Source organism: Streptomyces sp. CAI-85, assembly GCF_013363615.1.
GTDB lineage: Bacteria > Actinomycetota > Actinomycetes > Streptomycetales > Streptomycetaceae > Streptomyces > Streptomyces antibioticus_B.
The window spans coordinates 1-57,671 of the sequence record NZ_JAANNX010000029.1 but is presented as its reverse complement, the minus strand read 5'-3'; the positions used below and the strand labels follow the sequence as shown (position 1 = coordinate 57,671).

At 72.7% G+C, this 57,671-nt stretch carries 47 protein-coding genes (1 of these 47 running past the window's edge); 21 read left to right on the top strand and 26 right to left on the bottom strand.

The features are described from left to right. The 9 genes from G6W55_RS25495 to G6W55_RS25450 form a co-directional block, all read right to left on the bottom strand. Positions 1–381, bottom strand: the 5' end (the start) of a protein-coding gene (locus G6W55_RS25495; RefSeq protein WP_175523160.1) for a PLP-dependent cysteine synthase family protein. 567 nt of this gene lie to the left of the window's left edge; 381 of the gene's 948 nt are visible here — the first part of the coding sequence; the start codon lies at positions 379–381; its stop codon lies off the left edge, out of view. Between the two features lie 15 nt (positions 382–396). After that, a complete protein-coding gene (locus tag G6W55_RS25490; protein WP_309243817.1) occupies positions 397–1,602 on the bottom strand; it encodes an ATP-grasp domain-containing protein in 1,206 nt (401 codons plus the stop codon). Then, positions 1,599–2,849, bottom strand: coding sequence for an MFS transporter (locus G6W55_RS25485; protein WP_175523159.1), 1,251 nt, complete (start codon positions 2,847–2,849; stop codon positions 1,599–1,601). The genes G6W55_RS25490 and G6W55_RS25485 overlap by 4 nt, the downstream gene beginning before the upstream one ends. Continuing rightward, positions 2,846–5,434: an ATP-grasp domain-containing protein gene (locus tag G6W55_RS38955; protein WP_254876438.1), complete on the bottom strand. Its 2,589-nt coding sequence runs from the start codon at positions 5,432–5,434 to the stop codon at positions 2,846–2,848. The genes G6W55_RS25485 and G6W55_RS38955 overlap by 4 nt, the downstream gene beginning before the upstream one ends. Positions 5,435–5,536: 102 nt before the next feature. After that, a complete protein-coding gene (locus G6W55_RS25470; RefSeq protein WP_175523158.1) occupies positions 5,537–6,160 on the bottom strand; it encodes a DsbA family protein in 624 nt (207 codons plus the stop codon). Continuing rightward, positions 6,157–7,830, bottom strand: coding sequence for a class I adenylate-forming enzyme family protein (locus G6W55_RS25465; RefSeq protein ID WP_175523157.1), 1,674 nt, complete (start codon positions 7,828–7,830; stop codon positions 6,157–6,159). The genes G6W55_RS25470 and G6W55_RS25465 overlap by 4 nt, the downstream gene beginning before the upstream one ends. A 17-nt stretch (positions 7,831–7,847) precedes the next feature. After that, positions 7,848–8,723 (bottom strand): prephenate dehydrogenase/arogenate dehydrogenase family protein, encoded by an 876-nt coding sequence (locus G6W55_RS25460; RefSeq protein WP_175523156.1) that lies wholly within the window; start codon positions 8,721–8,723, stop codon positions 7,848–7,850. After that, positions 8,720–10,903 (bottom strand): aminodeoxychorismate synthase component I, encoded by a 2,184-nt coding sequence (gene pabB, locus G6W55_RS25455; RefSeq protein ID WP_175523155.1) that lies wholly within the window; start codon positions 10,901–10,903, stop codon positions 8,720–8,722. Before pabB ends, G6W55_RS25460 begins: the two co-directional genes overlap by 4 nt. Then, positions 10,900–11,199: a chorismate mutase family protein gene (locus G6W55_RS25450; RefSeq protein WP_037874949.1), complete on the bottom strand. Its 300-nt coding sequence runs from the start codon at positions 11,197–11,199 to the stop codon at positions 10,900–10,902. Before G6W55_RS25450 ends, pabB begins: the two co-directional genes overlap by 4 nt. Before the next feature lie 417 nt (positions 11,200–11,616). Between G6W55_RS25450 and G6W55_RS25445 the strand changes: the two genes are divergently transcribed. Both G6W55_RS25445 and G6W55_RS38375 read left to right on the top strand, forming a co-directional pair. Continuing rightward, positions 11,617–15,462 carry an amino acid adenylation domain-containing protein gene (locus tag G6W55_RS25445; protein WP_309243816.1) on the top strand — a complete coding sequence of 1,282 codons (3,846 nt, stop codon included), beginning with the start codon at positions 11,617–11,619 and terminating at the stop codon, positions 15,460–15,462. A gap of 50 nt (positions 15,463–15,512) precedes the next feature. After that, the gene (locus G6W55_RS38375; protein ID WP_030784393.1) at positions 15,513–15,737 is read left to right on the top strand and encodes a tautomerase family protein; all 225 of its coding nucleotides are present in this window, start codon (positions 15,513–15,515) and stop codon (positions 15,735–15,737) included. Positions 15,738–15,819: 82 nt separating this feature from the next. Here the strand turns inward: G6W55_RS38375 and hisC are convergent, their stop codons facing one another. The 4 genes from hisC to G6W55_RS25425 all read right to left on the bottom strand — a co-directional run bounded on the left by hisC (position 15,820) and on the right by G6W55_RS25425 (position 22,339). Continuing rightward, positions 15,820–16,932, bottom strand: coding sequence for a histidinol-phosphate transaminase (gene hisC / locus G6W55_RS25440; protein WP_175523154.1), 1,113 nt, complete (start codon positions 16,930–16,932; stop codon positions 15,820–15,822). 5 nt (positions 16,933–16,937) lie between these two features. Beyond that, positions 16,938–18,398: a 3-carboxy-cis,cis-muconate cycloisomerase gene (pcaB, locus tag G6W55_RS25435; RefSeq protein WP_175523153.1), complete on the bottom strand. Its 1,461-nt coding sequence runs from the start codon at positions 18,396–18,398 to the stop codon at positions 16,938–16,940. Next, complete coding sequence (locus tag G6W55_RS25430) at positions 18,395–20,392, bottom strand: FAD/NAD(P)-binding protein (RefSeq protein WP_375372470.1); 1,998 nt, start codon at positions 20,390–20,392, stop codon at positions 18,395–18,397. The genes pcaB and G6W55_RS25430 overlap by 4 nt, the downstream gene beginning before the upstream one ends. Positions 20,393–21,055: 663 nt before the next feature. Continuing rightward, the gene (locus tag G6W55_RS25425; RefSeq protein ID WP_175523152.1) at positions 21,056–22,339 is read right to left on the bottom strand and encodes a M48 family metallopeptidase; all 1,284 of its coding nucleotides are present in this window, start codon (positions 22,337–22,339) and stop codon (positions 21,056–21,058) included. Positions 22,340–22,563: 224 nt separating this feature from the next. Between G6W55_RS25425 and G6W55_RS25420 the strand changes: the two genes are divergently transcribed. Beyond that, entirely contained in the window at positions 22,564–22,953 is a 390-nt protein-coding gene (locus G6W55_RS25420; protein ID WP_175523151.1) for a hypothetical protein, read from the top strand. On the opposite strand, the gene G6W55_RS39450 is transcribed toward G6W55_RS25420, so the two are convergent. Both G6W55_RS39450 and G6W55_RS25410 read right to left on the bottom strand, forming a co-directional pair. Continuing rightward, positions 22,947–24,605, bottom strand: coding sequence for a thiamine pyrophosphate-binding protein (locus G6W55_RS39450; protein WP_175523150.1), 1,659 nt, complete (start codon positions 24,603–24,605; stop codon positions 22,947–22,949). The genes G6W55_RS25420 and G6W55_RS39450 overlap by 7 nt on opposite strands. Further along, positions 24,602–25,849: an aldehyde dehydrogenase family protein gene (locus tag G6W55_RS25410; protein WP_175523149.1), complete on the bottom strand. Its 1,248-nt coding sequence runs from the start codon at positions 25,847–25,849 to the stop codon at positions 24,602–24,604. The genes G6W55_RS39450 and G6W55_RS25410 overlap by 4 nt, the downstream gene beginning before the upstream one ends. A gap of 212 nt (positions 25,850–26,061) precedes the next feature. Here G6W55_RS25410 and G6W55_RS25405 point away from each other — a divergent pair, with 212 nt between their 5' ends. Beyond that, positions 26,062–27,402 (top strand): acyltransferase, encoded by a 1,341-nt coding sequence (locus G6W55_RS25405; RefSeq protein ID WP_175523148.1) that lies wholly within the window; start codon positions 26,062–26,064, stop codon positions 27,400–27,402. A gap of 33 nt (positions 27,403–27,435) precedes the next feature. On the opposite strand, the gene G6W55_RS25400 is transcribed toward G6W55_RS25405, so the two are convergent. Continuing rightward, positions 27,436–28,494 carry a Ku protein gene (locus tag G6W55_RS25400; RefSeq protein WP_309243815.1) on the bottom strand — a complete coding sequence of 353 codons (1,059 nt, stop codon included), beginning with the start codon at positions 28,492–28,494 and terminating at the stop codon, positions 27,436–27,438. A gap of 96 nt (positions 28,495–28,590) precedes the next feature. Here G6W55_RS25400 and ligD point away from each other — a divergent pair, with 96 nt between their 5' ends. Beyond that, on the top strand, positions 28,591–29,487 hold the full coding sequence (gene ligD / locus G6W55_RS25395) for a non-homologous end-joining DNA ligase (RefSeq protein WP_175523146.1): 897 nt from the start codon (positions 28,591–28,593) through the stop codon (positions 29,485–29,487). 209 nt (positions 29,488–29,696) lie between these two features. Here ligD and G6W55_RS25390 read toward each other — a convergent pair whose 3' ends face one another. After that, a complete protein-coding gene (locus G6W55_RS25390) occupies positions 29,697–30,497 on the bottom strand; it encodes a nuclease-related domain-containing protein (RefSeq protein WP_175523145.1) in 801 nt (266 codons plus the stop codon). Positions 30,498–30,649: 152 nt separating this feature from the next. Between G6W55_RS25390 and G6W55_RS25385 the strand changes: the two genes are divergently transcribed. From G6W55_RS25385 to G6W55_RS25355, 7 genes are all read left to right on the top strand, one after another. Continuing rightward, positions 30,650–31,156 carry a dual specificity protein phosphatase family protein gene (locus G6W55_RS25385; RefSeq protein ID WP_030784361.1) on the top strand — a complete coding sequence of 169 codons (507 nt, stop codon included), beginning with the start codon at positions 30,650–30,652 and terminating at the stop codon, positions 31,154–31,156. A gap of 106 nt (positions 31,157–31,262) precedes the next feature. Next, positions 31,263–32,033: a hypothetical protein gene (locus G6W55_RS25380; protein WP_175523144.1), complete on the top strand. Its 771-nt coding sequence runs from the start codon at positions 31,263–31,265 to the stop codon at positions 32,031–32,033. After that, positions 32,030–33,271, top strand: a complete 1,242-nt coding sequence (locus G6W55_RS25375; protein WP_175523143.1) for an ATP-binding protein — start codon at positions 32,030–32,032, stop codon at positions 33,269–33,271. The genes G6W55_RS25380 and G6W55_RS25375 overlap by 4 nt, the downstream gene beginning before the upstream one ends. A 107-nt stretch (positions 33,272–33,378) precedes the next feature. Continuing rightward, the gene (locus G6W55_RS25370; RefSeq protein ID WP_175523142.1) at positions 33,379–33,948 is read left to right on the top strand and encodes an SH3 domain-containing protein; all 570 of its coding nucleotides are present in this window, start codon (positions 33,379–33,381) and stop codon (positions 33,946–33,948) included. 58 nt (positions 33,949–34,006) lie between these two features. Then, positions 34,007–35,392, top strand: coding sequence for an FtsW/RodA/SpoVE family cell cycle protein (locus G6W55_RS25365; protein WP_175523141.1), 1,386 nt, complete (start codon positions 34,007–34,009; stop codon positions 35,390–35,392). Between the two features lie 64 nt (positions 35,393–35,456). Beyond that, positions 35,457–36,914 (top strand): penicillin-binding transpeptidase domain-containing protein, encoded by a 1,458-nt coding sequence (locus G6W55_RS25360; RefSeq protein WP_175523140.1) that lies wholly within the window; start codon positions 35,457–35,459, stop codon positions 36,912–36,914. A 45-nt stretch (positions 36,915–36,959) separates the two neighbouring features. After that, the gene (locus G6W55_RS25355; protein ID WP_175523139.1) at positions 36,960–37,463 is read left to right on the top strand and encodes a DUF3291 domain-containing protein; all 504 of its coding nucleotides are present in this window, start codon (positions 36,960–36,962) and stop codon (positions 37,461–37,463) included. Positions 37,464–37,481: 18 nt separating this feature from the next. Here the strand turns inward: G6W55_RS25355 and G6W55_RS25350 are convergent, their stop codons facing one another. After that, the gene (locus G6W55_RS25350; protein ID WP_175523138.1) at positions 37,482–37,778 is read right to left on the bottom strand and encodes a hypothetical protein; all 297 of its coding nucleotides are present in this window, start codon (positions 37,776–37,778) and stop codon (positions 37,482–37,484) included. Further along, complete coding sequence (locus G6W55_RS25345) at positions 37,775–38,506, bottom strand: ADP-ribosylglycohydrolase family protein (protein ID WP_175523137.1); 732 nt, start codon at positions 38,504–38,506, stop codon at positions 37,775–37,777. The genes G6W55_RS25350 and G6W55_RS25345 overlap by 4 nt, the downstream gene beginning before the upstream one ends. Positions 38,507–38,636: 130 nt before the next feature. Between G6W55_RS25345 and G6W55_RS25340 the strand changes: the two genes are divergently transcribed. From G6W55_RS25340 to G6W55_RS25325, 4 genes are all read left to right on the top strand, one after another. Then, entirely contained in the window at positions 38,637–39,575 is a 939-nt protein-coding gene (locus tag G6W55_RS25340) for a diiron oxygenase (RefSeq protein WP_030784337.1), read from the top strand. A 104-nt stretch (positions 39,576–39,679) separates the two neighbouring features. Next, complete coding sequence (locus tag G6W55_RS25335) at positions 39,680–40,330, top strand: TetR/AcrR family transcriptional regulator (RefSeq protein WP_030784335.1); 651 nt, start codon at positions 39,680–39,682, stop codon at positions 40,328–40,330. A gap of 14 nt (positions 40,331–40,344) precedes the next feature. Then, positions 40,345–40,650: a hypothetical protein gene (locus G6W55_RS25330; protein ID WP_175523136.1), complete on the top strand. Its 306-nt coding sequence runs from the start codon at positions 40,345–40,347 to the stop codon at positions 40,648–40,650. A gap of 115 nt (positions 40,651–40,765) precedes the next feature. Beyond that, positions 40,766–41,971 carry a C40 family peptidase gene (locus tag G6W55_RS25325; RefSeq protein WP_175523135.1) on the top strand — a complete coding sequence of 402 codons (1,206 nt, stop codon included), beginning with the start codon at positions 40,766–40,768 and terminating at the stop codon, positions 41,969–41,971. Here G6W55_RS25325 and G6W55_RS25320 read toward each other — a convergent pair. From G6W55_RS25320 to G6W55_RS25300, 5 genes are read right to left on the bottom strand one after another with little or no spacing between them, the layout of a single operon-like run. After that, positions 41,938–43,197, bottom strand: coding sequence for a styrene monooxygenase/indole monooxygenase family protein (locus tag G6W55_RS25320; protein ID WP_175523134.1), 1,260 nt, complete (start codon positions 43,195–43,197; stop codon positions 41,938–41,940). The genes G6W55_RS25325 and G6W55_RS25320 overlap by 34 nt on opposite strands. A 34-nt stretch (positions 43,198–43,231) precedes the next feature. Next, positions 43,232–43,903, bottom strand: coding sequence for an ATP/GTP-binding protein (locus G6W55_RS25315; protein WP_375372469.1), 672 nt, complete (start codon positions 43,901–43,903; stop codon positions 43,232–43,234). Continuing rightward, positions 43,884–44,303 carry a DUF742 domain-containing protein gene (locus G6W55_RS25310; protein ID WP_175523133.1) on the bottom strand — a complete coding sequence of 140 codons (420 nt, stop codon included), beginning with the start codon at positions 44,301–44,303 and terminating at the stop codon, positions 43,884–43,886. The genes G6W55_RS25315 and G6W55_RS25310 overlap by 20 nt, the downstream gene beginning before the upstream one ends. Next, positions 44,300–44,839: a roadblock/LC7 domain-containing protein gene (locus tag G6W55_RS25305; RefSeq protein WP_175523132.1), complete on the bottom strand. Its 540-nt coding sequence runs from the start codon at positions 44,837–44,839 to the stop codon at positions 44,300–44,302. Before G6W55_RS25305 ends, G6W55_RS25310 begins: the two co-directional genes overlap by 4 nt. After that, on the bottom strand, positions 44,836–48,402 hold the full coding sequence (locus G6W55_RS25300; protein WP_175523131.1) for a nitrate- and nitrite sensing domain-containing protein: 3,567 nt from the start codon (positions 48,400–48,402) through the stop codon (positions 44,836–44,838). The genes G6W55_RS25305 and G6W55_RS25300 overlap by 4 nt, the downstream gene beginning before the upstream one ends. Before the next feature lie 379 nt (positions 48,403–48,781). Between G6W55_RS25300 and G6W55_RS25295 the strand changes: the two genes are divergently transcribed. Continuing rightward, a complete protein-coding gene (locus G6W55_RS25295) occupies positions 48,782–49,570 on the top strand; it encodes a hypothetical protein (protein ID WP_175523130.1) in 789 nt (262 codons plus the stop codon). A 27-nt stretch (positions 49,571–49,597) separates the two neighbouring features. Here the strand turns inward: G6W55_RS25295 and G6W55_RS25290 are convergent, their stop codons facing one another. Both G6W55_RS25290 and lon read right to left on the bottom strand, forming a co-directional pair. Further along, the gene (locus G6W55_RS25290) at positions 49,598–50,068 is read right to left on the bottom strand and encodes a MarR family transcriptional regulator (RefSeq protein ID WP_175523129.1); all 471 of its coding nucleotides are present in this window, start codon (positions 50,066–50,068) and stop codon (positions 49,598–49,600) included. 136 nt (positions 50,069–50,204) lie between these two features. After that, complete coding sequence (gene lon / locus G6W55_RS25285; protein ID WP_175523128.1) at positions 50,205–52,625, bottom strand: endopeptidase La; 2,421 nt, start codon at positions 52,623–52,625, stop codon at positions 50,205–50,207. A 234-nt stretch (positions 52,626–52,859) separates the two neighbouring features. Here lon and G6W55_RS25280 point away from each other — a divergent pair, with 234 nt between their 5' ends. The 4 genes from G6W55_RS25280 to G6W55_RS25265 form a co-directional block, all read left to right on the top strand. After that, positions 52,860–53,537, top strand: a complete 678-nt coding sequence (locus G6W55_RS25280; RefSeq protein ID WP_175523127.1) for a spermidine synthase — start codon at positions 52,860–52,862, stop codon at positions 53,535–53,537. 122 nt (positions 53,538–53,659) lie between these two features. Continuing rightward, positions 53,660–54,400, top strand: a complete 741-nt coding sequence (locus tag G6W55_RS25275) for a response regulator transcription factor (RefSeq protein ID WP_030784305.1) — start codon at positions 53,660–53,662, stop codon at positions 54,398–54,400. After that, complete coding sequence (locus G6W55_RS25270; RefSeq protein WP_175523126.1) at positions 54,397–55,497, top strand: ATP-binding protein; 1,101 nt, start codon at positions 54,397–54,399, stop codon at positions 55,495–55,497. Before G6W55_RS25275 ends, G6W55_RS25270 begins: the two co-directional genes overlap by 4 nt. Positions 55,498–55,810: 313 nt before the next feature. Continuing rightward, positions 55,811–57,671 (top strand): multifunctional oxoglutarate decarboxylase/oxoglutarate dehydrogenase thiamine pyrophosphate-binding subunit/dihydrolipoyllysine-residue succinyltransferase subunit (locus G6W55_RS25265; protein ID WP_175523125.1); only part of this gene is annotated, 1,861 nt, incomplete at its 3' end.

Sequence of the window (57,671 nt, the reverse complement as noted above, 5' to 3'; positions counted from 1 at the left end):
GCCCAGTTCCGGGTCGGTGAACTCGACGTCGGCGCCGAGCATCCGCAGGGTCCTGACCCGTTCCTCGGAGGCGTTCCGGGGAAGCACGATCACGCACGGGTGGCGGCGGGCGGCGGCCAGGGCGGCCAGCGCGATACCGGTGTTGCCGGAGGTGGACTCGATGACGGTGGCGCCGGGCACCAGTTCGCCGGATGCCTCCGCGGCCCGGACCATGTATAACGCGGGGCGGTCCTTGACGCTGGACAGCGGGTTCGCCGCCTCCAGCTTGGCCAGCACGGTCACGTCCGGTGGGACGCCGTCCGGGCGCAGGTGCAGCAGTGGGGTGTTGCCGACCATGTCCTCGAAGGAGGCGGCCACCCCCGCGGCCAGTGGGTTGGTCATCGGATACCTCGGGGCTCAGTGCTGCTCGGTGGTGATGTTCAGGGTTTCCCGTACGTGCTTCAGCGCGTCCTCGCGTTCGGTCGGGGAGGGCGCGTCGACGAGCACATGGCCCATCCGCCGGGAGGAGGACGTCAGCGGCAGGACGGTGTCGCCGGGCTTCTTGCGCAGCCGGACCCGGACGACCGACGGGTGGGCGAGGATCTCCTCGGCGCCCGAGATCGCGGTGATCGTGCCGGGGGCGGCAGTCGGGAAGTGGGTGGCGGGCCAGGAGACCGGATCGGTGCGGATCAGCTCGTCGACGGGCAGTCCGAGCGCCAGCCTGATCACGGCCTCGTACAGGTCGAAGCCGTAGGCGAGGCCGACCGCGTCGGGCAGATAGTCGCCCGGGGTGCGCACGGCGATCTCCATGAGCGCCGGTCCGTTGCGGCCGACCTTGAACTCCAGGTGGACCAGGCCGGTGCGCATGCCGATGGCGTTCAGCACGCCGTGGGTCAACGCGTCGACCTGGGCGGCCAGTTCGTCGTCCTCGAAGCGGTGGGCGCAGCGGTGGGTGAGTTCGACGAAGTACGGCGGCGGGGTGGTGTCCTTGGCGGTGACGTTCTCGAAGAGCACCTCGCCGTCGCGGACCAGGGCCTCCACGCTGAACTCCGGTCCCTGGACGGCCTCTTCGACCAGGACCTTGCCCTCGCCGGAGCGGCGGGCGACGATCTCGGCGGCCTCTTCGGGGGTGCGGACGAGTTCGACGCCCTCGCTGCCGGCCCGGGTGAGCGGCTTGACCACGACGGGGAGCCGTTCCAGCATCCAGGTGCGGGCCTCGGCCACGTCCGGCACGAGCAGGTGCTCGGGCTGCGGGACGCCGTGGGCGGCGAAAACGGCGCGCTGCAACGCCTTGTTGCGGGAGATCACCGCGGCGTGCAGCGACGGTCCGGGCAGGCCCAGCCGCTCCTGTGCCAGCGCGCCGGCCAGGACGTGCGGTTCGGCGAAGGAGACCACACCGTCCGGTACGCGGTCGGCGACGGCGCGGGCGACGGCCGCCGTCCAGTCCTCCTCCTCGTGGCCGTCGACCCGGTAGAAGCTCTCGGCGAGATCGACGGGCCGGTTCTCCCAGCCGGCCGCGGCCTCCACGGCGCGTACCCGCAGGCCGAGGCGGGCCGCGGCCTCCAGGTAGGGGCGGCCCATCGTGCCGACGCCGACGACCAACAGATCCTTGGGGGCGCTCACGGCGCCACCTCCTTCTCCACGGGAGCCGGCGCGACGCCGCGCAGCATGCGGGTGACGGGCGTGACCAGCAGCCCGGCGAGGCCGAGGACCGCCCCGAGGGCGATCCAGCCGGCCGGGCCGGCCGCGAGGACGCCGCCGGTGATCAGCGCCGGGCCGACGATGCGCTGGCCGGTGTTGCCGAGGCTGAACACCGACAGGTAGACGCCCTTGCGGTCCTCGGGGGCGAAGTCGTAGCTCAGTTCCCAGCCGCCGACGGCCTGCCACATCTCGCCGAAGGTGAGCAGCACACAGGCCGCGAGCAGGACCGCCCCGGCGACCGCCGCCGAGGACGGGGCGCCGGCCGCGGCGAGCGCCAGACAGCAGGCGGTGAGCGCCAACCCGCCCAGTCGCAGGGCGCGTTCGGCGCCGCCCTCGCGGTCCACCAGCCGGGAGATCGGCACCTGGAGCACGATCGACATCAGGGTGTTGATCAGGATCAGCACCGGCAGGAACCCGGCGGACACCTCGGTGGCCTGGAGCGCCCACAGCGACAGACCGACGGACAGGATGGTGGTGTGCAGGTTGAGCACCCCGTTGAGGGCGGTCAGCAGCAGATACCGCCAGTCGCGGAAGTCGCGCAGCGCGGCGAGCGGGTTGACCTTCTTCTGCACGGTGGCCGCGGTGGCGGTGCGCACCCGGGACAGCATCGCGGCGGACACCACGAACGCCGCGGCGGTGCCGAGCACGATGCCCCGGTACGTCCAGACCCGGTCGGCGGCCAGCAGGGGTGCGGCCAGCAGGGCGCCCAGCGAGAAGCCGACGTTGCGCACCGTGCGGATGATCGCCATGGTGCGGGTGCGGTCGGTGCCCTCGGTGGTGGCGGAGGCGACCGCCTGGGTCATCGGCTGGGTGGCGGCCTCCGCGGCGGCCAGGCAGCAGGAGACCACGGTGAAGCTCACCATGCCCTCGGCGAAGGCCAGGGCGACGAAGCCGCCGGCCCGCCACAACTGGAGCACCACCAGGGTGGGTTTGGCGCCGAACCGGTCGGCGAGCGCGCCGATAGGCACGGTGGTGAGGAAGCCGACGACGCCGGACACCGCGAGTCCCAGGCCGACCTGAGTGGCCGTCAGACCGACGCTGCGGACGAAGAACACCGCGGAGCCGGCCAGGTACAGGCCGGTGCCGATGGCGTTGATCAGCGAGGTGACGGCGAAGGAGCGCCCGGCCGCGGTGGCCGGTATGTACTCCCTCGGGGAGGGCAGCTTCATCGCGCGCCTCCCCCGGTGCGCACGTCGATCAGGGACAGGGCGTGTTCCGCCCGGCGGCCCGCCTCGACGGCGTCCGCGCCGGTGGCGATGACGAGTCCGGCCCGCTCCCAGGAGCTGGTGACGGAGCGGACGGTGGAGCCGGGGGCCACCGAGAGATGCAGTTCGGTGACGCCGGGCGCGGCCCTCGCCTCGTCGGCGCCGGTCACGGACTCCACCGGGCCGGGGCGGGCGATCAGGAACCGTACGGCGGCGGCGCGGGCGGCGGTCAGGGGGCCGACGGGGCCGGTGCCGGTGAGCACGTGCAGCAGGTTGCGCAGGATGTCGGTGTCGTAGGCCAGGTCGATCAGGACGGTGATGCCGCCGCCGGGCAGCCGGCCGGCGCACTCGACGAGGTGCGGGGTGCCGTCGGCCAGGATCCACTCGGAGTGCAGCACGCCGGAGCGGAAGCCGACGGTGTCCACCAGCCGGGTCACGGCCTCGCGCAGGGCGTCCGCGAGCGGCTGCGGCAGTCCGGCGGGCACGGTGTGGCCGGTCTCGACGGGGTGGCCGTTGTCCTGGACCAGTTTGGCGGTGATGTTGGTGAAGCCGACCTCGCCCTCGTGGACGACGGCCTCGACGCTCACCTCGGGACCGGACAGCCGCTGTTCGACCAGATAGCGGGCGGTGTCCTCGTAGGGGGCGCGCAGCGTCGGCTCGTCGGCGGCGGTGGTGCCGGCCCACGCCGCGGCGATGTCGTCCTCGGGGCCGAGCAGCCGTACGCCCAGGCTGGCCTGGCGGTTGGCCGGCTTGAGCACGCACCGTCCGCCGTGCGCGGCGCGGAAGCCGGCGACCTGCTCGGCGTGTTCGGCCACGGCCCAGTCGGGCTGGGCGATGCCGCTGCCGGCCAGGGCGGCGCGCAGCAGGCCCTTGTCGCGCAGGACCCGGGCCGCCTCGGGGCCCGCGCCGGGCAGACCCCAGGCGTCGGCGAGCGCGGCGGCGACCACGACGCCGTACTCGACCACGGGGACCACGGCGCGTACGCCCGCGGGGCGGGGCACGGTCTCGACGGCGCGCCGGGGGTCGGCCTCGTTCTGGCTGGGCGCCGGGAACAGGGCGGCCACGCAGGGGTGGCGGTCGGCGAGCGCGGTGATGCCGCGGGCCTCGATGACGGCGGGCTCCTCCAGGACCAGCACCGAGCCGGCCGGCAGGTGCTCGTCCAGCTTGGCGAGCATGACGGGGCTGTAGCCGACCAGGACGTGCGTCACGGTGTCCGGGACCGCCGGGACGGTGTGGACGGTGACGGCCCGCCGCACCCTGGCCTCCAGCTCGTCCAGTTCGGCGACGGTCGGGGCGTCGATGAAGAAGGACACGGCCCGGTCCTCGGAGCTGCGCAGCGGCCCCAGTTCGGTGCCGCGGTCGTGGTGCACCAGGACCGTGCGCAGGGTCGGCGGGTCGGCGGGCGCGGACGGCCCGACGGCGGGCCACAGTCCGCCCTCGCCGACCCACACCGGCTCCACGTCGAAGCCGCTCACCCGGACGTCGGTCAGCACGCCGGGCACATGCTCCAGGTATACCTGGCGGGCGACCCGGGACGGCTTGGGGTAGGAGGCCGGTTCGCCGAGCGCGATCCGTACGATCTCCGGCTCCAGCGGCGCGCCGGTGGCGAGTTCGTAGAGGATGCACAGGCCGTCGCCTGGGGTGCGGGCGGCGACCTCCATCAGGTAGGCGCGGCCGTCGGCGCCGATGCGCCACTCGGCGTGGGCGACGCCGTCCTGGAAGCCGAGCGCCTGGAGCATGCGCCGGTTGGCGTCGAGCAGCACCTCGTCGGCCTCGGGCCGGTCGCTGGGCACGGTGTGCGACAGCTCCACGAAGGTGTGGTCGTGGGAGTCGGTGGTGGCCTTGCGGGTGGCCGAGCCGAAGACGATCCGGCCGTCCTGCACCAGGCTCTCCACGGAGTACTCCTGGCCCTCGACCTTCTCCTCGACGAGGACGGTCTCGTGGTCGGGGTAGGAGGCCAGCAGCGCCGGCAGGGCGTCCGGTCCCGTCACCGTCTCGACGCCCGAGCTGGAGTGCCGGCCGGTGGGCTTGACCACCGCCGGGTAGCGCACGGCGGCCGGGTCGAAGGACGCGCGGCTCTCGGGCGGCACGGTCAGCGACACCGGGCTGAACTCCGGGAGGTACCAGCGCTGGAGGTACTTGCTGCGGCAGGCCCGGGTGGCCCGCAGGCCCGGGGTGCGCAGCCCGAGGGCGTCGGCGAGCAGACCGGTCGGCTCGACCTGGGTCTCACCGACCGCGTAGGCGCCGACGACGCGGTACTCGTCGCGCCACCGCCGGGCGGCCGAGAGGACGCCGGGCAGATAGGAGTTGTCGCGGCTGACGTCGCCGTCGACGAAGGCGACCTCGTCGATGACGTACGCGGGATGGTCGGGGTCCTTGGCGGCGGCGAGGGCGTCCTCGCGCCAGTAGGAGGGGGTGATCAGCAGGATCTTCAGGCCGCGGCGGGCCAGTTCCGCCAGGTAGAGCGGCGCCCGGCAGACCACCAGGAACGACCCGGTGAGTATGAAGGCGTCCGGCCGCGGCCCGGGTGCCGTCTGTGTGTCGTCCATCAGTCTGTGTGTCCGTCCGTTCGCACTGTGTGTCCGTCGGTTCGCATGGGTGCGAACCGCCCCCGGACGGGAGCGGTTCGCACAGGGGTACCGCGGGCCTGGCTAGCTGTAGTCGAGGCCGCCGGTGCGGGTGCGCTTCAGCTCGAACAGGTCGGGGTGGTTGGCCAGCACCCGGAAGCTGTCGAAGAGTTCGGCGGCCTTCTCCCCACGCGGGATGGCGCGGAGCACCGGACCGAACCAGGCGGTGCCGTCCACGTGGATCGTCGGCGTGCCGACGTACCCCCCGGCCTCGGGGTCCTGGCCGGCGTCGTGGCTGGCCCGTACGGCCTCGTCGTAGGAGGGGTCGTGGGCCGCGGCGGCCAGTTCCGCGGGCAGGCCCAGCTCGGCGAGGGATTCGGTGACGACTTCGTCGAAGTCCGTCATCTTCTTCTCGTGGATCCGGATCCCGTACGCGGTGTAGAGGTCCCGCAGCACGTCGGGGCCGTGCGCGGCGGCCGCCGCCGCGGCCACCCGGACCGGGCCGATCGACTTGTCGACGAGTGTGCGGTACCAGTCCGGGAGCTCGTTGCCCTCGTTGTGGAAGTACAGGCTCATCACGTGGAAGCGCAGCTCGATCTCGCGCAGCGCCTCCACCTCCAGCATCCAGCGGGAGGTGATCCACGCGAAGGGGCACGCGGGGTCGAAGTAGAAGTCGACCTTCGCGGTCTGGGTGCTGCTGTCGCTCACGCGGTGTCTCCGGTGGTGACTGCGGCGAAGGACTTGCCCTCCGCCGACTGACGGTACTCGGACAATGCAGCGTACTTCTCACGGAGTTGACGCTTCAGCACCTTTCCGGTGACCCCCACCGGGAAGTCCTCCTCCGAGGCCGCGATCTCCAGGAAACCCAGCTCCGGGTGACCGGCCGCACGCAGCGCCTCGTTGGCGAGGAGCAGCAGCTTCTCCGGGTCCGCGGACTCGGAGGTGACGACCGCGACCGGCACGACGGTGTCGCCGTCCCGGCCGGCCACCACCGCGACGTCCTCGACGTCGGGCACCTGGAGCAGCACGACCTCCTCCATGAAGACCGAGTAACCGGTCCCGCCGGCGGTCTGGATGGCGTCGGCCGCCCGGTCCACCAGGTAGAAGTCGCCGTTCCCGTCCCGGTACGCCATGTCGCCGGGCATCCAGTAGCCGGACAGCTTGAAGGAGTACGTGGTGGCCGAGTCGCCCCAGTAGCCGGGCGTCACCGCCGGACCGCGGGCCGCGAGGTAGCCGACCTCGTCGGTGTCGGCGATCGAGCCGTCGGGGCGCAGGATCGCCACCTCGGCGACGCCGACCGGCTTGCCGGCACAGCGGTCCTTCGGCTTGTTGTCCACGGTGTGGACCTGGAGCAGACAGCCCCAGCCCAGCTCGGTGGTGCCCAGGCGGTCGAAGAACGCCGACGGGGGCAGGTCGGCGCTGCGGTTCGACAGCACCTTGTCGATGTGCGCGCGGTGGACCGCGTCGCCGATCGACACCCACACCTGCACGGAGTCGAGCTGACCCGGCTTCAGATCGGCGGAGGCCAGTTCGGCGTAGCCGTGCGCAAAGGACATCACGGAGGTCGGCCGGTACTTCTCCACGGCGGCGGCCAGTTCGTCGCCCTTGCGGTCGCTGAGCGCCACGATCGGCGTACCGCCGAGCACCGCGTACGTGGTGTAGGCGACGCATCCCAGGTGGGACTGGGGCAGCGCGGTCATCATCAGCGCGCCGGGCGTCTCGGTGTGGTCCACCAGACGGAACTTGGGGCCGGCCACGATCGTGCTGTGGGTGTGGATGGTCGGCTTGGGGCGGCCGGTGGTCCCGGAGGAGTGCAGGATCACGACCGGGTCGTCCGCGTGGTGCTTCCAGTAGTCGCCGTCGGCAAGACGGGCGGCCGGCGGCGCGGGCAGCTCCTCGGCGGTGACGGTCCAGGCGAGGCCGGGCAGATGCGCGGTGTCGATCAGCGCGAGCCGCTCCCGGTCCGCGTACAGGCCGACGGGAGCGGTCTGCTCCAGCAGCGACTGGGCGATCGGGCCGGTGGCGTTGCTGTTGATCAGCACGGCGACCGCGCCGATCTGCGCGATGGCGTAGTAGTGCACCGAGTACGCGAAGGAGTCCTCGAACCAGACGGCGACCCGGTCGCCCCGGGACACGCCCTGGGCCAGGTAGTACGCCGACCAGCTCTGCGCGAGCGCGTCGATGTCGTTCAGGCTGAGGTCGTGGGTCTCCTCGCCCGAGGTGGTGGTGATCGCCCGGTAGGAGTGGACGAACGGCAGCTCGGGGCGGGGGTTGGCGGCGATGGCCGACCGCAGGAGGTTGCCACCGCCCACCGTGGTGTCGGCGGCGAGCTGCTCACGCTGCGTCGGGTCGAGGACGGTCGCGGCGAACGTTGCCATGGGATGCATCTTCCTTGTCAGAGTGAGGTGAACATCCGCGCGCACAGGTCGCGGTAGTGCGGGGCGTGCTCGCCCAGTCCGTCCCGGAGCTGTCCGAGGACGGCGGCGAACTCCCCCTCGGAGCCGTGCTCCACCAGGTCGGTGAGGAGGCGCAGGCCCTCGGCGAGTTCCTTGCGCGCCGCCGCCGCCTCCGGGTTGGCGGCCTGGACGTCCCGGTAGACGGCGGGCGCGCCGGAGCTGATCCGGGCCAGCAGGGCGAGCAGCGCCTGATGCGGGGGCGGGGCGGTCTCGCGGATCCTCGCCAGGTCGGGGCCGAGCCGGTTCAGGGCGAGGCCGAAGCCGAGGACGGCGGCGTGGGTGAGCGCCTGGGAGACGGCGGCCAGCCGGTCGTGCTCGGCCGCGTCCATCGTCACCACCCGGGCGCCCCAGGTGCCGACCAGGTCCAGCAGGCCGCCGACCTGGGGCCCGTCGTTGACGACGACGGCCGCCACCGGCCGGCCCTCGAAGCCGAGGTCCGGGGCGAACATCGGGTTCAGGCCGACCGCCTGCACGTCCGGGGCGTGGGCCCGGACGGCCGCGGTGACGGGCTGCTTGACGGACAGGGTGTCCACCAGCAGCGCGTCCGGCCGCAGCACCCCGGCCAGGCCGGGAACGGCGGCCAGCGCGACGGCGTCCGGCACCGCGAGCACCACCAGGTCGGCGTGGCCGAGGTCGGCCTCCAGCCGTGCGCCGAGGGAGGTGATGTCTCCGCGCACGTAGTGGGTGCCCGCGGGTTCGGCGCCCGGTCCGACGGTGTCGGCCACCGCCACCCGGGCACCGCCGGCCAGCAGCCGTTCGGCGAACAGCCGGCCCACCGCGCCCGCGCCGCCGACCACGACACAGCGCCGGATCACGGCCGGCTCCCCGCGGGTCCCGGCACGGCGGCGAGGACCACGGGCTGGGGCGCGCCGTCGAGGACCGCAGGCTCCGGCTCGGTGGCGTGGGCGGCCGGTTCCGGCTCGGTGGCGTGGGCGGCCGGTTCCAGCGCGGTGGCGAGGACCGCGGAGACCACGGCACGCGATTTCACGGCCGTCTCCGTGTACTCCTCCTCCGGGTCCGACAGGGCGATGATCGCCCCGCCGACGCCGAAGCCGAGCCGGTCCTCGGTCGCCACCAGGGTGCGGATGACGATGTTCAGATCGGCCGCGCCGCTCAGCGAGAACCAGCCGATCGAGCCGGAGTAGACGCCGCGGGCGCCGTCCTCCAGCCGGTCGATGATCTCCATCGTGCGCAGCTTGGGGGCGCCGGTCATCGATCCGCCCGGGAAGGCCGCCCGCACGCAGGACACCGCCGACTCCCCGGGCCGCAGGGTGCCGCGGATGGTGGAGACCAGTTGGTGCACCGGCGCGTACGTCTCGACGTGGAACAGGGACGGCACGTGCACCGAGCCGACCTCGCAGACCACGTTCAGGTCGTTGCGGATCAGATCGACGATCATCAGGTTCTCGGCGCGGTCCTTCTCCTGGGAGAGCAGGTCCTCGCGCAGCGCCGCGTCCTCGGCCGGGGTGGCCCCGCGGGGCCGGGTGCCCTTGATCGGCTTGGACTCGGCGACCCGGTCGGCGCCGATGGTGAGGAACCGTTCCGGCGAGGCGCTGAGCACCGCCACCCCGGGGAAGTCGAGCAGCGCGCCGTACGGCACGGGCGAGATCTTCCGCAGATGCGCGTACGTGGTCAACGGGTCGATCCTGGCCTTGAGTTCGACCGCGTTGGTCAGACACACCTCGTAGGTCTCGCCGTCGCGGATCTCCTCCAGGCTCTCGGCGATCCGGTCCAGGTAGGCCCGCTTGTCGTGGCGCGGTGCGACGATCGGCGCGGCCTCCGGGTCGGTCATGCCGACGCCGCGGAAACCGGCCGCCTCGCCGCGCGGTTCGCCACCGGCCCGGGGCAGGGCCCGTACGGCGGCCTCGGCGCGGTCGAGCCAGGCGACGGCGGCGGTGTGGTCCCCGCCCTCGGACAGGGCCAGCAGATAGGCGGCGCCCTCGGCGTGGTCGAGCGCGAGCATCCGGTCGGCGAACAGCACGGCGGCGTCCGGGGTCTCCGCCTTGTGCGCGGCGCGGGCACCCGCCTCGGCCTTCAACTCGTAGCCGAGATAGCCGACATAGCCGAGGTTGAAGTCGAACGGCAGCCCCTCCGGCCGGGGGACGGCGCGGACGCGCATCTGCTCGTCCAGATAGTCGAAGAAGCCCTGCTGGACGAGTTCGTCGGCGTCGTCGGAGCCGCCGGGCCGGGTGATCCGGACGACGCCGTCCTCGACCCGGTAGGTCACGTACTCGGCCAGCGGGCCGGAGCCGTCGCCGAGGAAGCTGAACCGGGACAGCCCGTCGATGACACTGCTGCTGTCCAGCCAGAACGCGGTGTCGTGACCGGCGAACAGCTCCCGGTACGCGGCCTCTGCCTGCGGCTCGGCCTCCACCCGGCGCACATGCACCGTGTAGCGCGGCTCGCGGCGCCGCTCGGCGTGGTGGGCCAGCGCCAGGTCGCGGAAGTTGGCGAGCAGTTCACGGCCGTACTGGCTGCTGATGGACTCCGGGTGGAACTGGACGCCCCAGATCGGCCGGGTGCGGTGCCGCACCCCCATCACGACGCCGTCCTCGGTCCAGGCGACGGCTTCGAGTTCGTCGGGGAGCCGGGCGGCCGCGAGCGAGTGGTAGCGGACCACGTCGTACGGGCTGGGCAGGCCGGCGAAGATGTCGGTGCCGGTGTGGCGCACCGGGCACACGCGGCCGTGCATCGGCTCCGGCGCGTGGCCGACCTCGCCGCCGAAGAGATGGCAGATGCCCTGGTGGCCGAGGCAGACGCCGAGCACCGGCAGACCGCTCTCCAGGATCGCGCGCCGGCTGATGCCGAAGTCCCGCTCGCGGTCGGGGCGGCCCGGCCCGGGGGAGATCACGATCGCGTCGAAGTCCTCGAAGCGCAGGTCGGCGAAGTCCGTGCCGTTCTTCACCACCACGGGCGGGCGGCCGTTGGTCTCGCCGAGCAGTTGGTAGAGGTTGTAGGTGAAGGAGTCGTAGTTGTCGATCAGCAGGGTTCTCATGGCGCGGCCCCGATGACCACGTCCTCCACCCGGCAGGTCTCCTCGATGATCAGGTCGTAGAGCCGGCGCAGGAAGTCCTGGCTGATCCCGTGCTCGTCGCCGAACCGGGCGGCGCGCTCCTGGACGATCCTGATCCGGTGCGGCTGCATCATGCGGACGTCGTTCTCGCGCTTGTAGTGCGCGATTTCCACACAGGTCTCGATACGGGCGCGGAGTTCCTCGAGGAAACGCTTGTCGATACCGTCGAGCTTCGCCCGAAGAATTTCGAGCCCGTCATCGGACGGACTATCCAGCACGGTTCTCCCCCTTTGTCAGGCGCCTCTTCTCGAAAGCGCCGGAAATGCCTCGGCCGGCACCCCGAGGACAGTCCCGACTCTGCCTCCCGCCTCTCGCCGGTGCCACGTTCGCGATGGTTCGGATCGACGCAGTGCGCGAAATTCCGGGGTTCATGACGGTCTTTAACCGGACAAAACATCCTCTCCGGAGGCGGCTGAAGAGGCTCGATGCGGGCTCTCGGGGCCCGGAACCGGCCAGGAGCGGTCGCCGTCGGCGGCTGACACCCGCAGCTTCTCGCCCCATTTGTAGAAATGCGTCCCGGCATGCTCGGGCGGTCAATCGGACACCGGGCACCCGGTCGCTTGCCAAAAAGATCCGGATGAACTCATAGTGTCGATTTGTTCGGCGCATGGGAATTCATTCGAACGGGGGATGTCGTGGAAATTCTGACCGAGCACGGCCCGGTGGCTCCGGAGCGCGGAACGGACGGATCACCGAGCCTTGTCGATCTCCTTTCGGCACAGGCCCGGACACGCCCCGACGCCATAGCGGTGGAGTACCGGGAGGAGACCCTCACCTTCGCGGAACTCGTCGCGCGGGCCACCGGGCTGGCGGCCACGCTGCGCGGCCGAGGACTGGGCCGCGACGACTGCGTCGGCGTCTTCCTCGAACCCTGCGCCGCCCTGACGGTCGCGGTCTGGGGTGTCCTGTTCGCCGGCGCCGCCTACCTTCCCCTCTCGCCGGACTACCCGGACGAGCGGATCCGCGCGACGGCCGAGGACTCCCGTGTCTCGGTGGTGCTCACCGAGGAGCCGCTCCGGGACCGGCTCACCGCCCTCGTGCCACCCGGCACCACACTCCTCACCCCGGCCGACACGACCACCGGTTCAGGCGCCGCGGACGCCGCCCCCGCGCCGGGCGACCTCGCCTACGTCATCCACACCTCGGGCAGCACCGGCCGGCCCAAGGGTGTGATGGTCGAGCACCGCGGCATCGTGCACCAGATGCGCTGGCTGGCCCGGACGTACGGGCTCGGCCCGTCCACCACCGTGCTCCAGAAGACGCCGATGAGCTTCGACGCCGCCCAGTGGGAGATCCTGGCGCCGTGCGTCGGCAGCCGGATCGTGCTGGCCGGGCCCGGCGCCTACCGCGACCCCGAGGCCCTGGTCGACACCGTCGTCCGGCACGGCGTGACCGCCCTCCAGTGCGTGCCGACCCTGCTCCAGGCGCTCCTCGACACCGACCGGCTGCCCGCCTGCGACTCGCTGACCCAGGTGTTCTGCGGCGGGGAGGCACTGTCCCGGCGGCTCGCGCAGCGCTTCACGGAGACCCTGGGCAAGTGCGAACTGGTCAACCTCTACGGGCCCACCGAGTGCACCATCAACGCCTCCGCCTGCACCGTGGACCCCTCGCCGGTCGCCGGCGGCCCGTCCGGCGTCCCGATCGGCACGCCCGTGGACGGTCTGGCCTTCCATGTGCTGGACGAGCGGATGCGACCGGTCGCCCCCGGCGCGACCGGCGAGCTGTACATCAGCGGTGTGCAGGTCGCCCGCGGCTATCTGCACCGCCCCGATCTGACCGCCGAACGCTTCCTGGACAACCCGTTCTCCACCGACCCCGGGCACGCCGTGCTGTACCGCACCGGCGACCTGGTCCACCGGGAGGACGGCGCCTACCGGTTCGGCGGCCGCGTGGACCGGCAGGTCAAGCTGCGCGGCTACCGGGTCGAACTGGACGAGATACGGCTCGCCGTCGAGGCCCACGACTGGGTCAGGAACGCCGCCGTCCTGGTCAAGGACGATCCGGCGACCGGCCACCAGAACCTCGTGGCCTGCGTCGAACTCAGCCCGCGCGAGGCCGCCTTGATGGACCAGGGCAACCACGACCGGCACCATGTCTCCAAGTCCGGCCGGTTCCAGGTGCGCGCCCAGCTCTCCGACGGCGGCTGTCGCGACACCGCCGATCTGGCCGGCCGCCGCCGCGTCGACCTCCCCGGCCGCACCCCCACCGCCGCACAGCGCCGCCGGGTGTTCGCCCGCAAGACCTACCGCTTCTACGACGGCGGCGACACCCGCCCCGACGACCTGCTCGCCCTGCTCGCCGCCCGCACGCCGGGCGCCGCCCCGCGCCGGCCCGAACATCTGACGGCGGCCGAACTCGGCGCCGCCCTGCGCTACTTCGGCCAGTTCACCAGCGACGAGCGGCTGCTGCCCAAGTACGGGTACGCCTCCCCCGGCTCGCTGTACGCCGCCCAGCTCTACCTGGAGGTCACCGGCCCGGACGGCTGCGCGGGGCTCGCTCCCGGCCACTGGTACCACCACCCGGTGGAGCACCGGCTGTACCTGATCGAGGCCGGGGACGGAGGGGACGGCGAGCCCGGTGTCCGGTTCCACTTCGCGGGCCGGCGGCGGGCGATCGAGCCGGTGTACCGCAACAACATCCGGGAAGTGCTGGAGATCGAGGCCGGACACATGGCCGGCCTGCTGGAGGAGGTGCTCCCCGCGTACGGTCTGGACGTCGCCGCGGCCCCGTACACGCCCGCGGCGATGCACCGGCTGCACTGCGCCGAGGAGGACCACTACCTCGGGGCCTTCGACCTGGTCCCGTACCGCGCCGACCGCCCCGACGTCCCCGTGGACGTGTACGTGCAGATCCACCCCGGCCGGGTGCCCGGCATGATGGCCGGCCAGTACCGCTACGCCGGCGGGACGCTGGAGCGGATCGCGGACGAGCTGGTGCTCAAACGGCATGTGATCGCGATCAACCAACAGGTCTACGAGCGCGCCGCGTTCGGCGTCACGCTGGTCAGCCCCGGCCCTGAGCACCCGCACTCCTACCTGGACCTGGGACGCCGGCTCCAGCGGCTCCAGATGAACGGCGCCGGCTTCGGGTTCATGTCCTCCGGATACAGCTCCAGGAGCGGCCACGACCTGCCCGCCGCCCGGCGGATGGAGGCCGTGCTGAGCGCCTGCGGGCGGCCCACCGGACCGTCGTACTTCTTCGTCGGCGGCCGGGTCAGCGCCGAGCAGCTCGCCCACGAGGGCATGCGCGAGGACAGCGTGCACATGCAGGGGCCGACCGAGATGATCAGGGCCGACCTGGTGGAGCTGCTGCCCGACTACATGGTGCCCAACCGTCTGGTGGTCATGGACCGGCTGCCGCTGACCGCCAACGGCAAGGTCGACCTGCGGGCGCTGGAGGCGGCGCCGGAGACGGACTTCACGGCCGGCGAGCGGCCCTTCGTCGCGCCGCGGACCACCACCGAGCGGATCGTCCGCGAGCTGTGGCAGGCCGGGACGGGGCAGCGGGCCGCCTCCGTGCGGGACGACTTCTTCGAGTGCGGCGGCAACTCCCTCGTCGCGGTCGGGCTGGTGCACCGCGTCAACCGCCGGTTCGGCTGCGCGCTGCCGATGCAGGTGCTGTTCGAGTCGCCGACCATCGAGGAGCTGGCCCGGCGGGTCGACGGGCTGCGGGGCGCCTCCGCCTCCCGCCTGGTGCCGCTGGGCGCCGCCCGCTCCGGCCGGCCGGTGTACTGCTGGCCGGGCCTCGGCGGCTATCCGATGAACCTGCGTCCGCTGGCCCGCCGGCTCGACACCGGCCGGCCGTTCCTCGGCATCCAGGCCCACGGCGTCAACGCGGGCGAGGAACCGTACGCCACCATCGCCGAGATGGCGGCACGGGACGTGGAGGCCGTCACCGAGGCCCAGCCGGACGGCCCGTACACGCTGTGCGGCTACTCCTTCGGCGCGCGCGTCGCCTTCGAGACGGCACATCTGCTGGAGCGCGACGGCCGCCGCGTGGACCGGCTGTTCCTGATCGCCCCGGGCTCACCGAGGCTCGGCACGGCGGGCGGCGGCCGCGCCTCGTACACCGACCCGGCCTATCTGACCATCCTGTACTCGGTCTTCGCGGGGGTCGTCACCGGCCCGGCACTGGAGGCGTGTCTGCGGGCCACCACGGACGAGGAGAGCTTCGTCGCCCATCTGGTCGCCCAATTCGACGGCTTGGACGCGGAGTTGGTCCGCCGGATCACCGCCGTGGTCCGGCGGACCTACGAGTTCCGCTACACCTTCACGGAGTTGCGGTCCCGCCGGATCCAGGCACCGGTGACCGTCGTGAAGGCGTCCGGCGACGACTACTCCTTCCTCGACGACAGCACCGGCTGGTCGGCCGCCGAGCCCGAGATCCTCGAACTCGCCGCCGACCACTACGGCGTCCTGCGCGAGCCCGGCGTCGACGAACTGGCCCGCCTGATCGCCGACCGCCTCGACACCGCGCACTGACCGACAGCAGCCCCACCCGAGCCATCTGACCACCACCCCAGGGAGACACCGTGCCGCACGTCAACATCAAGCACTTCCCCACCCCGGTCGGCGAGGAGCAGTCGGCCCGTCTGGTCGCCGCGATCACCGCGGCGCTGACGGAGAACCTCGGCTGCACCGAGGACGCCGTGTCCATCGCACTGGAGCCCGTCGACCCGTCCGAGTGGACCGAGCGCGTCTACCGCCCGGAGGTGGTGGAGCGGCGCGAACTGCTCCACAAGCTGCCGAACTACTGAACCGCGGCCCGCTGAGACATACGAGGCCCCGCGCGGCCGGAGCGATCCGGCCGGGCGGGGCCTCTCCCGTGGGCGGGCGAGGTCAGAGCCGCTTGCGGAAGACCTCGGCGGTCGTCAGGAGGACGTCGTTGCCGCGCGGCTCGCCGATCGAGACGCGGACGCCCTCGCCCGGGAACGGGCGGACCACCACGCCGGCCTCGGCGCAGGCCGCGGCGAAGTCGAGGCTGTGGTCGCCGAGCGGCAGCCAGACGAAGTTGGCCTCGGAGTCGCCGAGCGTCCAGCCCTGCGCGCGCAGGCCGGCGGTGACCCGCGTGCGCTCTTCGACCAGCGACTCCACCCGCTCCAGCAGCGCGTCCTCGACGCGCAGCGAGGCGACGGCGGCGTCCTGGGCGAGCTGGCTGACGCCGAACGGGACGGCCGTCTTGCGCAGCGCGGAGGCGACCGGCTCGTGCGCGATCGCGAAGCCGACCCGCAGCCCGGCCAGGCCGTACGCCTTGGAGAAGGTGCGCAGGACGCAGACGTTGGGGCGGTCCCGGTACAGCGCGACGCCGTCGGGCACGTCGGCGTCGCGGACGAACTCGCGGTACGCCTCGTCGAGGACGACCAGGACGTGCGCGGGGACTGCGTCCAGGAAGCGGACCAGCTCGGCGCGGCGCAGGGCGTTGCCGGTCGGGTTGTTGGGGTTGCAGACGAAGATCAGCCGGGTGCGGTCGGTGACGGCGGCGAGCAGGGCGTCGAGGTCGTGGGCGCCGTCGGCGGTGAGCGGGACGGACACCGGGGTGGCGCCGGCGATCCTGGTGATGACCGGGTACGCCTCGAAGGAGCGCCAGGCGAACAGGACCTCGTCGCCCTCGCCGGCCAGGGCCAGCACCAGGGACTGGGCGACGCCGACCGAGCCGGGGCCGGTGGCGAGGTGCTCGGCGGGGACGCCGAAGTGCCGGGCCAGCTCGGCGGTCAGCTCGCCGACGGCCATGTCGGGGTAGCGGTTGAAGGCGCCCGCCGCGGCGACCGCGGTCTCCAGGACGCCGGGCAGCGGCGGGTAGGGGTTCTCGTTGGCGGCCAGGACGAAGGAGCCGGCGTAGTCCGGCTTTCCGGGGCGGTGGGCGGAGAGGGCGTCCAGGTCCGGCCGCGGACGGGGGCCGTGCTGACGTCCGGTCGCAGGGCTGGTCGCAGCGGTCTCGGGGCTCGCGGTCACGGGGTTCACGCCTTTCTCGGAGGGGCGGTGCGGGAGGCCGGGGCGCGGTCGAGGGCGCGGTCGACGAGCAGCCCCGCGGCCCCGGTGTAGCCGTCGGGGTCCAGCAGGCCGGCGAGTTCACCGTCGCCGAAGGCGTCCTTCAGCTCGGGCAGTTCGGTGAGGATCTCGGCCAGGGGGCGGCCCTCGCGGTCGGCCAGGACGGAGGCCAGGGTGAGGCACCGGCGGGCGGTCGCCTTGCCGATCCGGGGCGCGAGGACGGCGGTGAGCCGCTCCGTGACGAGCTGACCGCCCGTCAGAGCAAGGTTGGCGCGCATCCGTTCCGGCCGGACGGTGAGCCCCTCGGCCAGCTCCACCGCGGTGTGGGCGGCGCCGCCCGCCAGCCGCAGGCACTCGCGCAGCAGCAGCCACTCGGCGTGCCAGGCCCCGCCGGACCGCTCGTCCTCGGTGGTCAGGCACTGGGTGAGGCCGGCCGCCAGGACGGGGACCTGTAGCGCGGCGGAGCGGATCAGCGTCGCGAGCACCGGGTTGCGCTTGTGCGGCATGGCGGACGACGCCCCGCGGCCCGCCGGTGCCGGTTCGCAGACCTCCGCCACCTCGGTGCGGGCCAGGACCTGCACGTCCACGGCGAGCTTCCCGAGGGCCGCCGCGGTGTGGGACAGCGCGGCGGCCAGGTCGGCGAGCGGGGTGCGCAGCGCGTGCCACGGCAGGACCGGCCGGGCGAGCCCCGTCTCCTCCGCGTAGGCCGCGGTGAGCCGGTCGAGGTAGTCGCCGAGCCCCTCGTCGGGGACACCGCCGTCGACCTTCGCGTACTCCAGATACCCGGCCAGCGTGCCGGCGGCGCCGCCGAGCGCCACCGGCAGCCCGTGGGCCAGGACCCGTTCCAGGCGCTCGGCGGACGCCAGCACCAGCGCGCGCCAGCCCGCCGCCTTGAGGCCGAAGGTGGTGGGCACGGCGTGCAGGGTGAGCGTGCGGCCGGCCATCGGGGTGTCGCGGTGCTCTCGGGCGAGCCCGGCCAGCGCGTCGGCCGTGCGGTGCAGGTCGGCGAGGACCAGCCGCAGTGCCCGGGCGGCGACCAGCATGGCCCCCGTGTCGAGGATGTCCTGACTGGTGGAGCCGCGGTGGACGTACTCGGCGGCCGACGGGTCGTCCTCGGCGACGACGGCGGTGAACGCCTGGACCAGGCCGACCACCGGATTGGCGGTCTCCCGGGCGGCCAGGGCCAGCGCCCGGACGTCCAGGCGCTCGGCGCGCGCGGCGGAGCTGATCGTGGCGGCGGCGGACGCAGGCAGCGTGCCCAGCCGGGCCTGGGCCCTGGCCAGGGCCGCCTCGGCGTCGAGCATGGCCTGGAGCCAGGCCCGGTCCCCGGTGGCCGCCTCCACGGGCGTACCGGCGCGCACGGGGGAGAGCAGCCCCGCGTCGATGTCCCGGTGGTCGATGTCCCCGTGGTCGATGTCGCGGTCGTTCATGCCACGGCCTCCCCCGCGTCGGCGCGGGCGTCCGCGCGGGTGTCGTCCGCCAGCAGGCTCAGTACGGCGGCGGCGATCGCGTCGGAGTCCTCGACGGTGACCGAGCCGACGCCCGGCCGGATGCCGGCCGCGGTGACCCAGTGCACCGACTCGGTCGGGACACCGTGCACGAACCGGCGCGGATGGGCGCGGCCCTCGGCGTCGACCGGGTGGTGCGGCCGGCCGGACACGGCGACGGCACCGGTCTCGTACTCGCTGCCGCACTCCCCGAGGATCCGGTAGGGCACGTACTGTCCGGTCGTCAGCAGATGGCGCATCAGCCGGTCGTCGGTGCGGCGCAGGTCCGGCTCGGGCAGCCGGGCCTCGATCAGCACGCCGGCCCGGTGCCGCGGCCCCGGTATCCGGCGGGAGCCGACCTCGAACGCGGCGCCGCCGTCCGTGACCGCCTCGACGACCATGCCGGGCCCGACGATCTCGACCGTGCCGGCCTCCACCAGGGCGATCAGCTCCTCGATCCGGGAGGCGGGCGGGCCGATCGACAGGAAGGCGTTGAGCGGGGTGTACCAGTGCTCCAGCTCGTTCCGGTGGGAGTTGGCCTCCAGCCCGCCGTGGTCGACGGCGAGCCGGATCTCGTTGCGCAGATCGCGCAGCACGTCGAGGGCGGCCTTGAGCGGGCCGCTGACGTTGCCCAGCTCGGCCTCGACGACGTCCTGGCGCAGATGCTCCAGGAGCCAGGTGCGGAAGTCGTCGGCGTCGGCGAACTCCCGCTCCCGGTACGGCTCGGCGATCCGGTCCCAGTCCCAGCGCTCGGCCGCGGGGACCCCCACGGCGTCGAGCAGCCGGGCCTTGTCGGCCGTAGAGTCGGCCGGGGAGCCGGCCAACGAGCCGGCCGCCGAGTCCGCGGCCTTCAGGTAGCGGTCGGTGAAGGCCGTCAGTTCGGCCGCGTCGACCCGGCCGGCCAGCAGGGCGGCGTAGTACACGCTCTCCACCTCGGCGGCGATCAGGGGCCACAGGTGGGTGCTGAACCGGATCCACTCGCCGTCGGCCGCGAGCGCCCGCAGTTCGTCGGTCTTCTCCACCGTCAGCAGCCTGGGCCGGTGGCGGCCGTAGGCGCCCTTCTCGTTCTCGCCCCGGGCGTGGTACGGCACACCGCGCCGCGATCCGGCGAGGATGCGCGGCTCCCACCCGGACGGGCGGTAGACCAGCCGGCCGTCCACCCGCTCGAACGAGCCGCCCCGCCCGGCGGTCAACAGGGCCATGTGGTCGAAGAAGTTGAGACCGAGGCCGCGCAGTACGACGCTCTCGCCCGGCCCGATCCGGGAGTGATCCGTGTCGGCCGGGTTCGCCGGGGCGAGGTACACCAGACCGTGTTCGGCGGCGAAGGCGCCGAGCCGCTCCTCCTGCGCGGTGGCCCGCACCGGGACGTGCCCCTGCGTCAGCACCACCGCGTCCAGGCCCGACAGACGGGTGCCGTCGGCGAGCAGCAGGGTCTGGAGTCCGCCGTGCGCACCGGCCTCGTCGTCCAGCGCGACCGCGTACTCCCGGTGGACCCGGATCTCCAGATGCCCGGGCGCCTGCGCGACCAGCGTGCGGAACACCCGGTCCAGGTAGTGCCCGTAGAACGCGCGGGTGGGGTAGGTGTCCGGGCCGAGGCGGCGGGCCTCCGCGAGGGCCTCCTCGGGAACGGGGACCGTGCCGGACGCCACGTCCCGGGCCCATTCGTACAGACTCGGCCCGTCCTCGACCGGCCCCACCAGGTTCACGCTGGCGTCGGCGAACACGGTGACCTGGGAGGCCACGGTGTTCATCAGCAGCTCCCGGGACTGGTCGGTGCGCCACACCCGGCCGGGTCCCGGCGGATACGGGTCGACGACGTGGACCGTGATGCGGCCGGCGGACGGGGACTTCCGCTCCTGGGCGATCAGGCGCTCCAGCACCGAGAGCCCACGGGGACCGGCCCCGACGATGGCCATGGACGACGTACTGCTCTTCACGAGTGTTCTCCGCTCGACGGTGGAGGGGACGAGGGAAGCGGGAAGGGGAAACCGGCCCTGCGGCCCGGACCGGGTGCACGGGGGCACGGATCGGCGGACGGGGCCGCGGACGACGCCGGAACACCGGCGGACCGGGGGAAGGCCGAAGGAAGCCGGGGGCGCGGTCACGACGTCGCGGACCGGCACCCTCACGGGGCGGGCCACGGCGGCCGAGGACCCCGGGTGCGGGAATGCGCCTCTACGGCGGCGGAGGAGGGCAGACGCCGAAGCGCCTGGACCCGTACCTGTCCGGACTTAGCGGAGAGGGCTGGGGATGAGGTTCTGGATCACGTCCGCACGGACGGAACACTCTTCCGCGCCACGTGCCGAAGCCCTCAGCGTGGCAGCGTCGGCCGCTGCGGCGACATCGCGCCGACCGCGGCCGGACTCCCGGAGCGCCATCGGTTTCCCCCCGTGGAAAGGACTGTTGTCACGGCCGTTCGCGGAACGCCGCTCTGACATGACAGCAACTATGTGAAGGCCGCCCCGCCACGGACAAGGCAGTCAATCCCTCGGATAGGCGCACTGCCGGGAAGCGAGGGATGTAAAGCCGGACGGATGGGCGCAGAAGGGGGTGATCCGCCGCCCTGTTGATGTCACCGCCCGGAGCTTGGAAAAGGGGACTCAGCCTCCGAGGCCGTCACGGAGCAGGTTCTTGGCCACCTCGGTGCGCGACGGGGCGAGTTCCTCGGCCAGCCGGGCGGTCCGGTCGGGGTCGGGGGTCAGGGCGGCCGTCAGCGGAGTGCCGGTGAGGAGGCAGGTGCGGCGCAGATGGGTCGGCGGGTGGGTGGCGTCCACCTGGTGGCCCCGGCGGGCTCCGGCGCGGCGCTGGCGCTCGTACTCGTGCTCCGGGACGGACGCCGCGTAGGCGGCGAGGCGGTCCCAGATCTCGTCGGCTCGGGACGCGGCCTCACGGGCGGATCGCGGTCCGCCGAGGGTGGCGCGGTTGATCTCGCTGCGCAGCAGGACTTCGAGCGGGCCGACGATGAGCAGGCGGTCCATGAGGCCCACCGCCGCCTCGGTGGAGGCGGTGCGGGCGGCCAGCCGGTCGGCGAGGTACTCGGCTCGCGTCCCGGCCCGCGAGGTCAGCCGCAGGAGCAGCACCAGCAGGCCCCGGAGCAGCAGGCGCGGCACCACGTAGACGACGTTGACGACCATCTCGATCGCGGACGGGTGCTGGATCGGCTGGAGGGCGTGGTGGCAGAGGGCGAGGCTGCGCACCGCCGAGCCCACCACGAGGCCGTTGCGGGTGTCGCCGTTGGCGTAGTGGGCCAGTTCGTGGCCGAGGAGCGCGATCCGCTCCTCGGGGCTCAGCACCTCCCACAGCGGGATGCCCAGCACCAGCAGCCGTCGGCCGCGTACCCCGTACGTCGTGACGGCGGCGTTGATGCTCCCGTCCACGGCGATCGCGTGCACGCTCCGGGTGCCGACGGCCGCCGCCACCTCGTCCACCAGGGCGAAGAGTTCGGGCGCGTCGGTCCGCAAGAGGACGGGTATGTCGGTGGGCAGACGGCTGGGCCGCGGGGCGAGACCCAATCCCAGCACAAGAAGTATGAAACCGATCCACGGGCCGCCGCCCCAGTCCGCCATGACGCCCCAGATTCCGCCGACGACCAGCGCGAGGGTGACGCCGTGCACGGCCAGGGCCAGTGCGGTGGCCAGCACGGCGTCGGCGTCGCGTCGCGGCTGCGATTCCCGGCCGCTCAGCATCTCGGCGAGCAACTGCTCGCCGTGGCGTCGGGCCAGGGCGCGCTCGACCCGCTCCAGCCGTCCTCCGGCCGGCTGCGGTTCCCCGGGGTCCACGTTCCAGTCGCAGGCGGCGCACCAGACGGTGAACCGGCTGTCGCCACGGATCTCCGCGCCGCATTCCGGGCACGGCTGTGTCGTCTCTCGGGCGACGGCGGGCATGGCGCTTTCCCCTCCTCCGCGGCCTCTCCCCAGAGCCGCTACCTGCTGGTACGCGCAGATCTGATCACATGGCCGGGCCACAGTGAAGACGGGGTCGTCCGGATCGGACGAACCGTGATCACGCCGCAATCGACCGCGCAGAACCGAGGGGGTGGTGCGGTGCGTGTAGGGGGTGGTGGTCGACCAGCCACCGTCTTCACCGTCCGATGAGTTATGGGGGATTTATGAGATCCGCTGTTCGGAAGGCCGCCGGATTCGCCGGGGTCGGCCTGTTCGTCGCCGCCACGTCCTTGACCGGGGCGTCCGCGGCGCATGCGGAGGGGCCCACTCAGGGGTGCCCGTATCCGTACGTCTGTTTCTACGCGGACAACGACGACTTGCTCGCGGGCCGGGTGCTGTCGAAGTACAAGGACGTCACCAGCGGCTATCAGGCGGTCACGCCCCGGCCGCACTACGGCGTCCTGAACACCCGGAACGACGACGTGGTGTTCCTGCGGCTCCAGAGCGGGGGGTCGATCTGTCTGCCGCCGAACTCCCAGACCGTGTTCGCCGACGGCTACCGCGTCAACGGCATCAAGATCTCCAGCAGTTCCACCTGCCCCGCCGGTCAGTAGCCCGAGGACGCGATTCCTGCCGGGACGTCGTCGTCCGGGACTTGGACCCTGATCAGGGTGAACTTGCCTGATCCGGAGCGGAATTGAGCCTCCCGCAGGGCTGCGGTCAGGGTCTCTTCGTCGGGTGCGGTGATGCCGTGTCCGCCGAAGGCCCTGGCCAGGTCGTCCGCCGGGGTGGAGCGCCAGGTCGTGGAGATGTGCGGGCCGGGGGTGCCCGCGCGGAGGCGTCGGGGCCAGCCGAAGCCCTCGTTGTCCAGGACGACGACGATCACGCCCAGGGCGTGGTGGTGGAGGGCGTCCAGAGCGCCGACGCTCAGGCGGAGCGCGCTGTCGCCCGTGACCAGGACGACCGGTTCGCCCGGGCGGGCCAGGGCCGCGCCGATGGAGGCGCCCAGTCCGAAGCCCATCATCGTCTGTTCGCCGGGGCAGACCGGACGGGCGCCGTGGGCGACCGTGAGGACCGGGTAGTGGTAGGTCCAGATGTCGTGCAGGCCGTTCTCCTGCACGAGAAGGGTGTGCGGGCCCAGGACACGGGAGATGTGGTGAAGGGTCGAGCGGACCGGGGAGCGGCCGAAGTCCGTTTCTGTGGTGGCGTGTTGGGCCTCTGAGACGTGGTGCTGTGCGGCCGACCACTCCGCCTTCGCCTTTCCGGGGGCGGCGGTCAGGCGTCTCGTCAGTTCCCGGACCGTCGACTGCGCTTCTCCCAGCAGCGGGTGGGTCACCGTCGGGCTGCCCTCGCCGAAGGCCGCGGGAGAGGTGTCGGCCTGGACGACCGTCGCCGTGCGCCAGTTCGTCCAGCCCATGCGGGCCGTCTCCTCCAGGCGGGTGCCGAGGAGGAGAAGGGTGTCCGACGTCTCCAGGAGGTCCGTCGCCGGGGGTGTGGTGTAGAGGCCCAGGAGGCCGAAGGCGCGCGGATGGCGTTCGTCCACGGCTCCGCGGCCGGCCGCCGTGGTGAAGACGGGGGCCTCCAGGAGGTCGGCCAGTTCCTCCACGCCCTCGATGTCGTGCGGCCAGCGGGTGCCGCCGCCCGCCACGATCAGGGGGCGCCGCGCGGTGCGCAGGGTCTCGGCCGCCTCGTCCAGGTCCGCCGGTGAGGGGAGGGTGCGGAGGCGGCGTACCGGGCGGATCACGGGCGGTGGCGGCTGGTCCGCTCTCGTCACCTCGTCCGTGATCTCCAGGGCCGTCAGGTCCGGGCGGCCGTTCAGCGCGCGGTGGATCGCCTGGCGTACGGCCCAGGTGAGCTGCTCGGGGTCGTCCACGCGGTGGGCCCAGCCGGCCAGGTCCCGGATCATGGAGAGCTGGTCCACGTACTGGAACGCGCCGCGGCCGACGTTCTCCTTCGGCACGGCGGTCGTGATCACCACCAGGGGTACGGCGAGGGAGGACGCCTCCAGCAGTCCGGGCAGCGCGTTGGCGAAGCTGGGGCCGGAGTTGAGGGCCAGGACGGTGGGTTCGCGGGCGGTGAGGGCGTAGCCGGTGGCCGCGCAGGCGGCCGTGCGCTGGTCGCCGATGACCGTGACGTCGAGGCCGGGGACGGCCGACGCGGCGTCCAGCAGGCCCGGTTCGTCGGAGGGGAGACCGAAGACACGGCGTACACCGCCCGCGGCGAGGGTGTGGGCGACGGCCGCCCAGCAGGTGAGGAGGTCGGTCACTGCGCTGCCCCCGTCTCGGTGCCGGGCCTGCCCAGTTCGGCCGAGAGGAGCAGCGGGCGTGCCGTGACGGTGCCGTGGGTGCGGACGTGGCCGGCGTCCGGGCCGTAGCCGCCGAGGGGTTCGTTGCCGTTCTCGGCGTCCAGGGCGGTGCGGGAGTCCAGGGACACGGCGGTGGCTATCCGGGGCGTTCCCGATGGGGTCGTCCGCGCTTGGAGCTTCGGCTCGCCGTACACCGAGACGTACATGCCTCTGCGCTGTTCCGCCGGGGTGTGCAGCCAGCGGGAGACGTCCGTGGCGGTGCCGTAGCGCATCACGCAGACGACCGGGGCGAAGAACTCCGGGGGTAAGAAGGAGTCGTCCCAGGTCAGGTCCAGGAGGGTGGGGGTGACCAGGCCGGTGCGGTGGTCCACGCGGCCGCCCTCCCTGATGTGGTCGCGGTGGGCGTCGAGGAAGGCCGCCGCCTGGCGTACGGCGTCCGGATAGCACAGGGGGCCGACCGTCGTGGCCGGGTCGGACAGGGGGCCCACGGCCGTCGAGCGGAGCGCTTCGCGCAGGGCCGTCACCAGGTCGTCCGCGATGGAGTCGTGCGCGAGGACGACGTCCGGGCAGAGGCAGTCCTGGCCGGAGTTGTGGGTGCGGGTGCGGACGATGTCCCTTGCGGTGGACGCGAGTTCGGCCTCCGGACCGACGACGATCGGGTTCGGGCCGGAGCCGAAGGCCAGGAGGAGGGTGCGGTGCGGGAGGGTTGTGCCGACCTCTCGGGCGTTCTCCGGGCGGCCGTTGAAGACCACGGCCTCCGCCTGTGCGCACCTGGCGATGAACTGACGCTGCGTCATGTCGGTCAGCTCGATGCCGGCGGGGTGGGCGTCCCGGAAGGCCGGGTCGGAGGTGATGACGCGGTGGATCCGCCGCGACTCCTCCCCCACCCTGCGGGACGGCCGCATCACGATGTGCCCCGCGAAACCGCTCGGGATCAGGCCGAACAGGACGTACGAGTAGAGGATGTTGTTGGAGGGGAGGAAGACGCCCAGTTCCGTGATCGTGCGCGGGCGGTGGGCGTCCGTCTCGGCGCGGGCGCCGCGCAGTGCGGCGAGGGCGCTGTCGAACTCGGCGACGGCGGCCGCCCTCGTGGTCACGGACTCCAGCGCGGCGAGGAGTTCGGAGCGGTTGCGCAGGAGGATCGCCGTTGCGGGGTCCGGAGGGGGCGGCTGGCTCGCGTGGTCCATGACGTGCGGCTCGGGCATGGTTCCTCCTGGCCTCGGACGGGTGTGCTCGCCGGGGGTGGCCGGTATCCGGTGGTTATGCCGTGGGGGTGTGCCGTGGGCGTGATGTACCCGGCAGGTGTCGGGTCCACGCACGCTCCGGTGCCGGGCGGCCGGTGTCGTAACGGGCACGGGTTGGTTGCGACAAGGCGATGGGGGCTTGGAGGAGGTGGGGAGACGGACAGGCTGCGGGCATGAATCGGGACCGGTACGTCGACTTTCTGCGGGCCTGGGCGATCCTGCTCGTCGTCGCGGGGCACTGGCTGATCACCGGGCTGGTGCGGCTGCCGGACGGGACGATCCGTGCGCCGGAGTTGCTGGTGGCCGTGCCGTGGACGCAGTGGCTGACGCTCGGGTTTCAGATCATGCCGCTGTTCTTCCTCGCGGGCGGGTACGCGGCGGGCGGGTCCTGGGAGCGGGCGCGGGCCGCCGGCGGGACGGCCGCCGGGTGGGTGGGACAGCGGGCGATACGGCTGCTGCTGCCCACGGCCGTGTACAGCGGGCTGGTGCTCGTCGCCCTCGGGATCTGTCTGGCGGTCGGGGTGGACCCCGGGACGATCGCGCTCGTGGGGTGGGCCATGGCCATGCAGTTCTGGTTCCTGCCGGTCTACCTGCTGCTCAGCGCGCTGACGCCCGTGCTGTACGCGCTGCACCGCCGGGGCGGGCTCGTCGTGCCGGTCGTGGGCGGGGTGGGCGCGCTGGGGGTGAGCTGGCTGGTGGCCGCGACGTCCGGTGCGGGGGCGGGAGTTGTCGGGGCGGTCAACTATCTGCTGGTGTGGGGGGTCGTCTATCAACTGGGGTTCTGCTGGCGGGACCGGCTGGTCGGGCGGGGGCCGCTGGTGCCGGCCGGGATGGCGGTCGGGGGTGGCGTGGCGTTCGCCCTGCTCGTCGGGGTCGGGCCGTTTCCGGTCAGTCTGATCCTGGTGAGCGGTGAGGAGCTGAGCAACACCACTCCCCCGTCGGCGGCCATGCTGGCCTGGGCCGTCGCCCAGGTGGGGCTGGCGCTGCTGGTCGCGCCCCTCGTACGGCGGATGGTCGGGCGGGCCAAGGTGGGGCGGGCCGTGCGGGGGCTGGGGGCCGCCAGCATGACGCTGTACCTGTGGCACATGCTGCCCGTGCTCGTCGTCGCCGCCGCGTTCTATCTCACCGGGCTCGCGCCGCAGCCGCCGTACGGCTCGGCGGGCTGGTGGCTGCTGCGGGTGCCCTGGCTGGTGCTGCTGGGGCTGGTGCTGGGGTTGCTCGTGCGGGCGCTGCGGCCGCTGGAACGGCGGCTGGCACTCACCGCGGCGCGTGTCCGTCCCGGTGCGGCGGTGCGGGGGTCCGGTGCCTGGCGGGTGTGGGCGGGGGTCGCGGTCAGCGCCTGGGCGTTGGCCTACTTCGCCGGGCACGGGTTCGCCCACGAGGGGCGGTTCCCCTGGGCGGCCGCCGTGGGGCTGGCGGTGGGGGTGGCGCTCGTGGCGGACCCGGGCGGGCGCCGTCAGGAGCGGGGCGACGAGAAGAGCGGGGGGAGGGCGGCGCGGGTGGGGGCCGTGTGACGCGCCGGGTCCGTGGCCGGGCTGCGGTCCGGGTCATGCCGTGCGTTTGCGGGCCGCCGTCTTCTTCGCGGTCGTCTTCTTCGCCGTCGCCTGCTTGGCGGTCGTCTTCTTGGCCGCCGTCTTCTTCGCCGTCGTCTTCTTCGCCGTCGTCTTCTTCGTGGCGGACGTGCTCTTCGCCGCCGCCTTGCGGGGCTGGGTGCCGGCGGACGTCGACTTCTTCGTGTCCGTCTGCTTGGGGGTCGCGCGGGACGACTGCTTGCGCTGCGGGAGGGATCTGACCTCCGCCTCCTTGTCCTTGTCCTTGGCGGGCCCCTCGCCCCGCGACTCCTTCGCCGCCCGCACACTGCTCTCCAGCGCCGCCATCAGGTCCAGGACCTTGCCGCCGGACGGGGGCGCGGGGGCCTCCGGGGGTTCCTCGCCGGCCGCCTTCGCGGCGACGAGTTCCTCGACCGCCTCCCGGTACTCGTCGTGCAGATCGTCCAGGTCGACCTCGCCGAGGGTGTCCATCAGGGCGTCCGCCAGGTCGAGTTCCTTGTCGCGTACGGTCACCGAGGCGTCCGGGGCGACACCCTCGGGGGCGCGGACCTCGTCGGGCCAGAGCAGGCCGTGCATGGCGATCGCGTCGCCGACCACCCGCAGCATGCCGAGCCGCTCCCGGCCGCGCAGGGCGTACTTCGCGATGGCGACCTTGTTGCTGCGCTTCAGCGCCTCCCGGAGCAGGGTGTACGGCTTCGCCGCGGGGGCGCCGCCCGCCTGGAGGTAGTACGCCGCGTCCATCTGGAGCGGATCGATCCGCTCGGCCGGCACGAAGGCGACGATCTCGATCGTCTTCGCGGTGGGGATCGGCAGATGGGACAGGTCCTCCTCGGTGATCGGGATGATCGACCCGTCGGCGTCCTCCCACCCCTTGCCGATCTCCGCGGAGCTGACCTCGCGGTCCTCCAGTTCGCACACCTTGCGGTAGCGGATGCGGCCGCCGTCCTCGGTGTGGATCTGGCGGAAGGAGATCGTGTGGTTCTCGGTGGCGTTCACCAGCTTGATCGGGATGCTGACGAGGCCGAAGGAGATGGCGCCGTTCCAAATGGATCGCACGTGCGGCTTCCTCCTGTGCGGGCGGCTGTCCGGTCGACGAGGACAGGTCGAGGACACATCGGGCGTCATGTACCGGTTTCGTGTGATTCTCATGGTATGACGCCGATCACAGAGGTGGAGGGGCGGAGGCTCGCGCTCAGCAATCTGGAGAAGGTGCTGTATCCGGCCACCGGGTTCACCAAGGGTGAGGTGCTGCACTACTACGCGAGCGTGGCCGACGTCCTGCTGCCCCATCTGCGCGACCGTCCGCTGTCCTTCCTGCGCTATCCGGACGGGCCGGACGGGCAGGTGTTCTTCGCCAAGAACGTGCCGCCCGGGACGCCCGACTGGGTCACCACCGCCGAGGTGCCACGGTCGGAGGGGCCGGCGCGGATGGTGCTCGTGCAGGATCTGGCGACGCTGGTGTGGGCGGCGAACCTGGTCACCGAGTTCCATACGCCCCAGTGGGTGATCCAGGATCCCGGGCAGGCCGACCGGCTTGTCTTCGACCTCGATCCGGGGGCGCCGGCGACGGTCGTGGAGTGCAGCGAGGTCGCGTTGTGGCTGCGGGAGCGGCTGGCGGCCGACGGGATCGAGGCGTACGCGAAGACGTCCGGGGCGAAGGGGCTGCATCTGCTGGCGGCGGTGCGGGGGGCGTCGTCCGAGCGGGTCACGGAGTACGCGAAGGAGCTGGCCGTGGAGGCGGAGGGGGCGTTGGCGGGGCTGGTGGTGTCGCGGATGACGCGGAGTCTGCGGGCGGGGAAGGTGTTCGTCGACTGGAGTCAGAACGCGGCGCGGAAGACGACGGCGGCGCCTTATACGTTGCGGGCGCGGGAGGAGCCGACGGTGTCCGCGCCGGTGACGTGGGAGGAGGTGGCGGAGGTGACCGAGTTCCGGGGGCCGGGGCGGTTGGTGCTGGGGGCGGGGGATGTGGTGGGGCGGGTGCATGAGTACGGGGATCTGTTGGCGCCGTTGCTGGATGTGGATCGGGCGGCGCCGGTGCCGGGGCCGTGAAGTGGGGCTTCTTTCCGGGCGGGCCTTTTTTTTCTCGCCCCCGCCGCCCCTACCCGTCCCGTCCTCCAGGGGCGCTGCCCCTTCGACCCCGTGCTTCGGGGGCTGCCGCCCCGGCCCCCGCTTCGGCCCTGAACGGGCCTCGTCCTCAAACGCCGGACGGGCTGGTGGGATCGGACGAGGTCCGCGTGAGGTCGAACGGGCTGCTTGGCTCACTTGCCCCACGTTCTGCGGTCCCGTGCCATCGCGTGCAGGCCCTCCACGTCCGCCGGTTTCAGGACTCCGCCCAGGCGGGTGAGGGACGGGAGGTCCAGGTCGGTGAGGATGCGGACCTCTCGGGGGGCCGTGGTGAGCACGACCTCCGTCGGGGAGACCAGGGCCAGGATCGGGCGGACCTCGGCCGTCAGGGCGTGGGAGGCGCGGTCGGCCGTGGTGCGGAGCCGGCGGAGCAGGGGTTCCGGATCGCGGCGGCCGACGGCTATCAGGGGGTCGGCCACGCGGACGCGCTGCTTGCGGGCCTGGAGGGAGTGGACCGCGAGGAGGCCGCCGGGGCCGATGGCCAGATGGTGGACGCGGTCGCCGCCGGGCAGCGGGACGGAGTGGAGGGTGTGCCAGCCGGCGCCGTCGAGGGCGTCCAGGGCCTCCCCGACGGTCTGTTCGGCGGCCAGGGCGCGGCGGCGCGGGTCGGTGCGGAGGCGGTGGGCGGGGCCGGGGTCGCGGTCCAGGGCGATCAGGAGGGCCTCGCCGGGGCGGTTGGGGGCGAGGTCGTCGTCGGGCGGGAGGGCGAGCCGGGCCAGTTCCGCCGGGGTCGGCACCGGGGGCGGGCCCACCGCGACGGGGCCGGTCAGGAAGGGGCCCAGGGCTTCGAGGACGTCCTCCCTGCGGTCGTCGCGGAGCAGGTTGACCCGGGCCGCCTCACGGTCGTACCAGGCGATGTTCCTGCCGTCGGTGAGACAGACGTACAGCCGCTCCTGGCCATGCCGCCAGGTCGGTACGACGCGCAGTCCGGTCATGCGTCATCACCCCTTTGACCATGGGACCAGGAGGGGCGCTCCAGGGGCAAGAAGGCGGTTACGTCCGGGCGGAGTTGGGAAGTTCCTCCAGAAGCACGTTGAGCACGTTGCGCATGTTGCAGGCCCTCGGGGAGCGCGTTGGGGAGGCGCTGTTGCGGACCCGCAGGAAGCAGCCCGACGTACCGGCGCCCGGAAGGCCGTGGGACGAGATCGTGCCCGGTCTGTGGATGGGCGGTCATGAGTTCCGCGGCCGGACCGGGCAGCGGGAGTCCGCCGTGGTGCGGGACGAGTTCGATCTCGTCCAGACACTGCTGCGGCTGCCCGGGTACGGGCCGGATCCCGGGGTGGAGCACCATGTGTGGCCGATTCCGGACGGTCCGCTGGACGGCACCCAGCTCGCCGGGGTGATCCGGCTGGCGCAGGCCGCGGGCGACGCGCTGGACGCGGGGCGCACGGTCCTGGTCCGCTGTTACAGCGGGTACAACCGGTCGGCGCTGGTGGTGGCGCACACCCTGGCCCGCCGGGGGCACTCGGCCGACGAGGCGATCCGGCTGATACGGTCGCGGCGCTCGCCGTGGGCCCTGCACAACGAGCTGTTCGTCGCGTACCTGCGGGCGGGACTGCCGACGGCCAGGCTGCTGGAGGAACTGGCCGAGTGACCGTGAACAATCGTTTCATCGACCCGCTCCCGCCCGGTACGCAAAAAGGACTTCCCTACGAATAAGGTGTACGGGGCCCCGCAACACCCTGCATCACAGGAGTCCCGTGCCACCCCGTCGCCCCGTCCGTACCGCCCTCGCCGCAGTGGCCGTCGCCCTGCTGGCCCCGGCCGCCGCGGCCTGCGGTGACGCCGGCGGGCTGGAGGGCGCGGGGGCCACCCCGACCGCCGCCGCCCCCGACAAGCTCTGGCCGGAACTGACCCCCGCCTCCAGTCCCGCCTTCGAACTGGGCGAGGTCGACACCAAGGTGATCAAGGGCGTCACCGTGCCCGGCGGCGACATCCGCGCGGTCGACCCGGTGCGGGTGGTGGCGAAGGAGATCTCCGCCCACCCGGACGAGTACGCCGACGGCACGTACGCCGAGACCGCCCGGCGGATGGCCGACTGCGGACGCGCCGGCGAGGACGGGTCGGGCGACTCCGGGGACCGGGGGCGGGAGCGCTGTCCGGTGCTGCGGGCCTACTACCGCGATCTCACCGGCGACGGCCGCGACGACCTCACCCTCGGCTTCCGGAAGCTCCCCGGCAACCTGACCGCCGTGCGCGTCTACACCGTGCGGGGCGACCGGCTCGTCGAGGTCATGGCCTACGAGGACGCCGTCAGCGGGGTCGAGCTGGCCGGACGGTCCGTGATCATCCGGGCCCCCTCGGAGGTCGCCGGGTACGAGTACCGGCTCCAGTGGACCTGGGACCCGCAGCAGCGGGCGATGCTGCTCACCCACGACGAGATGCTGCGGACCGGCGGCCACCAGCGGTCCCCGCGCCCCAAGGGGTCCTCCGCCGCCCCCTCGCCCTCCGGCTCCGCGAGCGGCCGATGAGGCTCGCGCTGCCCGGGTGGTCCGGCACGCTCGCCGTGAAGGCCGCCCTGTTCATCACGGTGATGTGCTGCGCGCTGGCCGCCCTGCTCGGCGTCCTCGTGCACGTCTCGGTGACCAACCAGACCGTCGGCCAGGCCCGCGATCTCGCGCTGGCCCGGCTGGACGACGCGACGACGGCGTTCGAGGCCGGGGAGACCCTCGCCCCGGGCGCCGGCCTCGACCCGCCGGGGCTGCCCGCCTCGCTGCGCGCGCTGGCGCTGTCCGGGGAGCGCGGCACGGTCGTCGCCGATCACCGGGGACGGCCCACGATGTGGGCGGCCGGTCCGGTGGACGGCGGCCGGACGCTCGCCGTCCAGGTGGACTACGCCCAGAGCGCCCGCACCATCGAGGGGCTCGACCGGGCGATCCTGTGGTCGTCGGGCCTGGCGATCGGGGCGACGCTGCTGGTCGGCGCGTTCGCGGTGACCCGGGTGACCCGGCGGCTGCACACCACGGCACAGGTCGCCCGGCGGATCAGCGCGGGCGACCTGGACGCCCGGGTGGACGACCCCCGCGCGAAGGACACCGGCCGGCCGCAGGACGAGGTGGCCGCGGTCGCCGCCGCCCTCGACACCATGGCGGCCACGCTCCAGGGCAAGCTGCTGAGCGAGCAGCGCTTCACCGCCGATGTCGCCCATGAGCTGCGCACCCCGCTGACCGGGCTGCACGCGGCGGCCGAGCTGCTGCCGCCGGGCCGGCCGACGGAGCTGGTGCGCGACCGGGTGGCCGCGCTGCGCACCCTGACCGAGGACCTGCTGGAGATCTCCCGGCTGGACACCGGGCGCGAACGCGTCGAGCTGGACGCGGAGGAGCTGGGCGCGCTGGCCCGGCGGGTGGTGCGGGCCTCGGGCACGGACACCGAGGTCCGGGTCGTACGGGACGCGCGGGTGGAGACCGACCGGCGGCGGCTCGAACGGGTGCTCGGCAATCTGGTCGCCAACGCGCACCGGCACGGGCGGGCGCCGGTGGAGCTGACCGTGGACGGCACGGTGGTCACCGTACGGGACCACGGGGACGGCTATCCGGAGTACCTCCTCGCGCACGGGCCGCAGCGGTTCAGGACCGAGGGCGGGGCGAAGGGGCACGGGCTGGGGCTGACCATCGCGGTCGGACAGGCGGAGGTGCTGGGCGCGCGGCTGACGTTCACCGACGCGGCGGACGGCGGGGCGGTCGCGACGCTCACCCTGCCGTCGGACTAGCCCGGCCGGGGGCCTGAGCACCTATGGCCCAGCGTGACGGGCGACAGCCCGGCCGCGCTCCTAATGTGGCGATTAGTCAGTTTCGATCCCTGTACGGAGGTATCGCCATGTCTCTGCGCCGCTCCGCCCTCGCCCGGCTCGCCATAGTCACCGCCGCCGCCACGCTCGCCGCCTCCGCCGCCGTCGCCCCCGCCGTCGCCTCCGACCGGGACGGGAACGGCAATGGGAACGGGAGCGGGAGCGGGAACAGCTCCAGCCAGTGGGGCAACGGGAACGGCAATGGGAACGGCAACGGCAACGGCAACAGCTCCGGTGGCGGTAACACCCAAGGCCAGGGCGGCAACTTCCAGAATCAAGGCGGGAACGGCGGGAACGGCGGCAACGGGAACAGCGGCAACTGGCAGAGCCAGGGCGGCAACGGCGGTAACGGCGGCAACAACCAGCGCCTCTACCGTGGCCGTGTCACCGCCGACCAGCTCCTGCTGCGCAGCCGTCCGACCCGCAACAGCCAGGTGATCCGGGTCGTCCACCGCGGCGACGTCGTGCGGATCTTCTGCAAGACGCCCGGTCAGAACGTCCAGGGCAACCCCCTCTGGTACCTCCTCACGGACGGCACCTGGGCCTGGGGCTCGGCGCGGTACATCGACAACATCGGTGAGGCGCCGCGCTGGTGCTGACCGTCCATCCGCCCCCAGGCCGAGGTCACAAGGAGCCCCATTTGGGTAGGTTCCGGACATGACGCGAGCCGGAGTGGGCGCCGGGACCGGTGCGCGGATCACGGTGGCGGCGGCCGACGCGCCCGCCGCCCCGGTCCGCCTCCCCCGGCGCCGGGGCATCGAGCTGTCCCTGATCGTCCTGGCCGTCCTGCTGTCGGTGTACGGCTACTGCGCGGTCGGGCTCGCCAGGACCGGCACGGTCCCGCCCGGCGCCGCCGGCTACGGCGCCGGGCTCGGCGTGCTGGCGCTGCTGGCCCACGCAGCCGTACGGCTGCGCGCCCCGTACGCCGATCCGCTGCTGCTGCCCATCGGCGTGCTGCTCAACGGGATCGGCCTGGTGCTGATCTACCGGCTGGACCTGGAGACGCCGGGCGACCGGGGGGCGCCCACCCAACTGGTGTGGTCCACCCTCGGCGTCACGCTGTTCATCCTGGTCGTGGCGGCGCTGCGGGACCACCGGGTGCTCCAGCGGTACGCGTACGTGTGCGTGGTGGCGGCGCTCGCCCTGCTCACCCTGCCGATCCTCTTCCCGGCCGTGAACGGCGCCCGGATCTGGATCAGGATCGCCGGATTCTCCATCCAGCCGGGCGAGTTCGCGAAGGTGCTGCTCGCGGTGTTCTTCGCGGCGTACCTGGCGGCGAACCGCACGGCGCTGGCGTACGCGGGCCGCAGGTTCTGGTGCGTGCAACTGCCGACCGGCCGGGTGCTCGGCCCGATCGTGGCGATCTGGCTGCTGAGCGTGGGCGTGCTGGTGCTGGAGCGGGACCTCGGCACCTCGCTGCTGTTCTTCGGGCTCTTCGTGGTCATGCTGTACGTCGCCACGGGCCGCACCGGCTGGATCGCGGTGGGGCTGCTGCTGGCGTCGCTGGGCGCGGTCGCCGTGGGCCGGCTGGAGCCGCACGTCCACGGCCGGATCGAGGACTGGCTGCATCCGTTCGCCTCGATCGAGGCGGGACTCGGCCCCAACCAGCTCGCCCAGTCGCTGTTCTCCTTCGCGGCGGGCGGCACCTTCGGCACCGGTCTCGGTCTCGGCCACTCGCATCTCATCGGCTTCGCCGTGAAGTCGGACTTCATCCTGGCGACGGCGGGCGAGGAACTGGGCCTGGCCGGGCTGTCGGCGCTCTTCCTGCTGTACGGGCTGCTGGTCGAGCGCGGCTTCCGGGCGGGGCTGGCCCTGCGTGACCCGTTCGGGCGGCTGCTGGCGGTCGGGCTCGCCTCGATCGTGGCGCTCCAGGTGTTCGTGATCGCGGGCGGGGTGACCGGGCTGATCCCGCTGACCGGGATGGCGATGCCGTTCCTGGCGCAGGGCGGCTCCTCGGTGGTCACCAACTGGGCGATCGTGGCGCTGCTGATCCGGGTGAGCGACTCGGCGCGACGGCAGCACGACGGGAAGGCGGCGCCATGAGCGGCCGGGCGGCCGGTACGGCCCCTTCGACGTCCGGGGTGGTCGTGACGTCCGGGGCGGCCCGGTGACCCGGCACATCCGGCACGCGGCCTTCTTCTGCGCGCTGCTGCTGGTGGCCCTGCTGGTCAACGCGCTGCGGGTGCAGGTGGTGCGGTCCGGTGTCTACGACGGCAACCCGGCCAACCGGCGGGACTCCATCGCCCGTTACGGCCAGCCCCGCGGGGACATCCTGGTGGGCGGCGCCGCGGTGACCGGCTCCCGGGACACCGGTGAGCAGTTGCGCTTCGAACGGACGTACCGCGACGGGCCTTTGTACGCGCCGGTGACCGGCTTCGCCTCGCAGGAGTACGGGACGACGTTCCTGGAGCACACCGAGGACGGGGTGCTCTCGGGCACCGATCCGCTGCTCGCGCCGTTCCCGCTGTGGAACGACATGACCCGGGGCCGCCCGGCCGGCGGGCACGTCGTCACCACCCTCGACGAGCGGGCCCAGCGTGCCGCGTACGAGGGGCTGCACGGCCGCAAGGGCGCGGTCGCGGCGGTGGAACCGGCGACGGGGCGGATCCTGGCGCTGGTGTCGAGTCCGTCGTACGACCCGTCGGTGCTGTCCGGGAACGACGCCGGGGCCGAGCGGGCCTGGGCGCGGCTGAACGGCGATCCGGACCAGCCGATGCTCAACCGGGCGGTCCGGCAGACGTATCCGCCGGGGTCGACCTTCAAGGTGGTCACCGCGGCGGCGGCGCTGGACGCGGGGGTGATCCGGGATCTGGACGAACCGACGCTCTCCCCCGCGCCGTACACCCTGCCGGGGACCAGGACGCGGCTGACGAACGAGGGCGAGGGCTGCCGGGACGCTCCGCTGCGGGTGGCGTTCGAGTGGTCGTGCAACACGGTGTTCGCCAAGCTCGGGGTGGACGTGGGGCTGGCCCGGATGACGCGGACGGCGGAGGCGTTCGGCTTCAACCGGGCCGATCTGCGGATCCCGTACACGGCCGCCACGAGCACCTTCGACACCTCGCTGGACCGGGCGCAGTTGGCGCTGTCGTCGATCGGGCAGTACAACACGCGGGCGACGCCGTTGCAGATGGCGATGGTGTCGGCGGCGGTGGCCAACGGGGGGCTGCTGCGGGATCCGTACCTGGTGGAGCGGACCACCCGGCGGGGCGGGGCGACGGTGGCCTCGGCCGGGCCGCGTCCGGCGCGGCAGGCGATGCTGCCGTCCACGGCGCGGCGGATGCGGGAGCTGATGGAGAACGTGGTGCGCGAGGGCACCGGGACGAACGCGGCGATCCCCGGCGCGGTCGTCGGCGGCAAGACCGGCACCGCCCAGCACGGGGTCGGCAACGCGGGCACGCCGTACGCCTGGTTCGTGTCGTGGGCGCAGGGCGAGCGGGAGTTCGAGCCGGGGGTGGCGGTCGCGGTGGTGGTGGAGGACGCGTCGGCGCGCCGCGGGGACATCACCGGGGGCGGGGTCGCGGCGCCGATCGCCCGGGCGGTGATGGAGGCGGTGCTCAGCCCGTGAGACGGGGGGTTCACGGGGCGGTCAGGAGCGTCCTACGGTGCGCGCATGACTGATGCCCGCCTCGAACTCGCCCAGGTCAACATCGCCCGCCTCAAGTTCCCTCTGGACTCGCCCGAGTTGAAGGATTTCGTCGACGCCCTCGGTCCGGTGAACGCGGACGCGGACGCCGCCGCCGGGTTCGTGTGGCGGCTCCAGTCGGAGGGCGGTGACGCCACCGACGTCCCGGTCTTCGGGGACGACTGGCTGATCGTCAACATGTCGGTGTGGCGGGACACCGACGCGCTGACCGCGTACATGTACCAGGGCCGGCACCGCGAGATGCTGGCCCGGCGCCGGGAGTGGTTCGAGCGGGTGCGGGAGGCGATGACGGCCCTGTGGTGGGTGCCGGCGGGCCATCGCCCGACGGTCGCGGAGGCCGAGGCGCGTCTGCTGCACCTGCGGGCCCACGGCCCGGCCCCGTACGCCTTCACCCTGCGCACGTCCTTCCCGCCCGGCGGCGCGGACCCGGTCGCCTTCACGGCCCCGCAGGAACTGGGCTGCTCCGTCTAGGAGTTGCCCCTCCGACCGTCACGGCAACGGAAGCCGGAAGAGACCGGACGGCGACGGGCGCCGGTGGCCGCAGTCGATCTCCTCGCCGTCCTCGTCCCCGACGAACGCGTGCGACGGGGCCCACACGGTGACCGTGCCGGGCTCGTGGTCCACCTCGAAGAGGCCCGCGTCCTCGGCGGTGAGCGCCCAGATCACGAAGGTCTCCCCGGGCCGCAGCCAGTGGTCGCTGCCGTACGGTTCGAGGATCAGCTCCAGAAGTTCCTGTCCACGGTTGGTCACCCGCAGCGCGGCGACCGGACCCGCCCCGCCCGTCACGCCCGCCCCCCGACACCGGCCAACGCCTCCCGCCGCTCCAGCCAGACCCCCGGCACCCCCTCGACACCGGTACGCGCCGCCACGACACCACCGGCGATCGCACACGCGGTGTCGACGTCCCCGAGACCCTCGGCGGCGGCCCACAGGGCGGAAACCAGGTCACCGGAATGCCGGGCGGCACACCAGAGGGCGAAGGGGACGGTGTCGTCGGCGCGGACGGGGCCCTCCCGGACCGTACTGTCGGGGGTGCCTGTGGTCACCGCTTCCAGGGTCGGTTCCCGTCGGACGGAGGCCGCCGTGAGCCTCACTTTGAGGTCCTCCGGGTGGGCGTGGGTGACCTCGGTGGAACGGACGGTCTGTTCCGCAACCCGGTCGGGGCAGGTGTGGAACCAGGCGCCCGACGGCGCCACGCGCATCGCCTCCCCTTTTCCGGCGCTGCCTCCACCCCCGAACAGCTCACAGACCAACTGGAACCAGAAGTCAGGCTCCCGGTGGAGTCGGAGCAACGTGCGCCGGATCTCGCCGTGGCCGTCGAGAACCCGTAGGACCCCGAGAGCCATCGCCGTGTCGTCGGTCCAGTACCAGTGGGGCTCGGGCGGGGTGCGGCGGGCTCGGATCTCGGCGTACGCCTGGCGTGGTGGGCGGAACAGGGGGAACCAGCGTTCGCCGAAGGCGTCCCCGAGGGACAGGCCCTCCAGGCTGCGGCGGGCGGTGGTGGCGGGGTCCACGCGGCCCCCTTCCCCCGACGGCGTCTCCGGACGCGGTCAGTCTCGCACGGGCGTGCGAAGGGAGGGGAGGAAGTGAGAAGTCCGCGCACGGGGATTGACGGGCTTACTGACAAGCAGTCTCATAAGAGCCATGACGACCCTCACGGATGCAGACGCACTGGAAGGGCTGCGGGACGCGCTGGGCCTGCTCAAGGACCGGGAAGAGGTGGCCGAGCGGCTGCTCGCCTCCTCCGCCAAGCACTCCTTCGACCCGGACAAGGAACTCGACTGGGACGCCCCCTTCGAGGACGGCAAGTGGTTCTGGCCGCCGGAACTCGTGTCGCTCTACGACACCCCGATGTGGAAGCGGATGAGCGAGGAGCAGCGGATCCTGCTGTCCCAGCACGAGGCGGCCGCGCTGGCCTCGCTGGGCATCTGGTTCGAGATCATCCTGATGCAGCTCCTGGTCCGGCACATCTACGACAAGTCGGCGACCAGCGCGCACGTGCGGTACGCGCTGACCGAGATCGAGGACGAGTGCCGGCACTCGAAGATGTTCGCCCGGCTGATCGCCCAGGGTGACACCCCCTGGTACCCGGTGAGCCGCGCGCACCAGCAGCTCGGCCGCGTTTTCAAGACGATCTCCACCACCCCCGGCTCCTTCACCGCGACCCTGCTCGGCGAGGAGATCCTCGACTGGATGCAGCGGCTGACCTTCCCGGACGAGCGGGTCCAGACCCTGGTCCGCGGGGTCACCCGGATCCATGTCGTCGAGGAGGCCCGGCATGTGCGCTACGCCCGTGAGGAGCTGCGCCGCCAGATGGTGACCGCCCCGAGGTGGTCGCAGGAGTTCACCCGGGTCACCTCCGGCGAGTTCGCGCGCGTCTTCTCGGTCGCCTTCGTCAACCCCGACGTGTACACGAACGTCGGCCTGGACAAGCGCGAGGCCCAGGCCCAGGTGAAGGCCAGCGGGCACCGCCGCGAGGTGATGCAGACCGGCGCCAAGCGGCTGACGGACTTCCTGGACGACATCGGCGTGATGCGCGGCGTCGGCCGCCGCCTGTGGAAGTCGTCGGGACTGCTGGCCTGACCGTGCGCGGTCCGCCGGGCCGGCACCGCACCCGGGGGCCGAAGGACGCCCCCGGCCGCGCGGACCGGGCGCGAGCGGCGGGCGGGGCGATTACGCTGCACGTCATGACCCCCGCCGCACCCGCCTACCGTCGGCTCAGCGTGGAGGAGCGCCGCAGCCAGTTGCTCGACGTCGCGCTGTCCCTCTTCGCGATCCGCGTCCCGGAGGACGTCTCGCTGGACGACGTGGCGGAGGCCGCCGGGGTCTCCCGGCCGCTGGTCTACCGGTACTTCCCCGGCGGCAAGCAGCAGCTCTACGAGGCGGCACTGCGCTCCGCCGCCGAGGAACTGCGGCAGTGCTTCGACGAGCCCCGCGAGGGCCCCCTCCTCCCCCGGCTCGGCCGCGCCCTGGACCGCTACCTCGTGTTCGTCCGGCGGCACGACGCCGGCTTCGCCGCCCTCCTCCAGGGCGGCAGCGTGGTGGAGACCTCGCACACCACCGCCATCGTGGACGGCACCCGGCGCGCCGCCGCCGAGCACATCTACGCCCACCTCGGCGTCGACGAGCCCGGGCCCCGGCTGCGGATGACCGTCCGCATGTGGATCACCGCGGTCGAGGCGGCCTCCCTGATCTGGCTCGACGAGGACCGCCAGCCGCCCGCCGACGAGCTGCGGGACTGGCTGGTGGAGCAGTTCGTCGCGCTGCTGACGGTGACCGCGGGCCGGGACCCGCAGTGCGCCGAGCTGATCCGGGGCGCGCTCGCCGCGGAGCTGTGATCGACACTGGTGCCGTGAGAAGCGAAGAGACCCCCTTCGAGGGCGGGCCCATGGACGGCCGCGTCCTGTCCGTCCTGACCGGCCCCACCGGACAGCCGCCGAAGACGTACCGCATCCCCGTCCCCGACGCGGCCGGCGGCCCGCCCACCGTGCTGGTCTACCGGCGCGTGCCCCGCGGCCACAGCAAGCGGCTCGGACTCCCGCGGGGATGGAAGTACGAGTTCGACCCGACCGGGAAGGCGGCGGGCCGGCTGAGGTGGCCGTGGTCGAAACCGGAAGCCCCCACGCCGGACGAACGCCGGGACGACACCGACGGGTGACCCGGTTGCGCCGAAGCGCGCACACCCGGCGCGCGGACCGCGCCCGCACGCCCCATGCTCGCCCTGCGGGACGGAGGGGCCAGCCGGGCCGCTCCCCCGCGGCGGAGGTGATGACGTGTCAGAAAGGCTGCTGCGTCTGGCCTGTACGGCGGTGACGGCCGCGCTCGCCGCGCAGGTGGTCCTGGCCCCGGGGGCCGCCGTGGCCGTACCGGAACCGGAACCGGCCGGACCGTCGGCCACCGCACCCCCCGAGGCGGGCACGACCGCACCTCCCGACGCGGGCACGGCGGCTGCGCCCGGCGGGCGGTCCGTGGCCGAGCTGCTGACGGAGCTTCAGCGGCTGTACCGGGAGGCCGAGCGGGCGACCGAGGCGTACAACGCCACCGAGGAGAAGCTGAAGGAACAGCGGGCCGAGACCGAACGGCTGGACACCGCCCTGGCGAAGGCGCGGCTGTCGCTGCACGAGAGCCGGGGCGCGGCCGGCCGGCTGGCCCGCCAGCAGTACCAGGGCAGCACCGGCCTCTCCCCGTACGTCCGCCTGCTGCTCGCCCGCGACCCCCAACACGCCCTGGAACAAGGGCATGTGATCGGGCGTCTGGCGCGGGAGCGGGCCGAGACCGTGGACCGGCTGGAGGGCGGCGAACGCCGGTCCGACGCACTGGCCCGCGCGGCCCGCACCGCGCTCGACGCCCAGCTCACCCTGGCGGAACGGCGGAAGAAGGAGCGCGACGACGTCCGCCGCCGCCTCGGTGACGTCGAGAAGCTCCTCGCCTCCCTCACCGCCGCCCAGCTCGCCGCGATCGCGGAGCTGGAGCAGGCCGGTGTCGCCGAGGCGCAGAAGCGGGTCATGGCCTCCGGCGACCTGGACGACGACCGGCCGCCGTCGAGGGAGGGCGACCGGGCCGTGCGCTACGCGGTGGAGCAGATCGGGAAGCCGTACGAGTGGGGCGCCGAGGGCCCGGCGTCGTACGACTGCTCGGGGCTGACCTCCGAGGCGTGGGGGCACGCCGGGACCCCGATCCCGCGCACCAGCCAGGAGCAGTGGGCGCGGCTGCCGCGCATCCCGCTGAACCGGCTGCGCCCCGGCGACCTGGTGCTCTACTTCCCCGAGGCCACGCATGTGGCCCTGTATCTGGGCGACGGCATGGTGGTGCAGGCCCCGCGCACCGGGGAACAGGTCAAGATCTCACCGATCGCGTCCAACCCGGTGCTGGGGGCCGTACGCCCGGACCCGGATCCGAAACCTGATCCGAAGCCTGATCCGGACCCACGGCCGCGGGACGATCCTCAGGCGCCCGCGCCCGCCACCTCGCCGAGGTAGGCGGCCGTCTTCTCGGGCTCGTAGAAGAAGTTCTCGAAGTCCGACGGGTCGTCGAAGGCGTTGGCGAAACGGTCCGCCACGGGCTGCAACTGGCCTGCCGCGCCCAGCATGTCGACGATGTGCTCCGGCGGCGGCGCCAGCATCGCGTTGGTCCACTTGGTGACGTGCCGCGCGGTGTCCCAGTAGCGGTCGAAGGTGGCGCGCATCCACTCCTCGTCGAACTCCTTCTCGCCCCGCTCCACGATCGACGCGAGGTACGCGGCGGCGCACTTGGAGGCGGAGTTGGAGCCCTGGCCGGTGATCGGGTCGTTGGCGACGACCACGTCCGCGACGCCCAGGACCAGCCCGCCGCCGGGCAGCCGGCCGACCGGGTTGCGCACGGTCGGCGCGTACCGTCCGGCCAACGTGCCGCCCGCGTCGGTGAGTTCGACGTCCCGCGCGCGCTCGTACTCCCAGGGCGTGAACCGCTCCATGAGTCCCAGGGTCAGGGAGAGGTGCTCGGCCGGGTCCTTGACGCCGTCGAAGACGTCGAGCGGGCCGCCGGGTATGCCCTCCCAGAAGAGGATGTCGGCGCGGCCGGACGTGGTGAACGTCGGCATGACGAACAGCTCGCCGACCCCGGGGACCAGATTGCAGCGGACCGCCTCGGTGTCCGGGTGCTCCGGGCGCGGGCCCAGACCGTGCACGTAGGAGACCGCCAGCGCGCGCTGCGGAGCGGTGTACGGGGAGCGCTCGGGGTCGCGGGCGAACATGGAGACCAGCTCGCCCTTGCCCGCGGAGACCAGGACGAGGTCGTAGGCGCGGGAGAAGTAGTCGAGGTCGCCGACGGCCGCGCCGTGGATGACGAGCCGGCCGCCGCGCTGGGCGAAGGTCTCCATCCAGCCGGCCATCTTCACCCGCTGGTCCACGGACTGCGCGAAGCCGTCGAGCCGGCCGAGCCAGTCGATGGCGCGCTGGGTGGGGCCCGGGTCGTGCGAGCCGGGGGCGGCCACGGAGACACCGAGTCCCTGGATCTTCGGGGCCTGGGACTCCCAGAAGTTCAACTGGAGGGCGCGCTCGTGCTCCAGGGCCGTGTGGAACATGCACTGCGTCGACATGACCCGGCCGGAGCGGATCTCGTCCGCCGTCCGGTTCGACATCAGGGTGACCTCGTACCCGTGCGACTGGAGGCCGAGGGCGAGCTGGAGTCCGGACTGGCCGGCTCCGACGACGAGTATCTTCCGCATGCGGGGATGGCTCCTAAGGGGACTTCACTCGGGACTACTCGGGGGTTTCGTCCAGCGCGTGGCCCACCAGGGCCAGAAGGGTCTCGATCACCGAGATCCGGCGCCGCGCGTCCATGATCATGACAGGTATGTGTGCGGGGATCGTCAGCGCCTCCCGCACGTCGTCCGGCTCGAACAGCTCGCTGTGGTCGAAGTGGTTGACGGCGACGACGTACGGCAGCCCGCAGCTCTCGAAGTAGTCGAGGGCGGGGAAGCAGTCCTTGAGCCGGCGGGTGTCGGCCAGCACGACCGCCCCGATCGCGCCGCGCACCAGGTCGTCCCACATGAACCAGAACCGCTGCTGGCCCGGGGTGCCGAAGAGGTAGAGCACCAGGTCGTCGTCGAGGGTGAGACGGCCGTAGTCCATGGCCACCGTGGTGGTGGACTTCTCGGGCGTGCCGGTGAGGTCGTCCTCGGCCGCGCCGGCCTCGGTCATCAGCGCCTCCGTCTGGAGGGGCTCGATCTCCGAGACGGTGCCGACCAGGGTCGTCTTGCCGACGCCGAAACCGCCCGCGACCACGATCTTCGTGGCGACGGGGGCGCGGGTGCGGTCGGTCTGCCAGGGGCGGAGCGGCTCGTCCGCGTCGGACGGCGCGGCAGCGGCGGGGATTCCCGGGAGGGAGGTGACGCCTACGGAGGTGGCGGCGTCAGAGACGACGGAGTCCACTCAGCACCCTTTCCAGCAGAGCGCGGTCGGGACGGCCCGTACCGTGAGCGGTACCGGTGCCGTACACACGGATCTTTCCCTGGTCCGCGAGGTCGCTCAGCAGGACGCGGACCACACCGAGCGGCATCTTCAGGAGCGCGGCGATCTCGGCCACCGTGCGCATCCGGCGGCACAGTTCGGCGATGGCGCGCAGCTCCGGCATGACGGCGGATCTGAGCGAACTGTTCGTCAACTCCTTGCGCTCCTCGGGGGCTTCGAGGGCCGCCACGAAGGTCTCGACGAGGAGGACATGGCCGAAGCTGGTCCGGCCGCCGGTGAGCGAGTAGGGGCGGACGCGGGCGGGCTTGCGGTCGCCGCCGCGGACGGGGAGCCGCTTCCTGGCGGCCGGGCCGGTGCTCATCGGCCGCTCCCGGCCGACTCCAGCGACTGCCGTAGCTCACTGCGGAGTTCGGGGGTCAGGACATGTCCCGCACGGCCGACGAAGAGCGCCATGTGGTACGCCACCACGCTCATGTCGCAGTCGGCGGAGCCGTGGACGCCGAGCAGGGAGCCGTCGCTGATCGACATCACGAAGAGGCTGCCCTCCGCCATCGCGATCATGGTGTGCTTCACCCCGCCGAACTCCATGAGCCGGGCGGCGCCGATGGTGAGGCTCCCGATGCCGGAGACGATGGTGGCGAGGTCGGCGGACGAGCCGCGCGGGCCGGCGGGTTTCTCCCCGGGCGTCCGGCGGGGCACGTCGGCGGAGGCGGTGGTGGCCTCGTGCAGCCGGGTGCGGGCGTGCGGGAGGTCGGGGTCCGAGGAGAGCAGCAGCAGGCCGTCGGAGGAGACGACCGCCACGGACCGGATCCCGGGCACCTCCTCCACCAGGTTCGTCAACAGCCAGTGCAGGTTACGGGCTTCACTGCTCAGTCCGAAGGTACTGGGCGCGGTCAACTGCTTGCCTCCTCGACTGTGCCCCCCGTGTCTTCTTCGGCGTGTGCGTGTGCTTCTTGAGCCGTCTGCGGGGCCGGAACCTTGTTCTGGCCCGTCTTCTCGGCGATCTCCGCCTCCACCTCGCGGTATCCGGCCTCCGCCCCCCGGCGGAAACCGCCCAGCCGCCGCCGGAGGGCCTCGGCGTCGACCGAACCGCTGCGCTGTCTCGGGGTCTGTACGGGCGCGGTGATCCTGGGCGTGCGCTTGGGCAGCCCCTTGCCGGTAACCGGCTCCTCAGGCAGATCGGGAACCCGCGCGTGCTCTTCCTGGGCTTCGGCGGGGGCCGGGGGGAGCGGTGAGGTCGGTGGGGTTGAGGGCTGGGGGGAGTCCGGCTTTGGGGCCGGGTCCGGGGCCGGGGCTTGGGCCTTGGCCGGGGCCGGGTTCGGGTCCTGGGCAGGGGCTTGTGTCTTGGCTGCGTCCGGGTTCAGGTCCTGGGCAGGGCCTAGGTCTTGGGCCGGGGTTCGGGCCGGGTCCAGGTCTTGGGTCGAGGCTTGGGCCGGGTTCGGGTCCTGGGCCGAGGCTTGGGCCAGGAGCGAACCCAGGTCCGGGGCTTGAGCCTGAGCTTGGGCCAGGGCTTGAGCCTGAGCCGGGTCCAGGTCTGGGGCTTGGGCCGGGTCCGGGTCCGGGGCCGAGGCATGGGCCAGGGCCGGGTCCGGGGCTTGGGCCTGAGCCGGGTCCACATCCTGGGCTTGAGCCTGAGCCAGGATTTGAGCCTGGGACGGGGCTTGAGCCTTGGCCGGTTCCAACTCCTGGGCCGAGTCCAGGTCCTGGGCCGAGACCTGAGCCTGGGCCGAGACCTGAGCCTGGGCCTCGGGTCGTGCCGGGTCCCCTTCCGCGGGTGGGACCGGCAGAAGGAGTTCCATGGTCGTCTCGGCCGGGCTCTCGGCCGGGAACGCGGCGGGCGTCCCCGGGGTGGGCTCGGCGTCAGGGCTCGCGTCAGAGCTGGCGGCGGTGTCCCGCTCGGCCTGGGCCGGGACCCGGGCCGGGGTCTCGAACCCGGCCTCGCCGTCTGCGTCGGCCGGTACCGGCGGCCGTCCAGCCGGTGCACCGGCCGCAGTACCGACCGAGGTCTCGGCCGAGGCGTCGGCGCGGGCGTCGGCCAGAACGTCGGTCCGGGCCTCGGCACGGGTGTCAGCCTGGGCATCGGTCCGGCTCTCGGCCGGAACGTCGGCGCGCGTCTCGGGCGAGGCGGCGGGCCGGGTCTCGGGGCGTGGGCCGGACAGTGCCTCCGCCGGTGTTTCCTTGCGGGGCCTCGGGACCGTCTCGCCGCGGCTTTCCTCCCCCGCCGCCCGTACGGCGTTCTCCGCCAGCGCGACCAGGGGGTCCGCCGGCTTCGGGCGGCCCGGCAGGACGTTGGAGTTGGCCTCCGCGTCCGCGCCCGGCAGGGAGAAGGACTGGGCCCGCGCGGAGGCCGGCGCCGAGGACGGCACCGCGGCCGAGGGCGCCTCGGGCAGCAGCGTGGCCGGGAGGACGACGACCGCCGCCACCCCGCCCTGCTTCTGCTCGCGGAGCTGCACCCGCACCCCGTGCCGGTGCGCGAGGCGGGCCACCACGTACAGGCCGAGGCCGAGTCCCTCCTCGCCCTCCTGGTCGTAGGGGGTCTCGGGGTCGAAGTCGGTGAGGCGGGCGTTGAGGGCGGTGAGACGGTCCTCCGGGATGCCGATGCCCTCGTCCTGCACGGAGAGCATGACCTCGCCGCTCTCCAGGAGCCAGCCGGAGACCTCGACGGGCAGGTCCGGCGGGGAGAACGAGGTGGCGTTCTCCATGAGTTCGGCGAGCAGATGGCTCAGGTCGTCCGCGGCGAAGCCGGCCACGTGCGCGTGCGGCGGCAGCGCCGAGATCCGGACCCGCTCGTAGCGCTCGATCTCGCTGACGGCCGCCCGGACCACGTCCACCAGCGGGATCGGCCCCGCGTGCTGCTGGACGTGTTCGGTGCCGGCGAGGACGAGGAGGTTCTCGCTGTGCCGCCGCATGACGGTCGCGAAGTGGTCGAGCTTGAAGAGGGTGGCCAGCCGGTCGGGGTCCTGCTCGCGCTCCTCCAGGGTCTCGATGACGCCGAGTTGGCGCTCGACGAGACCGAGGGTGCGCAGGGCGAGGTTGACGAAGGTGCCGGTGATGCTGGACCGCAGCCGTTCGAGCCGGTCCGCCGACTCGGCGATCTCCGCGCGCAGTTCCTCGCGGGCGTCGGCCATCGCCTGGCGCTGGCCCACGAGATGCTTGCGGTCGGACTCCAGCGTCGCCACCCGCTCGTGGACGGCGACGGCGTGCGCGTGCAGGGCGTTGACGGACCGGACGACCTGGGCGAACTCGTCGTTGCGGCCGGTGAAGGTGACGGGTTCCTCGGCGGCCGGGTTCTCGGCCCCGGCGAGCCGGGCGGAGCCGCGGCGCAGCACGGAGAGCGGGCGGGTGAGGCTGCGGGCCATGCCGGTGGAGACGGCGACCGCGAGCAGCATCAGCGCGCCGAGCAGGGCGATCCTGATCTCCAGGCCGGTGACGTCGTCGTCGCGCAGGGCGGCGAGGTCGTCGGCGCGCCCGCCGTAGAGGGAGGACTCGGCGCCGCGCATCAGGTCGACGCGGGCGGAGAGCGCGGCGTCCAGCTTCTTGACGCCGGTGGCGAGTTCACCGGCGCTCAGGGTGGGCTGGTCGGTGAGACGGGCGAGGTACTTCTCCGCGGTGTCGACGTCCCCGCCGGTGACCGTGGAGTCGTACGACTCGACGATGTCCTCGGGGGCGGACGCGCGGAAGTCGGCGAGGGCCGCGTCGGAGCGGACCCGGGACTGCTGGGCGGCGGCGGTGAGGGCGTCGCGGCGCTCGGTGTCGGCCTCGGAGGAGACCTTCTCGGTGCTCGCCAGGCCGGTGACGGGGTCGATGACGGTCTGCGTGGCGGACGGCACCCGGAGCGCGGCGAGCAGCAGTCCGCGGGTGGCGGACGCCTGCTGGACGGCGGTGTCGAGCGCGACGAGGGCGTGCGCCCCGGAGCCCGCGCGCGCCGGGGTCTGCTCGGCGAGCCGTTCGGCGAGGCCGTGCAGGGCGGTGATCACCTTGGAGTAGGCGTCGTGCGCCTCCAGGGCGGTGCCCTCGCCGGTGAGCGCGGTGCGGCGGACGGCGGTGAGGGAGTCGAGGGCGTCGCGCAGGTCGGCGGTGACGTCCGTCTCGGCGGTCAGCTCGCGGGCCTGGCGGTCCACCCGGGCGCCGCTCTCGGCGGACGGGGCCTCGGAGTCGGGGCGGCCGGCCGCGACGTACGAGGTGACCTCGTCGCGTTCGTCGGCGAGGGACCGGGCCAGGGCGAGGGCGTCCTCGGTCTGTTCGGCCAGGGTGACCAGGTCCTGGGAGTCCTTGAGCTGCCCGGAGGCGGTGAGGAGCGCGGGGGCGCCGGCACCGGCGATCGCGGCGGCCACCACGGCCACGGCGACGATCAGCCGGTTGCGTACGTGGGTGGGGCGGCCCTTGCCGACGGGGGTGCGCTCGGCGCCGCCCTCGGAGGCCGTCCGGCTGCCTTTACGCCCAGTCCGCGTCTTCTGCACCGGTGCTCGCATTCCTGACTCGTGTACCCATGGGCCGGATGTGACGCTCCGTCAAATGATGCGTACGCCCGGTTCGGTCCCCGACCCTCCCAGTGCCGGTGGGCGGCGGTCGCGCATCGCTTCCCCCGCCACCCGAAGGAGTGAACATCGGACGGGAGTTGGCGGGCAAGTTCCCGCGGCGCGCGCGACGGCCCGGTCCGGCGGGCCGGTTGGACGTGAGCGGCAGGCTTTGACAATATTCGCCACCACGCCTGCCCTGAGCCCAGCATTCCCGCCCAAAACAGGCGTCTGACCTGGGCCGGTCGGGGCTCGTACGGCGGTCCGGCGGCGTGTGGGGGACGTTCGCGGATGCTGTGGAGCGGTCGTGCAGACTGGCCGGATGCGTACGGAACTTGTGTCGGAGCCGGGCGATCGGGCCCGTCCCAACGAGGACTTCGCGAGTGTCGGACTTTCCGCCTCCGGGCAGGGCGGTTCGGTCGTCCTGCTGGACGGGGTGACACCACCGGCGGACGGCGGGGGCTGTCTGCATTCGGTCCCCTGGTTCACGGCGCGCCTGGGCGGGGCCCTGACCGAACTGACCGTTTCCCTCCCGGATGTTCCGCTGACGGAGGCCCTGTCCCGCGCCGTCGCGCGTACCGCCGACGCCCATGCGCGAACCTGTGACCTTTCTCACCCGCGTACTCCGCAGGCGACGGTGGCCCTGGCGCGCTGGTCCCCGGAGACCGTGGAGTACCTGGTGCTGTGCGACGCGACGCTGCTCCTTGCGTCCCCCGGGGGCACGGTCTCGCCGGTCCGGGACGAGCGTCTCGCCCTGCTGCCGCGCGCCCTGTTGAGGAGCGCCGCGACGGTCGACGGGACGCTGCGCAACAAGGAGGGCGGCTTCTTCACGGCCGCCGCGGATCCGGCGGTGGCGGACCGCGCGGTGGCCGGAAGTGTGCCCCGTACGGAGGTCGTCTCGCTGGCCGCGCTGTCCGACGGCGCGACCCGCTGGACGGAGACCTTCCGCGAGGGCGACTGGACGTCCCTGTTCACCCTCGTCCGCGAGGACGGCCCCCGCGCCCTCGTGGAGAAGGTGCGGGTCCTTGAGGACGCGGACGCCACGGCCCGGACGTTCCTGGGGACCGGCAAGACGCATGACGACGCGACAGCGGTGTACGTGGACCTGTAGGGAGCGTCAGGCCCGGTCGGGGCGGCGCTACTTCTCCATGCCGCGGTTGAGCTGCTGGAGCAGCCGGGCCAGTTCGGCGACCTCGGCGCGGTCCCAGTCGGAGAAGTTGCGGACGTACCGCGCGCGGCGGGCCTCCCGGACCCGGCCGACGCGGGTGCGGCCCTCCTCGGTGAGGTCGACGAGCCAGGCGCGGCCGTCGGCCGGGTCGGGTTCACGGGCGACCAGGCCGAGCTGTTCCAGGGCGCGGAGCTGACGGGACATGGTGGCCTTGCCGACGCCGATGTACGCGGCGAGTTCGGTGGCGCGCTGCCGTCCGCACTCCTCCAGCCGGATCAGCAGACCGTACGCGGCGGACTCCAGGTCCGGATGGACCTCGCGGGCCATCTCGCCCTGGTTGGCGCGGGCGCGGCGCAGCAGCACCGTCAGTTCCCGCTCCAGGGACAGGAACTCCGTGGACTCGCCGCCCCCGTGTCCCTCGCCGTGTGTGTCCTCGTGCACGTCAGCACCCCTGCTCCGGTTCCCCGTGTCCGTCTGGTCGTCTACCTGCGTAGCTTTCCATGTCCCCGGCCAGGGTCCGGCGAGGACCCGGGTCTCCTGGGAGATCCGGGTCCCGCCGTTCTTCCGGTGGCGTCCGTCACGCCGCCACCGGAACCTCCGGCGCCGCGCCGTTCACGGCGGGCGCGAGCGCCAGTTCCAGGACCTGGCGGACGTCGGTGACGGCGTGGACGTCCAGCGTGTCGAGGACCTCCGCCGGGACGTCGTCCAGGTCGGGTTCGTTGCGCTTGGGGATGACGACGGTCGTCACCCCGGCGCGGTGGGCGGCGAGCAGCTTCTGCTTGACGCCGCCGATCGGCAGCACCCGGCCGGTCAGGGAGACCTCGCCGGTCATCGCCACGTCCGTGCGGACCAGCCGGCCCGACAGCAGCGAGGCGAGGGCCGTCGTCATCGTGACGCCGGCGCTGGGGCCGTCCTTGGGGACCGCGCCCGCCGGGAAGTGGATGTGCACACCCCGGTCCTTGAGGTCGCCGACCGGCAGCTCCAGCTCCGCGCCGTGCGAGCGCAGGAAGCTCAGCGCGATCTGCGCCGACTCCTTCATCACGTCACCGAGCTGACCGGTCAGGGTCAGTCCGGCCGCGCCGGTCTCCGGGTCGGCGAGCGACGCCTCCACATAGAGGACGTCGCCTCCGGCGCCGGTGACCGCGAGGCCCGTGGCCACGCCCGGCACCGCGGTGCGGCGCTCGGCCGGGTCCTGGGCGGACTCGGGAACGTGGTGCGGCCGTCCGATCAGCGCGCGCAGCTCGGCGTCGGTGACGGTGAACGGCAGCTCCCGCTCGCCCAGTTCGTGCTGGGCCGCGACCTTGCGGAGCAGCCGGGCGACGGTCCGCTCCAGGGTGCGCACGCCCGCCTCGCGGGTGTACTCGCCGGCCAGCTTGCGCAGGGCGCTCTCCTCCAGGACCACTTCCTCCTTGTCCAGGCCGGCCCGTTCGAGCTGGCGCGGGAGGAGGTGGTCGCGGGCGATGACGACCTTCTCGTCCTCGGTGTAGCCGTCGAGGCGGACCAGCTCCATCCGGTCGAGCAGGGCCTCCGGGATCGCCTCCAGGACATTGGCGGTGGCCAGGAAGACGACGTCGGACAGGTCCAGCTCGACCTCCAGGTAGTGGTCCCGGAAGGTGTGGTTCTGCGCCGGGTCGAGGACTTCGAGGAGGGCGGCGGCCGGGTCGCCCCGGAAGTCGGAGCCCACCTTGTCGATCTCGTCCAGCAGGACCACCGGGTTCATCGACCCGGCCTCCTTGATCGCGCGCACGATCCGGCCGGGCAGCGCGCCGACGTACGTACGGCGGTGGCCGCGGATCTCGGCCTCGTCGCGGACGCCGCCGAGGGCGACGCGGACGAAGGAGCGGCCCATGGCGTGCGCGACCGACTCGCCGAGGCTGGTCTTGCCGACGCCGGGCGGGCCGACGAGCGCCAGCACGGCACCGCCGCGCCGCCCGCCGACGACACCGAGGCCCCGCTCGCCGCGGCGCTTGCGCACGGCCAGGTACTCGGTGATCCGCTCCTTCACGTCCTCCAGGCCCGCGTGCTCGGCGTCGAGGATCGCCTTGGCGCCCTGGATGTCGTAGGAGTCCTCGGTCCGCTCGTTCCAGGGCAGTTCGAGGACGGTGTCCAGCCAGGTGCGGATCCAGGAGCCCTCCGGGGACTGGTCGGAGGACCGCTCCAGCTTGTCGACCTCCTTGAGGGCGGCCTCGCGGACCTTCTCGGGCAGGTCGGCGGCCTCCACGCGGGAGCGGTAGTCGTCGGACTCCTCGGCGGAGTCCTTGGAGTCGCCGTTCAGCTCGCGCAGTTCCTTGCGGACGGCGTCGAGCTGACGGCGCAGCAGGAACTCGCGCTGCTGCTTGTCGACGCCCTCCTGGACGTCCTTGGCGATGGTCTCGGCGACGTCCTGCTCGGCGAGGTGGTCGCGCAGTTGCCGGGTGGCGAGCTTCAGCCGGGCCACCGGGTCGGCGGTCTCCAGCAGCTCCACCTTCTGTTCGGTGGTCAGGAACGGCGAGTAGCCGGAGTTGTCGGCGAGCGCGGAGACGTCGTCGATGGCCTGGACGCGGTCGACGACCTGCCAGGCGCCGCGCTTGCGCAGCCAGGCGGTGGCGAGCGCCTTGTACTCCTTGACCAGGTCGGTGACGTGCCCCGGCAGGGGTTCCGGCACGCTCTGGTCGATACGGGTGCCCTCGACCCAGAGCGCGGCGCCCGGGCCGGTCGTCCCGGCGCCGATCTGCACGCGCCCGCGGCCGCGGATCAGCGCGCCCGGGTCGCCGTCGGCCAGCCGACCGACCTGTTCGACGGTGCCCAGCACGCCGGTGCTCGCGTACGTCCCGTCGATCCGCGGGACCAGCAGCACCCTGGGCTTGCCCGGCTCGGACCGCGCGGCGGCCTGAGCGGCCTCCACCGCGGCGCGCACGTCGGTGTCGTTGAGGTCCAGCGGAACCACCATGCCGGGGAGTACGACCTCGTCATCGAGAGGCAGTACGGGCAGGGTGAGCGATGCGGACGTCGAAGCCATGATCTCCCCTTCGGCAGTCAAGTTGAGCTATGCCGACTCAATGCATGGGAGCCTCGGGATGTTCCCGGGACGACCGCCCGTTCGCTGTGGGCGATCACCGGACGCTCACCGGGCGATCGCCGAAGGAGGGAGTCACAGCCCGTCCGTCAATGCCGCACAGCTTCTTCACCCCCGCCCGACCAGGTCTCTTCGCGTTCCGTCAACGTTCCGTCAGAGAAATGCCACGATGGGCCGATGGTGACGCCCTACGACATCCCCGAAGTGCTGGACCGTCGCGAGGGTCCTTACGGCGAGGTGGTGCTGCGCCGGCACGGGACGCTGCTCCAGATCATCGCGAACGGCTGCTTCCTGATGGACACCTCCGACGGCCGCTCCGAACGCCTGCTGGTGGACGCCGCGCTCGCCGCCCTGGACGGCCGGGACGCCCCGGAACTGCTGATCGGCGGTCTCGGCGTCGGATTCTCGCTCGCACACGCCGCGGCCGACCCCCGCTGGGGCGCGGTCACCGTCGTGGAGCGCGAGCGGGCCGTCGTCGACTGGCACCGCGGCGGCCCGCTGGCCGCCCTCTCCGCGCGGGCGCTCGCCGATCCGCGCGCGAAGATCGTGGAGGCCGACCTGCTGGACTACGTCAATGAGACATGCGACACGTTCGACGCGCTCTGCCTCGACATCGACAACGGTCCTGGCTGGACCGTCGACGAGGGCAACGACAGCCTCTATTCGGTGACCGGACTCACGCGCTGCGCAAGGGTGTTGAGACCCGGTGGCGTGCTCGCGGTATGGTCCGCCCAGCCCTCTCCGGAATTCGAGGGAACCTTGGGGAATGCCGGGTTCCAGCAGGTGCGTACCGAAGAGATCCCCGTTGCCCGAGGCGTGCCGGACGTCGTGCACCTCGCCGTCCGACCTGGATAGCAAAGGCGAGGTGACTCCGGGTACGTTTCATGCCTGACGCCGATCATTTACGCGTCAACCGCAGTCATGCGCAGACAAGGGACCACCCCACTGGTTCCGGAAAGCACACTCAGGGGCGGGCGATGGAGCAGACACACACCGCGCACAACGGCACGACGACGGCGACCCAGGGCGCGCAGCGCCGCGTTCTGGTGGTCGAGGACGACCCGACGATCGTCGACGCCATCGCGGCCCGCCTGCGCGCCGAGGGATTCCTCGTGCAAACGGCGGGCGACGGCCCCGCGGCCGTCGACACCGCGGAGGCATGGCAGCCCGATCTGCTGATCCTCGACATCATGCTGCCCGGCTTCGACGGCCTCGAGGTGTGCCGCCGGGTGCAGGCCGCCCGCCCGGTGCCGGTCCTCATGCTCACCGCGCGCGACGACGAGACCGACATGCTGGTCGGGCTCGGCGTGGGCGCCGACGACTACATGACCAAGCCGTTCTCGATGCGCGAGCTGGCCGCGCGCGTGCACGTGCTGCTGCGCCGGGTGGAGCGCGCCGCGATCGCGGCGACCACGCCCCGCAGCGGCATCCTGCGCCTCGGCGAGCTGGAGATCGACCACGCGCAGCGCCGGGTCCGGGTCCGCTCGGAGGACGTGCATCTGACGCCCACCGAGTTCGACCTGCTGGTCTGCCTGGCCAACACCCCGCGCGCGGTGCTCTCCCGTGAGCAGTTGCTGGCGGAGGTCTGGGACTGGGCGGACGCCTCCGGCACCCGCACGGTCGACAGCCACATCAAGGCGCTGCGCCGGAAGATCGGCGCCGAGCGGATCCGCACCGTGCACGGTGTGGGCTACGCGCTGGAGACCCCCACGCCATGAGCGGCGCGGACGGTCCGAGAGACCCCGGGGAGTCCTGGGGGAAAGTGCGCCCGTTCTCGGTGAAGACCAAGCTCGGCGCGCTGGTCGTCGTCTCGGTGCTGATCACCACCGGGCTGTCCGTGATCGCCGTGCACACGAAGACGGAACTCCGCTTCATCACGGTCTTCTCGATGATCGCCACCCTGCTCATCACGCAGTTCGTGGCGCATTCCCTCACCGCTCCGCTGGACGAGATGAACGCGGTCGCCCGCTCCATCTCGCACGGCGACTACACCCGCCGGGTCAGCGAGAACCGCCGCGACGAGCTGGGCGACCTGGCCCAGACGATCAATGTGATGGCGGACGAGCTGGAGGCCCAGGACCGCCAGCGCAAGGAGCTGGTGGCGAACGTCTCGCACGAGCTGCGCACCCCGATCGCCGGACTGCGCGCGGTCCTGGAGAACGTCGTCGACGGCATCGCCGAGGCCGACACCGAGACCATGCGCACCGCGCTGAAGCAGACCGAGCGCCTCGGCCGGCTCGTGGAGACCCTGCTGGACCTGTCCCGGCTGGACAACGGCGTCGTACCGCTGCGCAAGCGGCGTTTCGAGGTGTGGCCGTATCTGTCGGGGGTGCTGAAGGAGTCCAACATGGTCGCCTCGGCGCGGGCCGCGATGGGGTCGGGCGGCACGCACACGCGTACCGACGTGCATCTGCACCTGGACGTCTCGCCGCCGGAGCTGACGGCGCACGCGGACCCCGAGCGCATCCACCAGGTCGTCGCCAATCTGATCGACAACGCGGTCAAGCACTCCCCGCCGCACGGCCGGGTCACGGTCAAGGCGCGGCGCGGCCCGCTGCCGGAGTCGCTGGAGCTGGAGATCCTGGACGAGGGGCCCGGTATCCCGCGCTCGGAGTGGCACCGCGTGTTCGAGCGGTTCAACCGGGGAGCCGTCCGGCGGCCGCACGGGCCGGGCAGCGACGGCGGTACGGGGCTGGGTCTCGCGATCGCCCGCTGGGCCGTCGATCTGCACGGCGGCCGGATAGGGGTGGCCGAATCCGAGCGGGGTTGCCGGATTCTTGTCACTCTTCCGGGAGAGTCTTCCGTACCAAGTTGACGTAAAGTTGAATGCGGAGCCAGATGATCCACGGGCGTCCGCACGCATGGACACGTGTGATCAGGCACAGAACCGACGGCGCACCGGCGCAGGTCGGCACGGGTCCGCACGCTCGGTGTGCGCGACCTGCGTCCACGCACCCCTTTCGCAGCGCAACCGCGCTTGTTTCCCGCCATTTCCGCCGCCGAAACGCGTGTTCCGATGTGACTTACGCGACGATGGACCGGCCCGGCCTGACCTACGTGCTCTTGGAGGCGTAGCCTTTATTCCCGCTGTCCATCACCTTGTGAAGCGGAAGAGGGCGGTTGCCGCCGTGTCGCCACAGTCCCCCAGTAACGCATCGAGCCTTTCGACCGACGCAGACCAAGCGGGCAAGAACCCCGCTGCCGCGTTCGGTGCCAACGAGTGGCTCGTCGACGAGATCTATCAGCAGTACCTCCAGGACCCGAATTCGGTAGACCGTGCCTGGTGGGACTTCTTCGCCGACTACAAGCCGGGCGCGGCCGCCGCCGCTCCGGCTGCGGCGGGTACTGCGGCCGCGGGGGCCGCAGGGACCACCACACCCGCGGCGCCCGCCGCGAAGGCGCCCGCCCCGGCCGCGCAGCCCGCCGCCGTCCCGGCTCCGGCGCCCGCCGCCAAGGCCCCGGCGCCCGCCCCGGCGAAGCCCGCCGCGGCTCCCCGGCCGGCCGCCGCGAAGGCAGCGCCCGCCGCGCAGCCCGCGGCCGCGTCCGAGGGCCCGGAGCTGATCACCCTGCGCGGCCCCGCCGCCGCGGTCGCCAAGAACATGAACGCCTCGCTGGAGCTGCCCACGGCCACGTCCGTGCGCGCGGTCCCGGTGAAGCTGCTGTTCGACAACCGCATCGTGATCAACAACCACCTCAAGCGGGCCCGGGGCGGGAAGATCTCCTTCACGCACCTGATCGGCTTCGCGATGGTGCAGGCCATCAAGGCCATGCCGTCGATGAACTGGCACTACGCGGAGAAGGACGGGAAGCCCACCCTCGTCAAGCCGCCGCACGTCAACTTCGGCCTCGCCATCGACCTGGTGAAGCCCAACGGCGACCGCCAGCTCGTCGTCGCCGGCATCAAGAAGGCCGAGACGCTCAACTTCTTCGAGTTCTGGCAGGCCTACGAGGACATCGTCCGCCGCGCCCGCGACGGCAAGCTGACGATGGACGACTTCACCGGTGTCACGGTCTCCCTGACCAACCCCGGCGGCCTCGGCACCGTCCACTCCGTGCCGCGTCTGATGCCCGGCCAGTCGGTGATCATGGGCGTCGGCTCCATGGACTACCCGGCGGAGTTCCAGGGCACCAGCCAGGACACCCTGAACAAGCTCGGCATCTCCAAGGTCATGACGCTCACGTCGACCTACGACCACCGGGTCATCCAGGGCGCCGCCTCCGGCGAGTTCCTGCGGATCGTCGCGAACTTCCTCCTCGGCGAGCAGGGCTTCTACGACGACATCTTCGAGGCGCTGCGCATCCCCTACGAGCCGGTCCGCTGGCTCAAGGACATCGACGCCAGCCACGACGACGACGTCACCAAGGCCGCCCGGGTCTTCGAGCTGATCCACTCCTACCGGGTCCGCGGCCATGTCATGGCCGACACCGACCCGCTGGAGTACCGCCAGCGCAAGCACCCCGACCTGGACATCACCGAGCACGGCCTCACCCTGTGGGACCTGGAGCGCGAGTTCGCCGTCGGCGGCTTCGCCGGCAAGTCCCTGATGAAGCTGCGCGACATCCTCGGCGTGCTGCGCGACTCGTACTGCCGCACCACCGGCATCGAGTTCATGCACATCCAGGACCCCAAGCAGCGCAAGTGGATCCAGGACCGCATCGAGCGCCCGCACACCAAGCCCGAGCGCGAGGAGCAGCTCCGCATCCTGCGCCGGCTGAACGCCGCGGAGGCGTTCGAGACCTTCCTCCAGACGAAGTACGTCGGCCAGAAGCGCTTCTCCCTGGAGGGCGGCGAGTCCGTCATCCCGCTGCTCGACGCGGTCATCGACAGCGCGGCGGAGTCCCGCCTGGACGAGGTCGTCATCGGCATGGCCCACCGCGGCCGGCTGAACGTCCTCGCGAACATCGTCGGCAAGTCGTACGCGCAGATCTTCCGCGAGTTCGAGGGCAACCTCGACCCGAAGTCGATGCACGGCTCCGGCGACGTCAAGT

Coding starts and splice junctions, on each gene's coding strand:
- G6W55_RS25280 (WP_175523127.1), top strand. CDS start 52,860: ATGGTGACGCCCTACGACATCCCCGAAGTGCTGGACCGTCGCGAGGGT.
- G6W55_RS25335 (WP_030784335.1), top strand. CDS start 39,680: ATGACCCCCGCCGCACCCGCCTACCGTCGGCTCAGCGTGGAGGAGCGC.
- pcaB (WP_175523153.1), bottom strand. CDS start 18,398: ATGAACGACCGCGACATCGACCACGGGGACATCGACCACCGGGACATC.
- G6W55_RS25340 (WP_030784337.1), top strand. CDS start 38,637: ATGACGACCCTCACGGATGCAGACGCACTGGAAGGGCTGCGGGACGCG.
- G6W55_RS25405 (WP_175523148.1), top strand. CDS start 26,062: ATGAATCGGGACCGGTACGTCGACTTTCTGCGGGCCTGGGCGATCCTG.
- lon (WP_175523128.1), bottom strand. CDS start 52,625: ATGGCTTCGACGTCCGCATCGCTCACCCTGCCCGTACTGCCTCTCGAT.
- G6W55_RS25320 (WP_175523134.1), bottom strand. CDS start 43,197: ATGCGGAAGATACTCGTCGTCGGAGCCGGCCAGTCCGGACTCCAGCTC.
- G6W55_RS25310 (WP_175523133.1), bottom strand. CDS start 44,303: ATGAGCACCGGCCCGGCCGCCAGGAAGCGGCTCCCCGTCCGCGGCGGC.
- G6W55_RS25375 (WP_175523143.1), top strand. CDS start 32,030: ATGAGGCTCGCGCTGCCCGGGTGGTCCGGCACGCTCGCCGTGAAGGCC.
- G6W55_RS25425 (WP_175523152.1), bottom strand. CDS start 22,339: ATGCCCGCCGTCGCCCGAGAGACGACACAGCCGTGCCCGGAATGCGGC.
- G6W55_RS25485 (WP_175523159.1), bottom strand. CDS start 2,849: ATGAAGCTGCCCTCCCCGAGGGAGTACATACCGGCCACCGCGGCCGGG.
- ligD (WP_175523146.1), top strand. CDS start 28,591: ATGACGCCGATCACAGAGGTGGAGGGGCGGAGGCTCGCGCTCAGCAAT.
- G6W55_RS25410 (WP_175523149.1), bottom strand. CDS start 25,849: ATGCCCGAGCCGCACGTCATGGACCACGCGAGCCAGCCGCCCCCTCCG.
- G6W55_RS25275 (WP_030784305.1), top strand. CDS start 53,660: ATGGAGCAGACACACACCGCGCACAACGGCACGACGACGGCGACCCAG.
- G6W55_RS25365 (WP_175523141.1), top strand. CDS start 34,007: ATGACGCGAGCCGGAGTGGGCGCCGGGACCGGTGCGCGGATCACGGTG.
- G6W55_RS25390 (WP_175523145.1), bottom strand. CDS start 30,497: ATGACCGGACTGCGCGTCGTACCGACCTGGCGGCATGGCCAGGAGCGG.
- G6W55_RS38955 (WP_254876438.1), bottom strand. CDS start 5,434: ATGGACGACACACAGACGGCACCCGGGCCGCGGCCGGACGCCTTCATA.
- G6W55_RS25295 (WP_175523130.1), top strand. CDS start 48,782: ATGCGTACGGAACTTGTGTCGGAGCCGGGCGATCGGGCCCGTCCCAAC.
- G6W55_RS25270 (WP_175523126.1), top strand. CDS start 54,397: ATGAGCGGCGCGGACGGTCCGAGAGACCCCGGGGAGTCCTGGGGGAAA.
- G6W55_RS25370 (WP_175523142.1), top strand. CDS start 33,379: ATGTCTCTGCGCCGCTCCGCCCTCGCCCGGCTCGCCATAGTCACCGCC.
- pabB (WP_175523155.1), bottom strand. CDS start 10,903: ATGAGAACCCTGCTGATCGACAACTACGACTCCTTCACCTACAACCTC.
- G6W55_RS25355 (WP_175523139.1), top strand. CDS start 36,960: ATGACTGATGCCCGCCTCGAACTCGCCCAGGTCAACATCGCCCGCCTC.
- G6W55_RS25420 (WP_175523151.1), top strand. CDS start 22,564: ATGAGATCCGCTGTTCGGAAGGCCGCCGGATTCGCCGGGGTCGGCCTG.
- G6W55_RS25465 (WP_175523157.1), bottom strand. CDS start 7,830: ATGGCAACGTTCGCCGCGACCGTCCTCGACCCGACGCAGCGTGAGCAG.